Source organism: Acidovorax sp. FHTAMBA (assembly GCF_038958875.1).
Taxonomy (GTDB): Bacteria; Pseudomonadota; Gammaproteobacteria; order Burkholderiales; family Burkholderiaceae_C; genus Acidovorax.
The window spans coordinates 2,036,901-2,093,955 of record NZ_CP152407.1; the positions used below are offsets into that span (position 1 = coordinate 2,036,901).

Consider the following 57,055-nt stretch of genomic DNA (forward strand, 5'->3'; position numbering starts at 1 on the left):
AAGGAAGACGAATGGCTCTTTCGGCTCTTGCGCAAGAGAACGCATGAGGCGGATGCATTGATCGGCGAACTCCAGCGGCAACACGCGCACGAACCGCAAGCACTCGGCGAGATCAGGCGTTGGCTGGGAAATGTTCAGGCCAACGTACCGGGAAGCATGGACGCATTGGTGCGGACCATGTCGGCCTATGCCGAATTCACGTGGAGGCATGTGAAGGCGGAGGAGCACGAGCTGATTCCGCTTGCCGAGAGCCACCTCACCGATGCCGACTGGGACGAAATTGCACATGCCTTTGCACAGAACGCAGACCCGCTGAGCGGGTTTGGCGAAGCCGATGCCTTTCACCAGCGCTTTCGCGAAATCGTTGAACGTACCCCGGCCCCCCTGGGGCTTGCCTGAGGCCTGCTTCATGGGTGCCGGATCGTCAGACTTCGCCCATGTCCATAGGAGAACCGCATGACAAACGAACTTGGACGTCTTGAAGACCTGCCCGCCGACTATGTGGCGGCGCTGCGCGAGCGCAACCTGGTGCCACTGTGGCCCAGCCTGCGCGGTGTGCTGCCGCCGCGGCAGCCGACGCGGCAGACGAGACCTACGCACTGGACCTATGCCGACATCAAGCCGCTGCTGCTCAAGGCCGGCGAGCTGACGCCCATCGAGAAGGCCGAGCGCCGCGTGCTGGTGCTGGCCAACCCCGGCCACACGCTGGAGAAGATGCAGGCCTCCAGCGCCATGTACCTGGGCATGCAGCTGCTGCTGCCCGGCGAATGGGCGCCCAGCCACCGCCACACGCCCAACGCGGTGCGCATGGTGGTGGAGGGCGAGGGCGCCTGGACCACGGTGGAAGGCGAGAAGTGCCCCATGGAGCGGGGCGACCTGATCCTCACGCCCACCGGGCTGTGGCACGAGCACGGCCACGACGGCGCCGACCCTGTGATCTGGCTCGACGTGCTCGATCTGCCGCTGGCCTACTACCTGGAGGTCAGCTACCACCTCAACGGCGCGCGCCAGGACACGAAACCCGGCGAGGGCCAGCGGAACTACGCCCGCGCTGGTGTGGTGCCCACCCCGGTGTTCGGCCGCAGCGGCCGTCGCTATCCCCTGTTGCGCTACCCCTGGGCCGACGCCAGGGCTGCCTTGCAGTCGCTGGCCGCGAACCAGCCCGACTTGGCGCACGTGCAGGTGACCTATGTGAATCCCGAGACAGGTGAGGACGCCGAGAACATCCTGGGTTTCCACGCCCTGATGCTGCGTCCGGGCCAGACGCTGGCGCTGCCCGCGCGCTCGCCGGCCGTGGTCTACCACGTCATCGAAGGCGGCGCCCGCGTGACCACCGAGTCCCAGGGCTTCGATCTCGCGCCTGCCGACACCTGCTGCATCCCCGGCTACGCCGCCACCACGCTGAGCAACCTATCGGACACGGTGCCGGCCTTCGTTTTCGTGGCCGACGAATCGCCTTTGCACCGCAAGCTTGGCGTGTACGAGGTGCGCAGCGGCGACCAGCCCTCCATGCCCTCCCAATCCTGAACTCAGACACCGCCCTCGCGAGCCCTCCATGACCCAGTACCTCTTTGCCCCTCCCGCCGTTCAATCCCTGCCGATCCGCGGCAAGACCGAGCGCTTCGCCATCAACCGCATCTTCTGCGTCGGCCGCAACTACCACGCGCACGCGGTGGAGATGGGCAGGCCGGTGGACAAGTCGGCCGAGCGGCCGTTCTACTTCACCAAATCGCCACAGACCCTGGTCCAAAGCGGCGCCACCGTACCCTATCCGCCGGAAACCAAGAACTATCACTTCGAGATGGAACTGGTGCTGGCTGTGGGCAAGCCTGGCTTTCGCGTGAGCGCAGAGAACGCCCACGAGATCGTCTACGGCTATGCCGCCGGGCTGGACATGACGCGCCGCGACCTGCAGTTGGTGGCCCGCGACAAGGGGCGCCCCTGGGACCTGGGCAAGGACATCGAGGACGGCTCGGTCTGCAGCGAGATTGTGCCCATGGACGGCGTGGTGATCGACAAGGGCGTGATCGCGCTCGAAGTCAACGGGGAACCCAAGCAGTCGTCCAACGTGGACAAGCTGATCTGGAACATCCGGGAAATCATCGCCGACCTGTCTCTGTTCTACCACCTGCAGCCCGGCGACCTGATCTACACCGGCACGCCCGAGGGTGTGGGCCCGGTGGTGACCGGCGACCAGATCACCGGCCGCGTCGAAGGGGTGGCCGAGGTGGCCCTGACCATCGGCCAGGCCGCCTGAGCGGGGGGCACGACATGGCTATGAAGCTGCACAACTTCTGGCGTAGCGGCACCTCGCACCGCACTCGCATCGCGCTCAATCTCAAGGGGTTGAGCTATGAGTACATTGCGGTGCATCTCGGCAAGGAGGCGCATCTGACCGAGGCGTTCAAGGCCGTGAACCCGCAGCAACTGGTGCCTGCGCTGCAGGCCGACGAGTTGGGCGCCCACGTGCTGATCCAGTCGCCGGCCATCATCGAATGGCTGGAGGAGAAGTACCCCACGCCCGCGTTGCTGCCGTCCGATCCGCAGCACCGCGCCCAGGTGCGCGCGCTCGCAGCCATTGTCGGTTGCGACATCCACCCGGTAAACAACCGCCGCATCCTGGAGTACCTGCGCAAGAACTTCGGTGCCGACGAAGCTGCCATCAATGCATGGTGCGGCACCTGGATCACCGCTGGATTTGACGCCTATGAAGCGTTGCTCGCTTCGGATACAAAGAGAGGGGGCTTCAGCTTTGGTGATGCCCCGTCCCTGGCCGACGTCTATCTGGTTCCTCAGATTGAGAGTGCTCGCCGCTTCATGGTGGACATTTCTCGCTGGCCCCGGATATTCGCAGTAGAGAAGGCCTGCAATGAGTTGGACGCGTTTCGCCGTGCATCTCCTTCGGCGCAGCCTGATGCCGTCTGACTTGATGTCGAATCTCATCACATTCAAAATCTAAATCGAGGGGCATTTCACTAGTCAATTGTAGTTGGCGTCTTCGGTCAGGTACATAGTACGAAACGGCAGGTCATGAAGAATCCCGTCAGCATGCTACGCAGTGTCAACATGAACCTGCTTCCCATCTTGACCGAATTGCTGCGGTCCGCCAATGTCACAAGGGCAGCTAGCCGGCTGAATCTCACGCAATCGACGGTCAGTGGCTCGCTGCGTCAGTTGCGAGACATATTCGGCGATGAACTGTTGGTTCAGCGGGGACGCGAGATGGTCCTTACTGAAAGAGCGAGGCGGCTTGTACCAGAGGTTGAGCGCATCATGGAGCTCGCCGGCCGCCTATTCCAGATTGAGCAATTCGATCCCCTGACGGCTGAAACGCGCTTTCGCATTGCCACAGCCGACTATGTCTCAGCGCTCGTCACGTCAAGGCTTGGGGCTACTTTGCAGGCCCAGGCGCCCAATGTCACGCTCACACTCACGCCCACGCCGGGCACATCCGCCAAGGAACTGCAGCAGGGCTCGCTCGACCTGATCATCTGCCCCAATCTTCCATCGAATTGGCAAGCCTGCGGCATCAGCCGTGACGACCCCGATTTCCAGCATGAGATTTTCATGGAGGATGACTTGGTGGCGATCCAATGGAAGGGCCATGCCTGTTGCGGCACGGCGTTGAAACAGAACGAATACCTTGATCGGCCGCATGCGATGTATTGCCGAACGGACGGGCATGACACCATTGAGCAAGAGGCGCTGACCCGTCTTGGGTTGCGACAACGTACCCAGTTTCAGGTGCCCTATTTCACGCTTCTTCCCCAATTGGTCGTAGGCACCGATATTATCGGATTGGTGCCGCGTTCACTTGCGCTCCATTATGTGCAGATCTTTGAGATTGATATCTTCAAGCCCCCCTTTGAATTGCCAACAATGAATCTCGTGATGATCTGGGCTCGGAGCCGAGATGAATTCCCTGATCTGACATGGTTGCGACAGATGGTGCGGCAGGCCTCATGTGCAGGAGCCACAACCGGGTTCTCGCGCAACATCTGATGATGCCCGGGCAATCCAGCCATCGGCCTGACCGATACGTGGCATCCGGAATCTCTGTTTTACCGGAGGCATATGTGCTCCTAGAGTTGTCGAGTGCTTTTTCGCACATCGACCCGACTCAGGAGAACATTCATGGAGACTCAGCTCATCATCGACAACCGGGACGTGCCCGCTTCCGGCGGCGCCACATACACCCGAATCCACCCGACCACAGGTGATACCGTTACCCGGGCAGCGGCTGCGAGCGTCGAGGATGCGGTAGCGGCAGCGGAGTCCGCCCATCGTGCATTTCAGTCCTGGTCGCAAAGCGGACCGACTGAGCGTCGACGCATCTTTCTGAAAGCGGCAGACATCCTCGAAGCCAAGACGCCTCAGTTCATCGAGGTCATGGCCAAGGAGATTGGCGCTTCAGAACTATGGTCCGGGTTCAACGTGGTGCTGGCAGCCAATCTTTTCCGTGAGGCCGCCGCGCTGGCCACTCAGATCCAGGGAGAGACCATTCCGACCGACAAGCCCGGCGCACTTTCCATGACAGTGCGCCAACCGGTGGGTGTGATCCTGAGCATCGTGCCCTGGAACGGTCCCGTGGTTCTTGCAGCACGCGCCATCGCCTATCCCATCATTTGCGGCAACTCGGTGGTTTTCCGCGCTTCGGAGACCAGCCCGAAAACGCACCTGATGATTGCGGAGGCGCTCGTGGAAGCAGGACTCCCCCCCGGTGTGCTCAATGTCCTCACGAACGCTCCGATCGATGCCCCCGACGTGATTGATGCGCTGATTTCCCACAAGGCCGTTCGCCGCATCAACTTCACGGGGTCCACCCGCGTGGGCCGCATCATCGCGGAGAAAGCGGGGCGCCAGCTCAAGCGCTGCCTGCTTGAGCTGGGCGGGAAGTCGCCCCTGGTTGTTCTGGACGATGCAGACATCGACGAGGCCGTGAAGGCTGCGGTGTTTGGCGCCTTTCTCTACCAGGGGCAGATCTGCATGTCCACCGAGCGCATCGTGGTAGACGAAAGGATTGCGGACGAGTTCGTGGCCAAGTTCGCCGCTCGGGCTCGCGAGCTGCCGACTGGTGACCCGGCTGCTGGCGCGGCCTGCGTCATTGGCCCAATGATCGTGAGCGAATCTGGAGATCGGCTCAACCGCATGATCGATGACGCCTTGGCCAAGGGCGCCAAGATAGCCGCCGGCGGACGAGCGAACGGCGCAGTGATGCCCGCCACGATTGTCGACCATGTCGCTCGCGACATGCAGATCTACGACGAGGAGACCTTCGGCCCGATCACCACCGTGGTCCGGGCGCGCGATACCGAGGATGCCGTGCGCATCGCCAACGATACGGCCTACGGGCTGTCGTCAGGCGTATTTGGTCGGGACGTGACTCGTGCATTGGCAGTGGCCATGCGCATCGAGACTGGCTGCTGTCACATCAACGGCGCCACCGTTCAGAACGAGGCGCAGGCTCCCTACGGCGGCACGAAGGACAGCGGCTATGGCCGATTCGACGGCCGTGCTGTGATCGATGAGTTCACCGAGTTGAAGTGGCTCACGATTGAGCCGTCCAAGCAGCAGTACCCCTTTTAAATTCCAACTGATCAGGAAACTTCATGGCAAAGCAGACAAAGACACGGCTGACGTCTGATGACATTCATGGCGCGTGGGTCATCATGCCCACGCCGTCGACCCCGGATGCATCCGACTGGCGCGTCCAGCACACGGTCGATCTCGACGAGACGGCCCGCATCGTAGAGGCGCTGATCGCCGCAGGGGTCGACGGCATTCTCAGCAATGGAACTTTTGGCGAGTGCGCCACGCTCACGTGGGAGGAGAAGCGCGACTTCATCGCTACGGTGGTCGAGACGGTGGGCGGCCGCGTGCCCTTCTTCTGCGGTACCACGGCGTTGCACACCCGCGAGGTGATCCGCCAGACACGGGAGGCCATGGACATCGGCGCGAGCGGCACCATGCTCGGCGTGCCGATGTGGTGCAAGATGGAAGTGCCCACTGCCGTGCAGTTCTACCGCGACATTGCGGAGGCGGTGCCCGAGGCGGCGATCGCGGTCTACGCCAACCCTGAGGCTTTCAAGTTTGACTTTCCGCGGTCGTTCTGGGCCCAGGTCTCGGCGATTCCCCAAGTGGTGACTGCGAAGTACCTGGGTATTGGCATGCTGGATCTTGACCTGAGACTGGCTCCCGGTATCCGCTTCCTGCCACACGAGGACGACTATTACGCAGCGGCACGGATCGATCCGGAGCGCATGACCGCTTTCTGGTCCAGCGGCGCCATGTGTGGTCCGGCCACGGCGATACGCTTGCGCGACAGTGTGAACGAGGCCAAGCGAAGCGGTGACTGGACTCACGCCAAGGCCATCTCGAATGCGATGCGACAGGCTGACTCCACACTATTCCCGCGCGGCGACTTCGCGGAGTTCTCAAAATACAACATTGGCCTGGAGAAGGCGCGCATGGATGCGGCAGGCTGGCTCAAGGCCGGCCCCTGCCGCCCGCCCTACCATGTTGTTCCCGAGGAATACCTGGCGGGGGCACGCAAGTCGGGCGAGGCCTGGTCCGCATTGCATGCGCGCTACTCGGACCAGGGTGAAGAAAGACGGTAGTCGCCATGAGTCAGCAGACCGCCGCAGGCGAACCAGCACAGATTCGCTTCTATTTCGACTTTCTCAGTCCATATGCCTATTTGGCACGCCACCGCTTGGCCGGATTGTCTGCCAGCCATGGCTGGCACGTCGACTACCGCAGCATCGATCTGAGCCGAGCCAAGAAAGCGATTGGCAACGTGGGGCCAGCCAACCGCGACATGCCGGTGAAGCTGGCCCACCTGGCGAAGGATTTGTCGCGGTGGGCTGAGTTGTACGGTGTCGAGTTGAAGTTCCCGCCCAACTTCAACAGCAGCAGATTGAACGCAGGCCTGTACTACTCGCGGTGCAAGGGGCACGAGTCGGACTATGTCCGCGTAGCCTTTCGGCACGTATGGGGCGACGGGCGGGCTCCGGATGATCCGAACATCCTGCACGCCGTGGCTCAGGAGATGGGTTGGGATCCCGATGATTTTGCCGCGTTCACGCAGAGCGGAGCCGGTCTGCAGGCCTACAGCGAATCCACCGACGAAGCCATCCTTCGACATGTCTTCGGCGTCCCGACCATGGTCGTGGGCGACGAGATGTGGTGGGGCAACGATCGTCTGTTTTTCCTAGAGCAGTTCTTAAACGGAGACAAGAAATGAAAATGAATAGCTACACGCGCCGTGATTCATTGGTGCACTTGAGCGCACTTGCTTTGGCAGCGCTCCCAGGCGTGACCGCCGCGCAGCCCGGCCCTAACATGGCCACCATATTCGTGGGGCTAGCGGCTGGTGGCGCTACCGACGTGGCAGCTCGTCGACTCGCGGAGGGCATGCAAGGTGCCTATGCGCAGACCATCATTGTTGAAAATCGGACAGGGGCAAGTGCGCGTTTGGCAATCCAGCATGTCAAAGCCGCAGCGCCAAACGGCGCATCAATGGTGCTAACGCCTGCTTCGATGATGGCCATCTATCCACACACCTACAAAGACCTCGCGTATGACCCGGTCGCGGACTTGGTGCCAGTGGGTACCGTGTCAATTTCGGAGATCGGCTTTGCCGTGGGCCCGTCCGTTCCCGACTCCATCAAGAATCTCGGCGACTACCTGGTGTGGATAAAGTCTTCTCCCGCTGCCGCCACCTTTGGACATGGTGCAGCAGGCTCAGGGCCTCATCTGTTGGGTGAGCTGCTGGGTCGTCTGTCAGGGGTACAAATGGTCCATGCGGCCTATCGTGGCTCCCAGCCTGCAATTCTGGACTTGATCGGCGGACACTTGCCAGCGGTCGCAGCACCACTGGGCGAATTCTTGCCGCATCTAAAGACCGGGAAGATTCGCGTGCTCGGCGTCACGGGTGTTAAGCGCTCACGTTTCATGCGTGATGTGCCCACCTTCAAGGAACTCAATGTGGATTTGAGTGACATGACGGAATGGTTCGGCGTCTTCATGCCCGCAGGAACCCCGTCGGCAGTCATACAGCGAGCCAACTCGGCCATCAAGACTGCATTGCTCAACACCTCATTGATCACTTCCTTCGAACTGATGGGGATGGAGCCCGCGTGGAGTTCCTCCGAAGACTTGGGTGAGCGCCTGAAGAGCGACATCAGGCGTTGGAAGAACGTGGTCCAAACGGTCGGATTTACCGCCCAACCTTGAGGAGACAAGCATTGTGATTACCCGTCGCGATTTCGCGCAATGGGGGGCGGCCACTGCGGTGGTCTCTCAAATGGCCGGAACTGCTTTCGCGCAGTCTTCTCAACCGGTGCGGATCGTCAATGGATTCCCTGCCGGTGGGGTTGTTGATGCCGTAAGCCGGAAGTTCGGGGATGCCATGGTGGCCTCCGGATATGCGACCGCAGCCGTCGTAGAAAACAGAACGGGTGCTGGAGGCCGACTGGCCGCTGCATTCGTTAAAGCTGCGCCTGCCGACGGCAACACGTTGTTGTTGTCACCGGACACCGTCTTATCCTTGTACCCATTCATCTACGCCAAGCTGGAGTATGACCCGTTCAAGGATCTGGTTCCGATCTCAACCGCTGCATTGACCTCCGACGCGCTGGCGGTGGGTCCTCTTGTGCCTGATTCGGTCCGCAATGTCCGCGACTTCGTGGCTTGGGCCAAAGCGCATCCGGAGCACGCCAACTTCGGATCGCCGGGAACGGGATCACCATTGCACCTCCTCGGTTCGCTGCTGGGGAAGGAGGGCGACTTCGATTTTCGGCATGTTGCTTACCGTGGCGCTTCACCTGGTGTCACGGACATGGTGGGGGGGCAGATCGCTGCCATGGCCGCGCCCACTGGCAACTTCCTGCCGTTTCAGCGCACGGGCAGAGTGCGAATTCTGGGGACATCGGGTGTAAAGCGCAGCCCCTTCACACCTGACACGCCCACCTTTTCTGAGCAGAAGTTCGCGGGGGACTACCCGCAAGAGGATCAATGGTTTGGATTTTTTGCTCCTGCGGGCACGGCAGCTGCCAGCATTGCAAAAGCCAATCAGTCCATATCGCAAGCGATGAGCCGCAAAAGCTTGATCGACGACTTGGCCGTTTTCGGATTGACTGCACAAGCGTCAACGCCGGAGGCCATGTCTGCAAGCCTGCGTCAGCAAAATGAAAAATGGCGCGGCATCGTCAAGCGATTGGGCTTCACGGCCGAGTCTTGATGTAGAGCTTCTGCGGGATGGTAACGAGCGCGCTTTCGTGTGTCTTGGCGTCACCCGCAGAAAGTCAGCAACATATGCGATAGCTTCGCGCAGGAAGGAGAGGTGCTTGGCACTATGCATCGATTCCAGCGTGAGTTCCAGCTTGCTGTCACTGATCAGATCGCGAGGTTTCCTGATCTGACGGCGGCCGTTCCCCCTGAGGTCGATGAGAGCCTCACTGGTACTGGGTGGTGCAAAGCAACGGCATCCATCGCCACGGCACTCCCCAGTTTCCGACCCTCCGAGTGTTTTGGCCGAGGGCAAGCACCGCGAACAACCGGCGCAGATTGTGCTCGGATTCCACGTCCTACTATACGGTGGCGACCGCGGTGTCGAGGTCTTTGACGATGGCTGCCTGCAGTTGCCGCCGCCTGCGAATTGTGGCCGCGGTGCCGATCAAACCTCGACCGGTCGATCGCTGAAGCGCATTGAGAAGTCGACCGCCTTGACGTCCTTGATCAGTGCTCCCACGGAGATGCGGTCGACTCCGGTCTCCGCGTAGGCCCGCAGCGTTTCGAAGGTGACGCCGCCAGAGACCTCCAGGCTGCAGCAGCCGCGGGCCAGCCGCACCGCCTCGCGGACGGTCTCAAGGGGCATGTTGTCCAGCAGCACCATGCCCACGCCCGCGTCGAGCGCTTCCTGCAACTGCCGCAGCGTCTCGACCTCGACTTGGATGAAGGACGCGCGGCCCTCGAGCGCCTGCGCGGCGCGGAACGCGGCCGTCAGGCCGCCCGCTGCCGCGATGTGGTTCTCCTTGATCAGGACGGCGTCGTGCAGGCCCATCCGGTGGTTCTGGCCGCCGCCGCACCGCACGGCGTACTTCTGCGCGGCGCGCAGGCCGGGGATGGTCTTGCGCGTGTCCAGGACGGCCGCGCGTGTGCCTTCGACCTCCTTGACATAGCGGGCGGTCTTGGTCGCCACGCCGCTGAGCGTCTGCAGGAAGTTCAGGCAGGTGCGCTCCGCGGTGAGGAGCTCGCGCGCCACGCCTTCGACCACCACGACGGCCTGGCCGGGAACGCAGGTGCCGCCGTCGGGTACGCGCCAGTCGGCCCGCGCCGTCGGCGCCAGGCGGCGCAGTACCTCCTCGACCCAGGGCCGGCCGCAGACGACTGCCGCCTGGCGGCACGTGACGGTGGCCGTAGCGCGGGCGGCCGCCGGGACCAGTTCCGCGGTCAGGTCTCCCGGGCCGACATCCTCGTCCAGTGCGCGCTCGACGTCCCGGTTCACCTGCTTCAGAAACTCTCTCTCGGTCACTTTCGATCCTTTATCCATCCTGGGGAGGCCGCGTCCCAGCGGGGCGCCAGCCGCCGGCGCCATCGCGCCGGTTCATGGCTTGCGTCCGTGCGGAACGAAATCGCAGGGACCTGGGGGCACTGTCTCTTGCCGGCCTCGCGGCACGCGCGCGTCTTCGGGAGACGTCCGACGGCGAGCCGAGTCGGTGCGCACGCACACGAGTCCACGGCCATGCGTACACATCGATCCCGAGTTTACAAAATTATTAGAGGCCAAATGATTCTAGGGAAACCCCGGAGGGAAAACCGTTGCCTGGATCAACGCGCGCACCTAGAATCATTAGGCAACTAACAAAATGAGGCATCGCCAGCGGTGCCGGTACTCCCCACCATGAAGCCCACTGAAACCTCGGCGCCGATCTGGTCAGACTCGCTACTGCTCGGGCATGCCGCGATCGATGACGAACACGAGCAACTGGCCGAGTTGATCGAGTGCATGTGGCGCGCTGCTGCGTCCGAGATGGCACAGGCGCTGGACGCGGTGCTCCAGCATGCAACCGCGCACTTCGCGGCCGAGAACGAGCTCATGCGCACGACGGCGTTTCCGCCGCGCGACTGCCACATCAGCGAGCACGAGGCGGTGCTCTCCACGCTGCGCGGGGTGCGCCTCCGCCTGGAGCGCGGGGAGGTCGAGGTGGCCCGCCGCGTGGCGCACGAGCTGGCGGCCTGGCTTCCGCCCCACGTCCAGCACCTCGACTCGGCACTTACCCATTGGCTCTGCAAGCTGCAGCACGGCGCCAAGCCCGTGGTGTTGCGCGTGGGCCGAAAGCCCGAGGCCGCCTTGGCCTGCTAGTTCCACCCCTGAATCAACCACCACTAGAGATGAGATGACATCATGATGACTCACGAAGAAAACGAACTGCTTTGTCGCGTCGAAGGCGACGCCCCGATGGGACGCCTGATGCGCCGCCACTGGACGCCGATCTGCCTGGTGGAAGAGGTGAGCGAACCCGACGGTACGCCGGTGAAGGCGCGGGCGTTCGGCGAAGACCTCGTGGTCTTCCGCGACAGCGAGGGCCGGGTCGGCGTCATGGATGAGTACTGTCCCCACCGTCGTGCGTCGCTGGTCTACGGCCGCAACGAGGAGGGTGGGCTTCGCTGCCTCTACCACGGCTGGAAGATGGACGTCGATGGGAACGTGCTGGAGATGGCTTCCGAGCCGGCTTCGAGCGGCATGGTCGACAAGGTCAAGCACACCGCGTACCCGACCCAGGAATGGGCGGGCATGGTGTGGGCCTACATGGGGCCGAAGGAGACCATGCCCGAATTCCAGCCGCCGCCGTGGGCGCCGACGGCGGACACGCGGGTGAGCATCGCGAAGGTGCTGCTGCCCTGCAACTGGGCGCAGATCCTCGAGGGCGCCATCGACTCCGCGCACAGCTCCAGCCTGCACTCCTCCGACATGGTCCCCGCGCGCGTCGATGGCGCGAAGGCCACCGACAAGACCTGGCTGCGCCCCTCCACCGACAAGGCCCCGCGCATGCAGGTTCAGCGCACCGGCTTCGGCTTCCGCTATGCCGCGCTGCGCCGCCCGATCACGAACGCCGCAGAGAACGACTACGTGCGCTCGACGGTCTTCGTGGCCCCGGCAACGGCCCTGATTCCGCCCAACAACCGCTACAACGTGGCCAACATCAACGTGCCGATGGACGACACGAACACGGCGTTCTATTTCATCGCATGGGGTCACCCGTCGCAGACGCCGGAGACCGACACCTGGCGCAAGTTCCTGCGCCAGACGGTGGGTGTCGACCTGGACCAGAACTACCGCCCGCTGCGCAACGAGGCGAACAAGTTCTGGCAGGACCGCAACGCCATGAAGGCCGGCAACTTCACGGGCATCACCGGTTTCCCAAACCAGGACGTCGCGATGTGGCTGACCATGGGCGCCATCGCTGACCGCACCCATGACCGCCTGGGCGCCAGCGACCTCGCGATCGTGGAATTCCGCAAGCAAATGCTCGAGGCCGTGCAGGCCTTCGATCAAGGCGCGCCCGCCATCGGCACCGGCGCCGAAGCGGCCACGCCGGCCGTCTGCTCCTTCCAGGCCATCGTCCCCAAGACGACCGACTGGCGCACATACGGGGCCCGCTATGTCTGGCTAGACGGCGAAGACCGCCCCGAGTTCGAACCCTCCTATTCCGTGAAGTCCTGATCCCGTGAGCAAACTCCAACTTTCCGTCGCCATGGGCGACTACGACCGCACCCGTGCGCTGTTCGACGGCCGCGTTCAGATCGACGGCGTCGATCCCGTGTACATGCTCCTCAATCCCGAGGAGATGTTCTTCCGGGCGATGCGCAGCGTCGATTTCGACATCACAGAGCTCTCGTTCTCCAGCTACCTGGTGAAGCACTCGCGGGGCGAGTGCCCCTACATCGCGCTGCCGGTCTTTCTCTCGCGGGCGTTCCGGCACACGTCGATCTATGTGCGCAAGGACCGCATCCGCGAGCCGGCCGACCTGAAGGGCAAGCGCATCGGCCTGCCCGAGTACCAGCTCACCGCCAACGTCTGGGCGCGCGCGATCCTGCAGGACGACTTCGGCGTGCGCCCCTCCGACGTGACCTGGGTGCGCGGGGGCATCGAGACGCCCGGGCGGCCCGAGAAGGTCAAGCTGCAGCTGCCGGACGACGTCCGGATCGAACAGGCGCCCGAGGGGGTGACGATCTCGCAGATGCTCGATCGCGGCGAGATCGACGGCTTCATGGCGCCGCGCCCCCCGAGCCGGGCGGCGCTCGCGAACCCGAACATCGGCTGGCTGTTCGACGACCCGACCGCGGTGGCCAAGGACTACTACCGGCGCACGGGCGTGTTCCCGATTATGCACGTGGCGGCGGTCAGGAAGGAGCTCGCTGCCAAGCACCCCTGGCTTCCCGCCGCGCTCGTCAAGGCCTTCACCCAGTCGAAGGCCGCCGCGCTGGAGCTGCTGTCGGACACCTCAGCCACCAAGGTCACGCTGCCCTTCGTCGAGGAGCAGTTGCAGGCCGCCCGCGAGGCGATGGGGGACGACTTCTGGTCGTACGGCGTGGCGGCATCGGCCCGGACGCTGGAGACCTTCGTCCGGGCCCACTACGAGCAAGGCCTGTCATCCCGCCACGTGCCGGTCAGCGAGCTTTTCCATCCCGCGACCTACGAGACCTACAGCATCTGATCCCGCACCACCCACAACTGGAGACAACCCCATGAAGCACAAGATCCCCGCCTGGCTGGTCGGCCTGGCCTGCATCGCCCAACTCGCCTTCGGCGCCCTGGCCCATGCCCAGGCCTATCCGAGCCGCGCCATCAAGCTGGTCGTTCCCTATGCCGCCGGCGGCCTTCCAGACACCGTGGCGCGGATCATCGCCAAGTCGCTGGGCGACACGCTGGGCCAGGCGGTCTACGTCGATAACCGGCCCGGCGCGGGTGGCTCGGTCGCCGCCTCCGCGCTCCTGCAGTCCCCGGCGGACGGCTACACGCTGCTGGTGACCGACGGGCCGATGCTCTCGATCACGCCGCTGATCAACAAGAAGATCACCTATGACGCGTCCAGCGACTTCGTGCCGATCGTCCTCGTCGGCAAGGCACCGCTGTTCCTCGCCGTCAACGCGAACGTCAAGGCGAACACGCTGGACGAGCTCGTCGCGCTGGCCAAGGCGAAGCCGGGGGGCCTCAACTACGGCTCCGCAGGCAACGGCAGCATCCACCACCTGACGATGGAGGCGATGAACGCCAGCCTGGGCATCTCGATGACGCACATCCCGTTCAGGGGCAGCGCCATTTCGGTCCCCGCGATGATCGGCGAGCAGGTGGACATGGTCTTCGCCTCGCCGCCCTCGCTCATGGGCTTCGTCAAGTCGGGCCAGGCCCGCCTGCTGGCCACCAACTCGACGACGCGTTCCCCACTGGCGCCGCAGATGCCCGCGCTCGCGGAAAAGATCCCCGGCTTCGATTTCGCGTTCACGGTCGCGGTGCTGGCCAAGACCGGTACGCCGAAGCAGGTCATCTCCAAGATCAATGCCGAGATCAACAAGATCGTGAAGGTCCCCGAGGTCATCGAGCAGCTGCGCACCGCGGGCGTCGACCCGGCGGGCGGAACGCCCGAACAGCTCGCGCGGGCGCTGAGCGCCGAGAAGGCCCAGGTGACCGACGCCGCCGCGCGTGCCCAGCTGAAGGCCGAGTAGTCCCGCGCGCCATGACGGTCACCCCACCCCCAACCCATTCCGACACGCAGATGCCGCTGCGCGTGGCGCGGATCCTCGACGTGGCGCGCGACATCCGCAGCTTCGAGCTGGTACAGCCCGATGGCAGCGCGCTGCCGCCGTTCACGCCGGGATCGCACGTCAAGGTCCAGGCCCCCAATGGCATGCTGCGCAAGTATTCGCTGTGCAACGATCCCGCGGAGCGTCACCGCTACGTCATCGCCGTCAAGCGCGATCCCGAGGGGCAGGGCGGCTCGCTCTCCATGCACGAGGAGCTGCACGAGGGGGACACGCTGCCCACGTCGCTGCCTTCGAACGCCTTCCCGCTGGTCGAGAATGCCAAGGGCTATCTCTTCATCGCGGGCGGCATCGGCATCACCCCCATCCTGTCCATGATCCGCTCGTTCGGCGAACTGCCGCCGGCACCGTGGAAGCTCATCTACCTGACGCGCTTTCCCGAGACCGCGGCCTTCCGCGAGGAGCTCGGCGCCGCCGAGCTCAAGAGCCGCGTGCGGATCCACCACAGCCACGGGGACCCCGCGCGCGCCTTCGACCTCTGGCCGGTGCTGGAGAAGCCCAACACGGCCCACGTGTACTGCTGCGGCCCGCGCGCGCTGATGGAGGCGGTGCGCGACATGACGGGACACTGGTCGCCGGCCAACGTGCACTTCGAGAGCTTCAACGAGGGCGGCGGCGTGCGGCCCGACGACAAGCCCTTCATGGTGAGGCTGGCCAGCTCGGGCGCGGCATTCGAGGTGCCCGTCGGCAAGTCCATTTTGGCGGTGCTCCACGAGCACGGCTGCAACGCGGCGTCCTCGTGCGAGAGCGGCACCTGCGGCACCTGCCGCACGAAGCTGCTGGGCGGCGAGGCGGACCACCGGGACATGGTGCTGCTGCCCGAGGAGATGGACAGCCAGATCATGATCTGCGTCTCCCGGGCCAGGTCCGACGAACTGGTGATCGACCTGTGAACGCCGCTCGCCCGCTTCGACTCGGCGTGGCCGGCCTCGGCCGCGCCTTCACGCTCATGCTGCCCACGCTCCAGCGCGACGCGCGCGTGCGGCTGGTGGCGGCCTGCGATCCGCGCGAGCCGGCGCGCACCCGCTTCGCGAGCGATTTCGAGGCGCCGGTGTACCCGGACATCGAAGGCCTGGCGTCCGATCCGGATGTGGATGCGATCTACATCGCCAGCCCGCACCAGTTCCATGCGGAGCAGGCGCGCATCGCCGCCCGGCACGGCAAGCACGTGCTCGTGGAAAAGCCCATGGCGCTGTCCCTCGGCGACTGCGATGCGATGATCCGGGACTGCCGGGACGCCGGGGTGCACCTGATCGTCGGCCACTGCCACAGCTTCGACACGCCGTACCTGCGCGCACGCGAGATCGCACTGGGCGGCGAGCTCGGGCGGGTGCGCATGATCCACGCGCTCAACTACACCGACTTCCTCTATCGGCCGCGGCGCCCCGAGGAACTGCGCACGGAAGAGGGCGGCGGCGTGGTGTTCAGCCAGGCCGCCCACCAGGTCGACATCGTGCGCCTGCTCGCCGGCACGCGGGTCAGCCGCGTGCGCGCGATCACGGGCGACTGGGATGCCAGGCGCCCGACGCAGGGCGCCTATTCGGCCCTGCTGTGGTTCGAGGGCGGGGCGTTCGCCAGCGTCAGCTACAACGGCTACGGGCATTTCGACTCGGACGAATGGTGCGGCTGGATCGGCGAGATGGGCGCCGACAAGTCGCCCGAGGCGTACGGCGCCGCGCGCCGCAAGCTGGCGACCGTGGGCTCGCCGGAGGAGGAGGCGCGCCTGAAGGCGGCGGGCACCTATGGCGGACCCGGCTACGTGCCCGCGCCCGCGGATGCGCCGCCGGCGTGGCACCAGCATTTCGGGCCGGTCGTGGTGTCCTGCGAGCGCGGCGATATTCGCCCGTTGCCCGACAGCGTCTGCGTGTACGGGGACCTCACGAGGGAGCGGAGGCCGCTGGGCCGGCCCGCGGTGCCCCGCTTCGAAGTCATCGACGAACTGTACGACGCCGTCGTGAATGGGGTCGCGCCTCTGCATGACGGCGAATGGGCGCGCTCCACGCTCGAGGTGTGCCTGGCGCTGCTCGAGTCGGCGGGCTCCGGCGAGGACGTGGAACTGCTGCGCTGAGGCGACGCCCCTGCGTGCGCCGTGGCGCCCCGCGTGCAGGCCGCGCCTGGCGAAGGCACCGGCGCGTGCGGGCCGCCGGGGCCGGTTCAGGCGCCTGCCCGCACCTCGCGGCGGCCTGGGTTTCCATGGCGCGCCGCGCGAGACCGGGGAGATTCCCATCGATCCAGCCAAAGGGTAGGCCAAGATGCAACCATCCCACGAGGACCTCAATCTGCTCGTCGTCTTCGAGGCGCTCATGGAGACCCGCAGCGTCTCCAAGGCCGGCGAGCGGCTGCAGCTGAGCCAGCCCTCGATGAGCCACGCGCTGTCGAAGATGCGCAAGGCGTTCGACGACCCCATGTTCGTGCGCGTCAAGAATGAGATGCAGCCGACGGCGAAGGCGCTGGAAGTCGCGGAGCCCATCCGCCAGGCCCTCGAGCTGGCCCGCCGCCAGATCTTCTCCAAGGTGGCGCTGGACCTGCGCACCTCGTCGCGCCTGTTCACGATCTGCATGACGGATGTCGGCGAGACCTGCTATCTGCCGATGGTGATCAATGCCGTGCGCAGGCAGGCGCCGTGCGTGCGGCTGCGCACGGTGTCGCCGATCGTGGAGAAGCTGGAGGAGGGGCTGGAATCGGGGGGCGTCGATCTCGCGATCGGGTACTTCCCCGACATCAAGAACGGCGGCGTCTTCCAGCAGCGGCTGCTGCGCAACAGCGGGTTCATGTGCATCACGGGCAACAAGGAGTTCGCCGCGCGCGGCGAGCTGGACCTTGCTTCCTTCCAGTCGGCGCTGCATGTCGCGGTGCGGACGGAAGGGCGCAGCCAGGAGGTCATCGAGAAGGCCATGGCCGCGATGGGTATTCACCGCAACGTGGTGGCCACGATCCCGCACTACCTCGGCCTGCTGACCATCATCCCGCAGACCGGGTTGACGGCCATCATTCCCATGGACCTCGCCGGCGCGTTCGAGGGCAAGGAGGGCATCGCGGCCCTGCCGCTGCCGTTCGCATCGCCCAGCGTGGAGGTGATCCAGATATGGCACAGGCGCCACCACGAGGATCCGGCGCACCGTTGGCTGCGGACGCTGGTGCGGGACACGCTGCAGAGGCGGGTGCTTGACTAGGAGCGCGCCGCCACGGAGCCGGCCACGTTCCCCACGCGTGCCCGCGGGCGGTGCTGCGCTTCCTCCCAGGCCCGCTGGCCTGTCCGCCGCACCGAGCGTCCGGGATCGCGCCGGGCACCCGGCGGGCGCAAGCGCCGGGACATTTCCCCCTTCGAAGAACCATCCAGGAGATACCTCATGAGAGTGCGCATGCTGTCGCTCATCGCCGCGACCCTGACCTTGCAACTGCAGCCGTGCGCCTGGGCGCAGGGCGCGGCCTACCCCACGAAGCCGATACGCCTGTTCGTGGGCGCGCCGGCCGGCGGGCCCACGGATGTGATCGCCAGGTCGCTCATTCAGCAGATGGGGGATTCGCTGGGGCAGCCCGTGATCATCGAGAACCGGGGTGGGGCGGCCGGCACGCTCGCGGCCGGCATCGTGGCGAAGTCACCAGCCGACGGCTACACGCTGATCGTGACGCCCTCGGCGCATGCCTATGCAGCGAGCATGTACGAAAAGCTCCCGTTCGATCCCGTGAAGGATTTCCGGCCGGTGGGGCAGATCGGCATGATGCCCCTCGTGGCGATTGCGAACAAAGCCTTCCCGGCGGCGTCGCTGCGCGACCTGGTCGAGCGCGCCAAGGCCCAGCCCACCGCCGTGAACTACGGCTCGAGCGGCACGGGCTCCGCCCATCACCTGGCAGGCGAACTGTTCAAGCTGCGCACGGGCATCCAGATGACGCATGTGCCCTACAAGGGCAGCGCGGGATCCATCACGGACCTCATTGCCGGCCAGATCCAGGTGATCTTCGAGCCGCTCGTCTCGGCGTTGCCGCAGATCCAGGCCGGCCGGGTGAAGGCCCTGGCCGTCATGGGCGAGAGGCGCTCCCCGGCCCTGCCGGACGTGCCGACTCCCGCCGAGGCCGGGCTGCCCGGCGTGGAGGCCAGCGCCTGGTACGGGATCATGGCGCCGGCGGGCACGCCGGATGCGGCCGTCGCCAAGCTGAACGCGGCGCTGAACAAGGCCCTGGCCGACACTTCCACGCGCGCGAGCCTGCAATCGCAGGGCGTCGACGTCACGCCCGGGCCGCCGCAGATGTTCATGGACCTGATCTCCAGCGAGATCGCGCGCTGGCGGCCGATCATCCAGGCGGCGGGAATCCGCGCGGAGTAGGCAAGGCGCATGCATTCACATCGCAAACTGCAGCCTCCTTCGGTCGTCAACATCGAGGATCTCCGCCGGCTGGCGAAGAGGCGGCTGCCGAAGGTGATCTGGGACTACCTGGAAGGCGGCGCGGAGGACGAGGTGACGCTGCGGCGCAACCGCGCGGCCTTCGACCGCTATCACCTCCTGCCGCGCATGGTCACGGGCAAGGGCTCGCGCGACCTGTCCATCACGCTGTTCGGCCAGCGGCTCGCGGCGCCCTTCATGATCGGGCCGACGGGCCTCAACGGGATCTACGTGCCGGACGCGGACCTCATGCTGGCGCGCGCGGCCGCAGCGGCGGGCGTGGGGTTCTCGCTGTCCGCCGGCTCGAACAACGACATCGAGGCCGTGGCAAGGGTATCGGACGGACCCAAGTTCTTCCAGCTCTATCCGTGGGGCGGACGCGAGGTCGCGACCAGGCTGCTGGCGCGCGCACGCGCGGCCGGCTACTGCGCACTCATGGTCACGGTCGATTCGCTGATCCCGGGCAACCGCGAGCGGGATGTGCGGAACCGGTTCGCCCATGCACTGCATTTTTCTCCGCGCATCGTCTGGGACGCGGTGACCCATCCGCATTGGGTCGTGTCCACCTGGTTCGCCCGCGGCATGCCGCGCTTCGAGAACCTTGCCGAGTTCCTGCCGCCGGGCTCCGACGCGTACGCGCTGGCCGCCTATACGCGCGCCCAGCGCAATCCGTTCTACAGCTGGGAGGACATCGCTTGGCTTCGCTCGCAGTGGACGGGCCCCTTGGTGATCAAGGGCATCCTCACCGCGGACGACGCGCGTCTGGCCGCCTCCCATGGGGCGGACGCCGTCGTGGTATCCAACCATGGGGGCCGCAGCCTGGACGGCATGCCCGCGACGCTTGACGTGCTGCCCTCTGTGGTCGCCGCATCCGGCGGCATGCCTGTCCTGGTCGACAGCGGCTTCCGGCGGGGCTCCGACATCGTCAAGGCGCTCGCCCTCGGTGCGCACGGCGTGCTGTTGGGCCGGGCGCCCCTGTACGGCGTTGCAGCGGCGGGGGAGGCCGGCGCAGGCCGCGCGCTGGAGATCCTCCTGCAGGAGACGGATCGCGTCATGGGCTTGCTGGGGGTGGACTCGGTGGGCGCGCTGGGGCGCCAGCTCGTAGGAACGCAGCCGCCATGACGCGTCGGGAGGGACTGCATGTTCTCGCCCCGGGTCGGAGAAGACCCGTAGCGGCGTCGGCAGCACAAGCCACGCGGTGGGGGCGGCGTGGCGGCGTCTTCGGCGGTCCGTGATGTCACACGGGTCTCGCAGTTCGCGACGCCCGCAGGCGCCAGCTGCGGGCGGCTCGTCGCAGGCACTGTGGTCTGGACACGGGGTGCGCAATTCACGCGTGCGCATACCCCGCGGCGCAGCCGCGGAGCGGGGCGCTGAAGCCAATCCACCCCTGCAGCCTCCGGCGGACTGGGCACCGCGTGTCAAAGGTCGACGCGTAGACGCGTGCGCGTAGCCTGGGGCCGAGCGTGCGAAGGGGGGCGCAAAGCCCGTAGCTCGCCAGAACGAAAGCGCTGGCGTCGTCTCGCCTTCGCCCGTGCAACCGTATGGTTTTGTGATCTGGATCAGCGTGTCGCCTACTGGGAACAGCAGAATGTACGGTGCTATATTGTGCGGTCCGCTTGGCTTGGGCAGCACCTTTTCAACCTCCTCCCGCTTCTTCGTGTCCGTCGGCTCGTTCATGTCGCCGATCGCCGCTGTCTTGCAGGGGGTCGGCCGGGCAGAGTGTCCGTTGGGATGCATTGAGGAATGAAAATTGGCAAAAAAGGCAGGGAAAGAGTCGGCGGAGGTAGCGAGCCGTATGCTGCAGCACTGGCATGAGGGCGTTCCCGACGACCGTTTGGCGCATCTGGTAAAGGACGCGACGCGTTCCTTCCTGCGATCGCTGCAGACCCGTCTCGCGCGCCACGACGTCCAGCTCGGCCATTGGACATTCCTGCGGATTCTCTGGGAGAAGGACGGGCTCACCCAGGCCGAGTTGAGCGCGGAGGCCGGTGTGATGGCGCCCACCACGGCGATCGCCCTCAAGGCCATGGAGGAACTCGGGTATGTCCTGCGAAAGCAGCGTCCCGACAACCGCAAGAGCATCTACGTGTTCCTGACGCCGGCGGGCAAGCGCCTCAAGGCGAAGCTCGTGCCCTTGGCCGAGGAGGTCAACGCGCTCGCCGTCAGATCCCTGACGGATGCCCACATCAGCATCGTGCGGCGCTCGCTGCTGAAGATCATCGACAACCTGGCGAGCGACGAATGCATCCAGGATGATCCGAAGCGCGCGCCGGCCGCCCAGTCATCCGCAAGAACGTAGCTCGCGTTGACGCTGGCCGCGCCCTGGGTGCGACGTCGTGGAAGCGAACTGCGCCTCGGGGCGCCGCCACGCTCTGCCCATCCCTCAGATGCATCGGGCCCGCCATAGCGCAGTGCGCCCGGGCGAAACCGTGCCGCATCGGGCCGCGTCTGGGGGCCACCGGTGGTTGCCGCCATCGCCGAAGGCATCCGCTGCGGCGCTCGCGGACCGCCCGGGAGCGCGACGTTCGCGCCGGCGCTTCGGCAGTGCCGCGTCGCGGGCCCCGCGCACCACGGGCGAGAGGCATGGATGCCCCATGGAACGCACGCCGGAACCGCCTGTCCGGTGCCGCCGCCTCCTGCCCGGCAGCCTGTGAGATAATTAGATACCTAATGATTAGGCCTACGGAGACATAGCGCGGTTTCGGGATTTCCGTGCCGGCGAACGCCGGAATCGCGCGGAGCCCACATGAGCACATGCCCCGATCCCACGTCGGGCCGGCAGCCGGATTTCCTGGATGCGAAGGCCAGTCTTGCCCTTCTGGGCGTCCGCCCGCAGACGCTCTACGCCTATGTGAGCAGGGGGGCCATCCGCAGCGTGCCCCAGCCCGGAACCAAGGCGCACCTGTACAGCCGCTCGGACATCGAACGGGTGGTCGCGCGCGCGGCCGCCCGCGCGGGCCATGCTGCGGCGGCGGCCGGTGCGATGGACCATGGGCCACCCATCGTCAGCAGCGGTATCACGGAAATCACCGAGGCGGGTCCTGCGTACCGGGGCTACCTGGCCAGCGACCTCGCGCGGCAGGGCGTTCCGTTCGAGCGTGTCTGCGAGCTGCTGTGGGGTGCTCCGCTCGATGTCGACAGGGCCAGCGCCTGGAGAATCCCGCCGCGCGACCAGGCACTGGCACGCGAAGCCGGTTTGCGGATCCTGCACGGCGCTGATCCTCACCGCGTGTACGGGTCGCTTGCGATGCTGGCTCTCCAGTTGGAGCGCACCCGCCGGATGTCGGGCGGCGGTGCCCAGGACGCGGGTGTCGCGCAAGAGGCGCGCCTGCTGATCTGTGCGGTGGCGCAAGCGCTGGGATGTGTCGGCCCGGCCAGAGCGCTGACGCTGCCGGATCGCTCCGAATCGATCGCATCGACGCTGATCCGCTCCTTCGGGTGCGAGACCACGCCCGCGCGGATCCGGGCGGTGAACGCGCTGCTCGTGCTTCTCGCTGACCACGAACTGCCGCCCGGCACCCTGGCCGTCCGCGCGGCGGCCTCGGGAGGCGCGAACCTTTTCGACTGTATCGCCGTGGGCATCTGCGCAAGCGCCGGCACCGAGATCGCCGGGCACTATGCGGTCGTGGACCGCTTCCTCACCGCAAGACCGTCCGCGACAGCGCTGCGTGACAAGGCCCTGCGGCTGCACCAGCGGGCGCAGCGGATCCCGGGCTTCACGCATCCGCTCTACATGGGCGGCGACCCGCGCGCGAGGCACCTGCTCGCCATCGCCGCGGAGCTGGCCGACGACTCCTTCAACATGCGACAGGTGACCGATTTCGTCGGGTGGGCGCAGGAGAATCTCGCGGACCATCCCAGGCATGAGTTCGCCGTCGTCTGCCTGGTGCGGGCGCTCCGGCTTCCCGTCTGGTCGGCTGCGGTCTTCTTCCTGGTGGCGCGCATGGCCGGCTGGGCTGCGCATGTGGAGGAGCAGCGCAGCGTGACCGGCCTTTGGCGGCCGCGCGCCCGTTACGTCCCCCGCCCATGAGCGTGGCGAGGCACGTGCGGGTCGCTCGCGCCGCCCTGTGTCGCTCAGAGCCGAGAGGCGGTCCTCTGCGAGAGCGGACTGGACGCCGGGCATTGCGGGCTAGCGGCGGCCGGCCTGCCGCTGCGAACTCGTGCGTCTTCTCTTTCCAGGGAGCAGTCCCCGATGATGGGCGATGGCCACGCCGCAGTTGCGCTGCGGCCTGCCAAACGGTGCGTCCGCGCAGTGGCGCTGCGCGAGGGGCGGTTGGAAGAGGGCATGGTGCGGGTGGAAGCCCTGCCGCGCGACACTGACCTGGCCTGCCTTAACAGCCTGCGCCACTGGATCGCGGCGGCGTCGGCCCGAGCGCTGTCCGGAGGTGCTAGGACGCCGAGGCGGTGAACTTGCCGGTCTGCAGCCAGGCCGCAATACCGGCTGCCAACTGGTCGCTGTTGCTCTCCATCATCATCATGTGGCCGTTGCCCTGGATGCCCCGGTCGCCCAGCGGAATGAACTCCGCGCGCGCGCCGATGTCGTTCAGCCAGTCGACGATGGGCTTGTCGATGGCGGCCGTGTGGTCCGCGTCATTGGTGCCCATGACCAGGGCCACGCGCTTGCCCTTGTAGCCCGAGGGGTCGGTCACGCGGGGCGCGCTGTTCTCATAGTTCACTCGCTCCAGCAGCAACCGGGGCGGAATGACGGTGAGGCTGGCCAGGTAGCTGTCCAGATACTCGCGCGGGAAGCGCGTGCTGCTGCCGACCAGCTTCTTGGTGGCCCAGCCCGGTTCGGCAACGAAGGGTAGCTTGCGGCTGAGCTTGAGCACCGGAGCGCCGGGCGCCAAGCGGACTTCCACGTGGTCCGGCGTGCTGGACAGGAACTCGGTCGGCGCGCTAACGTTGGCCGGCCCGCCAGGTGCGATTGCCACCAGGGAGACGATGCGGTCGCCGAAGAGTTCGAGCAGCTTCCAGCCGAAGGGGCCCGACATCGAATGCGTCATGACGATCGCCGGGCGGTCCAGCGTGGCCAGCACCTTGCCAAGGCCCTTCACCACCGTCTCGCCCGACAGCTCGTCGTAGGGGATGTAGCCGCTGCGACCGGTGCCTGCCCAGTCGGGCACCACCACCTGGTAGCCCTGGGCCGCGAAGAAGGGCGCCCAGCCCGGGCGGCCGTCGGCGGTCGCCATGTAGCAGGAGCCGGTGTGCGCCCCGCCGTGGATCATCACCATGGGCGGTTTGCGGGTCTTCGCGACCGGCTCCAGAACCTCGTAGTAGGTCGAAGGATCGGCCACAAAGCCGTTGCGCACCCGCACGGCAGCGTGGGCGCGCGCGCTGGCACCGGACGCGCCGGTGCTGGCGGCGGCTAGGATGGCACCCATGCCAGCGCTGGTGCGGAAGAACTTCCGGCGGGATGCGGGGGGCGTGTTGTTCATCTTGTCTCCTGGTCCTCTGTGGAATTGGCATCGACTCTGGCACCGCCGGGCGGTCGCTGGGACGACTGGCGAGGACGGCGCAGCGCGGCCGACCCAGTTCGGCGCATTATTGTTAATCGACTAACAATAGGAAAGCTGGGGCGAACCCTGTTGTGCGCCGTCCAACCGCCGCGACAGCCCCCCACCTCCTCGCTGAGCGTTGGCTTGGCGACGCCCTGGCTCCAGACCTCGAGGCGCTGTGTTGCGTCGGCATGCCGCAGATGTCGATGGCGTACGGCACGCCGAGGGCGTGCGGCACAGGAGGCGCTTGTCTTGGGCCTTGTCCCGTTTCCGCGCATGGCGGAACACCTGCGCGGGCTCGATGAAGGCAAAGGCCTTGGTCGCACCCTGGTTCGCGTCGATGGGGTCGAGGAACGACCTGGCTGGCTCCTCGCAGGAGTGATCGCCCGAGGCGTTGCGCAAGTGCGCTCGGGTGGCAGTGAGCCCGCATGTTGGACAGGGGCTACGGGGGCCAGGCACCGCGGTGGAAGGACGTGTCGGAGCCAGCGCCCCGCAGGCGCGAGCTCCTTGAGGGTTCCGGCCGGCCGGGCCCTGGACATGATGATCGCTCGGTAGGCGAAGGAAGGCCCGTGTCCCTACGGATTGCGGTTGGGGACACTCATCGCGTGTTGCTCGGAGCACGCAAGCGCGCGATCCACGATGCCGGAGACGATCCTCTTGACCACCTATCGAGCGACCATGATCCCTAGCCGAGCTTCACGTTGACGTTCTTCAGCTGCGTGAACTCCAGCAGCTCCTCCTTGCATTCCTCCCTGCCGACGCCGGACTGCTTGTAGCCGCCGAACGGCGCGCCGGGGATGTGCACCGAACACTCGTTGACCCACACGTAGCCCGACTGGATCCGCTTCGCGGCACGCAGGCCGGTGTTCAGGCTCGTGGTCCACACCGAGGCCGTCAGCCCGAGCTCCGTGCCATTGACCTCGGCCAGCATCCGGTCCTCGTCGTCCCAGGAAAACACCGAGAGCACCGGGCCGAAGATCTCTTCGCGTGCGATCCGCATGTCGGGCCGCACGCCCGTGAAGATGGTGGGCTCGATGAACAGCCCGTCCTTTAGTTGCGCGTCGCGCGCCGTGCGGCCACCGGTCAGCAGCGTGGCCCCCTCGTCGATGCCGGCCTGGATGTAGTGCAGCGTGCGGTCGTACTGGGCGCGGCTCGCCATTGCGCCCATGGTCGTGTCCAGATGGGTCGCGATGCCGGGCCGGTGTTTGCGCGCGAGCTCCTGCGTCACGCGCTGCATGAACTCGTCGTGCAGGGATCGGTGCACGTACAGGCGGCTCGTGGAGCCGCACGACTGCCCGCACCACGTGAAGTTCATGCCGCGCACGGCCCCCTCCACCGCGCTGCGCAGGTCCGCGTCGGGGTAGATGACCATCGCGTTCTTGCCGCCCAGCTCCAGCAGGGTGCGCTTCATCGTCTCCGCGGCGGACCGCAGCACGGCCTTGCCCGCCCCGACGCTTCCGATCAGCGCGACGGCCTGCACATCCGGGTGCACGGACAGCGCGGCACCCGTGTCCCGGCCGCCGGCGATGCAGTTCAGCACGCCCGGGGGGAACAGGCCGTCCAGGATCTCCATCAGCCGGATGGTCGACAGCGGCGCCTGCTCCGGCGGCTTGAGAATGACCGTGTTGCCCGCCGCGAGCGGCGCGGCGATCTTGCCGGCCGCGAACATGAACGGGTGGTTGAAGGGGAAGATCCGCGCGACCGGGCCGAGCGGTTCCCTGAGCGTGTAGTTCAGCGCGCCGTTGGCGGTGGGGATGGTCTCGCCCTTGATCTCGAGCACCAGTCCCGCGAAGTAGTCCAGCTGGGTGGCCGCGATCTCCGCGTCCATCTGCATGGCGCGCACGGGATTGCCGCAGTTGGCGGCGTCCAGCAGCGCCAGCTCGCGTGAATGCAGGCGCACGCGGCGTGCCGCTTCACGCAGCAGCGCCGCGCGCTGCAGGGGAGGGCTCTCGGCCCAGGCCGGGAAGGCGGCCTTCGCCGAGGCGACCGAGGCGTCAACCTCCGCCGAACCCGCCGAGGTCACGTCGGCCAGACGCTCGCCCGTGGACGGGTTGAAGGTCGCGATCGCCTGGCCCGCTCCCTCCTGCCAGCGGCCGTCCCAAAAGAGCCCGCTCGACCGGGGCAGGACGCGCTGGACGTAGGGGCTCAGGTCGCCGCTGTCCGGCAGGACGATGGGGGCCGCTGTCATGGCTGGGCTCCTTCCTGGTCTTCATGGGAGCGGGTCATGCCGGAGGCCATCGCGGCGCTGTAGCCCGGCGTGACGTGCACATCGACGACGACGGTCGCTCCTTCCCGCACCGCGGCGACGGCGCGGGCCAGGACCTCGTCGAGCTCCGACGGGCTGTCCGTCGGCCCGAGGCCCTGCAGGCCGAGGCCGCGCGCGAGCGCGGCCAGATCGGGGTCCGGGTCTCCGATGCGCTGCCCGATCCACCGGTTCTGCACCGGGCGGTCGCGATCGCGGGCCACGCGCTCCTGGTGCAGCTCGTCGTTGAAGAACGACCGGTTGTTGCAGACGATGGTGAGCAGGGGAACGCCGGCATTGGCGGCGGTCCACAGTGCCGTCAGGCCCATCAGGTAGTCGCCGTCGCCGGTCATCAGCACGGGCAGGCGGTCGGTGCCGCGCAGCGCCAGCGCGGCGCCGACGGCCATGCCCGGCCCGGAGCCGATGCCGGCGCCCCCGTCCATGCCCAGGTAGTCCAGCGGGTCGCGGAAGTGGCCCATCTCGCCGCTCCAACCCAGCGGTACGCGGATCAGGGTGACGGGCTGCGTGCCCGCGGCCCGGCGCAGGGCGTCGGCGACCATCGCGATGCTGATTGTCCCGTCTTCCGGAACCGGTGGCATGGCCATTGGGCGCTTCGGAGCCCGGAGGGCCGAGGTGCGCTCGGTGCAGGCAGCGCAGAGCAGGGGCACGGCGACGTCCGGCTCGACCGGCATGAACACGTCCACCGGGGGCAGGCCCTGGTGGTCCATGCTCCAGCCGCGATGGCTGTAGTGGTCGAGCGAGACCTGGATCACCTTGGCGCCGACGCTCTCGTTGCGCCATGCCTGCTGCAGCGTGCCGTTCAGGTCGTACCAGTCCAGGCTCAGCACGACATCGGCGGCGCGCAGCGTGGCGGCCGCGTCCGGGGTCAGGAAGACGCCCGGCACGGCCGCGTGCAGCGGATGGTCGGTGGGGAAAGACGCGCCGGCCCGCAAGTCGGTGAGAACCTGCGCATTGAGCTTCTCGGCCAACTCGATGCGCTGGCGCCAGCCTTCGCTGGACCTGGAGACCCGCCCCATCAGAATTACCGGACGGGACGCGCCCGAAAGCAGCGCTGCGGCTCTGGCCAGCTCGTCCCTGCCCGGCACGGCGGGCGAGGGAACCTGGTAGCGGCTGACGTCCGGCAGCGCCGGGATCGCATCGATGCGCGTTTCCTGCAGCGAGACATCGAAGCACACGTAGGTGGGGCCGGCGGGAGCGCTCAGCGCGATCTGCTTGGCCCGCAGCAGCGCCTCGTACGACGCGGCGACGGAAGCCGGCTGCGCGTCCCACTTGCTGAAGTCGCGCACCAGTGCGCCCTGGTCCTGCGCGGTGTGCATCCAGTCGATCCAGGGGCGCCGCTTGGCCGCATCGACCGGGCCCGTCGCGCCCAGGACCAGCACGGGCACGCGGTCCACCCAGGCGTTGAAGATCGCCATGGACGCATGCATCAGGCCCACGTTGCTGTGAACAATGGCAGCCAGCGGCTTCCCTGTGACCTTCGCATAGCCGTGGGCGATCGCGACGGCATGCTCCTCATGGAGCACGACCAGCATCTGCGGATCGATGTTGCCGAGGTGGTTGACGAGGCTGTCGTGCAGACCGCGGAAGCTCGAGCCGGGGTTCAGGAGGACATAGGGGATGTCGAGCGCGCGGATCATCTCCGCGATCGCGTCGCTGGCCCACAGACTGCCGGCGCTGGCGCCGGCGCCCGGTGCGGGGATGTCGCGGCGCAAAGGAATGGCTTGCTTCGAATTCAATGGTTACTCCGCTCAATCGGCCTTGATGCCCGCGCTCTTGATGACACTTGCCCATCGCGCGGTGTCCTTCTCGACCAGCTTGGTCATCTCCCGCGGCGTGCTCGGCCGCGCATCGATGCCTTGCTCGGCGAGCTTTTCCTTCACCGCAGGCTCCACCAGGACCTTGGTGACATCTTCGTTGATCCGCTTGATCACCGCCGCAGGCGTCCCTGCGGGAGCCGCCAAGCCGAGCCAGATCTCGCTGTCGTACTGGGGCAGGCCCGCCTCGGCCATCGTCGGGACATCGGCCAGCAGGGAGGCGCGCCGGGTGCCGCCCACGGCGAGCGCGCGCAGCTTCCCGGTGCGGATGTGTGGCAGCAGCGAGTTGATGGCGCCGAACTGCAGGTCGACCTGGCCGGCCAGCATGTCCGTGATGGCAGGCGCAGCGCCCTTGTAGGGGATGTGGGTGATGTCGGTGCCCGTCATTGCCTTGAAGAGCTCTGCGGACAGATGCTGCGGGCTGCCGGAGCCCGACGAGGCATAGGTCAGCTTGCCCGGAGCGGCCTTCGCGAGATCCACCAGTTCCTTCACGGTCGTCGCCTTCACGTTCGAGTTCACGACCAGCACGACAGGCACCGCGCCGAGCTGCGTGACCTGGGCGAAGTCGCGCGCGACGACGTACGGCGTGTTGGGCAACAGCACCGGATTGATGGACATGGTGTTGTTGTTGGTGATCAGCAGCTTGTAGCCATCCGCAGGGGCCTTGGCCACGTGGTCGGTCCCGATGCTTCCGGCGGCGCCTGCCTTGTTGTCCACGATGACCGGCTGGTTCCAGATCTGGCTGAGCCGCTGGCCAATCACGCGGGCGATGACGTCGTTGCTACCGCCGGGAGTGAAGGGCACGATGAGGGTGACCGGCTTGGTGGGGTAGTTCTCTTGCGCGATCGCCATGTGGCCGAAGCCTGCGGCGAGCATGGTGGCGGCCGCGAGCAGCGAGCGCCGCGTGGGGCTGGATGGATTCTTCATGGTGTCTCCGGTTGCAGGCAACTACACGTGCCCTAAGAAGAACCGAATGCTAGGAACAAGGTTGATGTGCATCAAGCTTGAATGCGCGGTCAACCTATGACGGAAGCAATCTGGCACGGCAGCCGGCATGGCGAGCTAGGGTCCATCCCGATGTTGATCGATGGTTCAACCGGCGCCGCCCGCTGCCCATGCTGTTCGCGTCAATGGGTTCGCTGTCGGCCCGCGTGGCCAATGGGCCCGGCTTCCATCGCACGTCGCGCGCATTGGCGAAGACGCCGTGCTGCCCTGACCACTGGGCCGCGTGTCCGTGCGGCGCTGAGCAGTGCCCACGGTCTCGCGCATCGGCACGGGGCCGGCGATGGCCCGACTAGCGGCGCGTGGAAATTGGAAGCGCACCGCCGGCGGACGCGCCTGCGTGCCCGTGAATGGCGGGCAGAGGTGGGAGCGCGACCGGATCGCTGACCGGGTCGTTCCATCGGCCGGACATGGGCCATGTCCCGTGTCCGATCGTGCATCGCTCCTTGCCGCGGCAATGGGATCTGTACCCGATGGGATGCTGCGCGCTTCGCCGCGAGGCATTGATCAGCCAATCAATCCGGGTTGGTTCCGATGCCATCCTGGATGGTCTCTGTCAGCGTTCCGCGGCCGCTGGCAAGTCGGCTGAAAAAGCGTCGCACGCCTGCCACAAGCGTTCGATTTTTACCTGAGATATTTACTTAGGGATGTCCTGAACAACTCGGTTTCGCGCGTGCTACGAGACTGAGTTTTTCATCTGGCGCAATGGAGACCGTCTTTCCAGCGGTTCCGCCTTGTTTGGTGCCCCTTGTGGGGGCCACTTGCGCAGCCGCTGCGGCTGCACGGCTGTTTGCGGGCGCACTCATCCCTTCGCCCCCAGCAATTGGTGGCGCACCATCCACAGGTTGGACAGCGCAAACAGCGTCTTGAGCTGCAGTGTGTTCTTCTTCAATCCCCGGTAGCGCACCTTCACATATCCAAACTGCCGCTTGATCACCCGAAAGGGATGCTCCACCTTGGCCCGGATGCTTGCCTTGATCTTCTCCACCCGGTCTATGAGCGCGTCAACGGGGTTGTTCTCTTTGTCCAGCTCTTTGCGCTTGCCCGGGCGCATCGCTATGTGCCACGTCACGCCCGCCCTGGCATCCGGGCGCTTGTGAACGCCTTGATAGCCCGCGTCACCAAACCCGTCTTTTTCTTGCCCGTGCAGCAAGCTGTTGCCTTCTACAACGTCGGCCACGTTGCCCGAGGTTCCGATGACGGTATGCACCAGTCCTGACTCCGCGTCCACGCCAATGTGGGCCTTCATGCCAAAGTGCCATTCATTGCCCTTTTGGCTTGAGTGCATCTCTGGATCGCGCTTTCTGTCCTTGTTCTTGGTAGAGCTGGGCGCTGCGATCAACGTGGCGTCTACCGCAGTGCCCGCCTTGAGCAGCAAGCCCTGCGCTGCCAGCAGTTCGTTGACGGTGGCCAGAATCTGCTCGGCCAGCTTGTGCTTCTCCAGCCGGTGGCGAAACCTCAAAATGGTGCTCTCGTCAGGCATTCGTCCATGGGCATCGAGCCCTGCAAACTCCCGGTAGATCGGGGTGTCAAAGAGGGCTTCTTCCATCGCCAGATCCGACAAGGTAAACCACTGCTGCATGCAGTGGATGCGCAGCATGGTCTCCAGGGCAAAGGGTGGGCGGCCGTTCTTGCCCTCGGGGTAGTACGGGGCAATGACATCGATCAATGCAGCCCAGGGAACCACCCGATCCATCTGGACCAGCAGTTCCTGTTTGCGGGTCTTCTTGGTGCTCAGATTCAGGTCAAGGCTGCTTTGCTTCATGGCCTGTGAGGATGCCATTGCATGCTGACATGTACCAAACACTGCGGGGGGTTTTGCAGGATTTCCTTAGGTGACTATCTAAAAAGTTAGTCGACTATCTATACTTCCCCGAGCCGGAGGAGCCACGATGAATCCGCGAGTCATCGAGCGATGTGGTCTTTGGTGGGCTGCGCGTGGAACTTTCCCATGAGACGCCAGGCGCAATGTGAAGAAGAGGAAGTGGGGCAAAGCCCCAAGTTCAACGAAGGAGACAACTATGAACGGAATGGCCAAGCATGCGGTCGCATGCGCCGTGCTGCTGTCCGTCTGCGGCGCAGCCAACGCGCAGAGCAGCGTGACCATCTATGGGCGAGCGGATGCAGGCGTGGACTCGCCGCGTTCGGGAGGCGGTAGCGTCAATCGGGTGATCTCGGGGGGAAGCGCCGGGAGCAACCTGGGCTTTCGCGGTGTGGAGGACCTTGGGGGAGGGCTTGCTGCTGTCTTCCGCCTCGAGATGGGCATCAACCTCGACGACGGCACGCTCGGCCAAGGCGGTCGCGCGTTCGGACGCGAGGCGTCGGTCGGGCTGAGCGACGCGCGGTTCGGCACGTTGCAGATGGGCCGCATTCCCACTCCCTACTACATGGTCCAGAGCAGTGTGGATGCCTTCGTCTGGGAAGGCGCGGGCGGGCTGCTCGCGCTCACCCGGAACATCAGCCCGACCACGCAGCGCCAGGTGCTGCCGATGGGCGTGTCGGCGCGGCAGGACAACGCGGTCAACTACGTGTCGCCGCGCTGGGGCGGCATCGAGTTCCGTGGCCAGTACTCGTTCGGTGAGAATTCGGCGACGATCGGACGCGGGTACGGCGCATCCGCGCGATACCAAGCCGGCGGCTTCGACCTCAACGCTGGCTTCCAGCGGCAGGAGGGACCGGACGACGCCGCGGGCAAGGTCTCGGCGATGGTGCTCGGTGGCTCGTACGACGCCCGCTTCGCCAAGTTTTTCATGGGCATGACGGTGGAGAAGAATTCCTGCGTGACCTGCACCGGAGCCATCGCGCGGCTCCCGGGTGCCTCGACGAGCGAGTTCAGGCTGACCAACGTCGGCGTGCGCGTGCCTTTCGGGCAATTCACGGCCATTGCCCAGTTCACCCGCGTCAACGACAGGTCGGACTACACGGCGTTGACGGGCAACCGGGACGCGAACTGGATTGCACTCGGCGGCGACTACGACCTGTCGAAGAGGACGCGCCTGTACTTCGGCGTGGGATAGATCAGCAACAAGAACGGCTCGCAGTACGTGCTGGGCACCGGCACTGCGCAGGCGCCGGCCACGCTGGTCGGCTCGGCCAGCGGCAGTTCCCGGAACATCTACATGGGGGTCCGGCACAACTTCTGATGATGGCGACCGGCGCCGCGTCGCCGCAGCTCCGCGACGGGCTGCGGTGGCAGGACGCCGGGACCCTTTTGCATTGTTATCTCCAAGGTTTGGTGCCGGGGCAACCCGGCGCCTTTTTTTGCGCACGGGTACCTGCCCGCGGAACGCTCCGAGAAGGTGGGCAAGGGCATTGCCCACTGCGCAAGTCCGGGCCCACCGCCCGGCGCGGGCGGCAGAAGGCACTGCGCTCAGCGTGGTGCGCCGAGCGGCCCGAAGGCCGCTTGAAGCTGCGCCTCGGAGCGGCCGCGCCGCTCTGATCGGCTCGCGCGTTGGCGTGCTGCGCCCGCGCCGCGGCTGAGGGCCCGTCGCTTCGCCGGTGCAGTCAGCGAACATGGGCTCTCCCGGAACGCTGGTCCCCGGCACCGTCGCATGCGCAGGCGCGCACCGCACCGCCCGCGCCACCCAGGCTTTGAGCGACGCCGGCGCCTTCTCGAGTTGGACCTCTCATTGCGCGTCGGCCAGGTGCTCAGCGATGCGGATGCGCTCGCCAGCTGCCAGGCAAGCGCGGCGGACAAGGGCAGGACCAGGAACTCCGGCGGATTAAGCCGGCCTGCTGTGATGTGGAGCGCGAACTGCGCTTCGTGCGGCCGCGCCTGTACCCAATGGTGACCACGCTGCCTGCCGTCGGCCGCGCGGCGCGTGGCGTAACCCATGGGCCATGCCCCTGGAGGGCGCCGCGCCTCTTCGGAGTTGGCCACCACTGGCGACGGTTCAGATCTATGAAGGGCGTGGATCCTGGTGAATTCATTTCTTCGATACAGCGAATAGGCCAGCCTGCGTTGCCGGGGACGCACGGGCCCACCAGAATTGACGGCGGTCAACAAGCGTCCGCGACAACGAATCGCGGATATCGACAACCGCCCAGGAGACACCCCATGAAGACCTTCCAGGTCGCCGCGGCCCTCGCCGTGTCGCTCATTTGCGCCGCCCTTCCGGTGCACGCACAAGCACCAGCTTCCCGTGACTATCCCAGCCGGCCGATCCGGATGGTCGTGCCGTTCCCGGCCGGCGGTCCCACCGACCTGCTGGCCCGCGTCGTCGGGCAGCGCATGGGCGAGCTGATGCGCCAGCCGATCGTGGTGGACAACAAGCCTGGGGCCAACACCATCATCGGCGCCGATGCGGTGGCGAAGGCGGCGCCGGACGGCTACACGCTGCTGATGGCCATCGACAACACGCTGGTGATGAACCAGTACCTCTACGCCAAGCTGCCCTACGATCCCGTCAAGGACTTCGAGCCGATCGGCAAGGTGGCCACCACGCCCCTGGTGGTTATGACGCACCAGGCCGGTCCGCAGTCCATGCAGGCGCTGGTCGCGCAGGCCAAGGCCGGCCCTGCCGCGCTGAGCTATGGCTTCGGCACCTTCACGTCCCAGCTCTCCGGCGAACTGCTCAAGCGCACGCTGGGCAAGGAGGTGGTCTCGGTTCCCTACAAGGGCAGCGCGGGCACGACCCAGAGCCTACTGACCAAGGACGTCACGTTCACCATCGACGGCATCACGACCGCCATGCCCCATTTCGAGAAGGGCACGCTGCGGCCGCTCGCGCGCCTGAGCGCCAAGCCCATCCCTACGCTGCCCAACGTGCCGTCGATGGCCGATGTGGGGATCAAACTGCCCGACATCGACGTGTGGATGGCGCTGCTGGCGCCCAAGGGAACGCCCGCGGCGGTGGTGGACGAGCTCAACCGCGCGCTGACGCAGGCCCTCGCATCCAAGGACGTGCAGGAGAAGCTCCTGGGCGCCGGGCTGCTGGCCGACGCCAGCTCGCCGCAGGCGCTGCGCGGCTTCATCACCTCGGAGGCCGCCAGGTGGCGTCCCGTCATCGCGGAAGCCGGCATCAGGATCGATTGACATTCACGAAGGAGATCACCATGACCACGAACAGACTTACCAACAGCTTCGCGCCGATCGTCAACAGCGCCGCGGAGTGGCGCGCCGAGATGGCGCGCCTGGAAAAGCCGGGCCAGCCCAGCTTCTTCCACATCCGGGCCCAGTTGCCGAAGCAGGGCCGCACCAACCAGGTCCTTGGCGCGTCGCGCTACATGAACGTGGTGCTCAAGACCTACGCGAGCGGCGGCGAGAACGAGATCCACGCGCATTCCAACGAGGACCACGTGTTCGTCATCCTGCAGGGCGGCGCGGTGTTCCACGGACCGAATGGCGAGACGCGCGAGGTCGGCAGGAACGACTGCGTGCTGCTGCCGGCCGGCACCTTCTACTGGTTCCATGCGAAGGAGGACGGGGAGGAACTCGTCATGCTGCGCATCGGCGCGCACATCGACCCCGACAGCGACGTGCTCGCGCGCATCGACCTGGAGGGCAAGCCCTTCGATGGCTATTCCGAGAAGAACAAGGAAGTGCCGGTGGTGCTGTACGAGGATCGGATCTACGAATGAGCAGCCCGTCGCCTGCAATGAGCATCCGGGCCGGCGCGGAGATTCCGCTGTGCCAGCCTCCCGATCCAGCTCCCCGCAAGCCCCGGCTGGTCTGCCCGCCGGGGACCGCGGATTGCCATGTGCATGTCTACGGCCCCGCTGACCGCTATCCGGTGGCCGCGACGCGCGCCTTCGATGTGCCCGATGCCTTGCCGGCGCAGCTGCGCGCGTTGCACGACACCCTGGGCGTTGAGCGCCTAGTGCTCGTGCAGCCCAGCGGCTACGGCACCGACAACCGCCGGCACCTAGCGGCGGTGGCCGAGCTGGGCCGGCCGGCGCGCGTCGTCGTCGCGCTGCGGGCCGACGTGCAGGAGGCCGAACTGGACCGCCTGCACGAAGTCGGCGTGCGGGGAGTGCGCTACAACATCGGCCATGCCGGCGCCGTCCCGCTGGCCGAGATGCCGACGCTCGCGGCGCGCATCGCCCGCCTGGGCTGGCATGTGCAGCTCCACGTCATGGATGACCAGGGCCGGGCTCCGCTGGCCGAGATGGAGCCCACCCTGCGCGAACTGCCCACCGATGTCGTGATTGACCACATGGGCTCTCTCAGGCCCGGTGACGGCTTGGGGCAGCCTGGCTTCCAGGCGCTGCTGAGGCTGGTAAACAAGGGGCGATGCTGGGTCAAGCTGTCCTGCGGCTACCGGATGTCGGCACTCCCTCCGCCGTACGAGGACATGGTGCCCTACATCCAGGCGCTGCTGGCCGCCCGGCCGGACCGCCTGGTATGGGCCAGCGACTGGCCGCACGTCTCGTTCAAGGGCGAGATGCCCAACACCACGGACCTGCTGGACCAGATGCTGACTTGGGTGCCCGACGAAGCGCTGCGCCACCGGATCCTGGTGCGCAACCCCGAGCAGTTGTACGGGTTCTGAGCGGCCCGCTCCGGCGCCGCCGACCCCCCCGCGATCACGAGCAATAGGAGACCCCCATGCCCATGTTCCATCTGCTGCGCCGCGTGGCGCCGCGCGCCGCGCTGTTCGTCCCGATGCTTATGCTGCCGGTCCTGCCCGCCGCGGCGCAGGCGCAGGCGCAGGCCGCGACCAGCTTCCCCGCCAGGCCGGTGCGCCTGATCGTGCCCTTCCCGGCCGGCGGTCCCGCCGACGTGCTGGGCCGCGCGATCGCGCAACGCCTGTCCGAGAAGTGGCGCCAGCCCGTCGTCGTGGACAACAAGGGCGGGGCCAACACGCTGATCGCGGCGCAGGAGGCCGCCCGCGCCGCACCTGACGGCTACACCTTGTTCATGCCCTTGGATTCGACGTACACGCTGAACCCGGCGCTGTATTCGCGGCTGCCCTACGATCCGATCAAGGATTTCGCGTCCATCTCGATCGTCGCCCGCCAGTCCCTGGTGCTCACCGCAACCGACCGGACGCCCTTCAGGACGGTGGCCGACCTAGTGGCCGCCGCCCGGGCCCAGCCCGGCAGCATCAACTACGGCTCCAGCACCACGTCCACGCAGCTCGCGGGCGAGATGTTCACGCGGCAGAGCGGCATCAAGCTGGTCCAGGTGCCATACCGCGGCGCCTCGGAGGTGGTGAAGGGAATGCTCTCGGGGGACGTCGAGGTCGCCTTCGACGGCATCGCGGCCAATGTCCCGCACATCCAGTCCGGGAAGATCCGCGCCCTGGCCACGACGGGCCCGGTCCGTTCCGCGGCCTTGCCCGACGTGCCGACGCTGGCGGAGGCCGGACTCAAGGGCTACGAGCTGTTGATGTGGAATGCACTGTCCGCGCCCGCCGGCACGCCGCGGGCGATCATCGACAAGATCCACAAGGACGTCATGGAGGTCGTGCAGCGCAAGGAAGTGAGGGACCAGCTCATGGTGTTCGGCCTGGAGACGGCGGGCACCACGCCCGAGGAGATGGACGAGACCATCCGGCGGGAGACCGCCAAGTACGCGCCCCTGATCAAGGAGCTCGGACTCAAGCTGAACTGAGGTGCGTACCGGCATGACCGCCCCAGCACTCGACTACGGATCGGGCGGGCGCATCGGCGTGCTGCTGCCCTCCGTGAACCAGGCTGCCGAGCCGCAACTGCGCGCGATGCTTCCTGCCGACATCGCCATCGCGGTCACGCGGCTGAAGCTCGTGGACAGTTCGGAGGCGAGCCTGCTGGGCATGGCCCGGGACGTCGAGCGTGCCGCCGAGCTGCTCGCGGACGCGGGCGTCGGCATCGTGGTGTTCCATTGCACCGCCGTGTCGACCTACAGCGCCGAGCTCGAGGCGTCGATTCTCGCGCGCATCCGGTCCGCGACCGGACTGCCCTGCGTGGCCACGTCGCAGGCCCTGGTGGCGGCGCTGCAGGCCCTGCCGGCGCGGCGGGTGGTGCTGCTCTCCCCGTACACGGCGGCCGTCAACGAACGGGAGGCTGCTTACTTTGCCCAGCATGGATTCGAGATCCTCGGCAACGTCGGCATGGATTGCAGCACCGGTCGCGAGATGATGGCGATCGCGCCGCAGGCGTGGCACGCGTTCGCCACGGGCCATGCCCATGCGCTGGCGGACGCATACGTCCTCAGCTGCACCACCGTGCGGACGGCCGAAACCATCGAGACCCTGGAGCGCTCCCTGGGACGGCCCGTCGTCACGAGCAACACGGCCGTGGCCTGGTACTGCATGCGCAAGCTTGGCGTAGCGGCAGGGGTTCCAGGCTACGGGCGCCTGCTAGCCCGCGCCGGCGCTGCCTGAGGGGGGACGAGGCGCGGCCTGACCGCTGGAAGAGGGCGGGGCGGAGCCCCCGCCTGGGCCTTCCTGCCCTCGCGCCGTACTAAGCCCTGGCTGCAGGGCGCTCGCGGCACCGCAAAGGCGGGCTGGCGGGTTCCACGCGCCCCCGCGGGCTTAGAAGGCTTCGGTGTCGACCTCGTTCGCGCTCTGCGCGCTGTAGCGCTGACCGACCACGGTGAGTTCGTTGATCAGAACGTTCAGCCGCGCGATCATCGCGGCGGGCAGCCGCACGTTGGCGGCGCCCAGGTCGTCCCGCAGGTGTTCCACGCTCGTAGTGCCGGGGATGGGGACGATGTGGCCGCCCTGGTGCAGCAGCCAGGCCAGGGCCAACTGCGCTGGGGTGCAGCCGGCGTCCCGGGCGATCCTGCGGTAGCCGTCCAGCAGCTTCAGGTTGGCCGCGTAGGCCTCGGGCGCGAAGCGCGGCATGGCGCGGCGGATGTCCTTTTCATGGAGTGTGCCCACGTCCGTGAGGTCGCCGCAGAGGAAGCCGCGCGCCAGGGGACTGAAGGCCACGAAGCCCGCGCCCAGCTCGCGGCATGCGTCGAGGACCGCGATCTCCGGGTTGCGCGTCCATAGGGAGTACTCGGTCTGCACTGCGGTGACGGGGTGCACGGCGTGCGCGCGGCGCAACGTGGCGGCGGAGACCTCCGACAGGCCGATCGCCCGCACCTTGCCTGCCGCAACCAGCCGCGACAGCTCGCCGACCGAGTCCTCGATGGGAACCCGCTTGTCCCAGCGGTGCAGGTAGTACAGGTCGATCACGTCGGTGCCCAGGCGGCGCAGGCTGTCCTCGCAATTGGTGCGCAGCGTGGCGGGGCGGCCGTCGATTACGCGGCGCGTCACGCCGTCCTCGCCCTTCACGCCGGCCATGCCGCCCTTGCTGCACAGCGTGATGCGCTGGCGATGGGGCCGGAGGACGCGGCCTACCAGCTCCTCGTTGGCACCGAAGCCGTACAGCGCTGCCGTGTCGAACAGCGTCACGCCGGCATCCAGAGCCGCCAGCAGCACGCGCTCGCCGGTGTCGGCGGAGACGGGTGCGCCGTAGGCGTGCGAGAGGTTCATGCAGCCCAGACCGATGGCGCTGACTTCGAATGGGCCGAGGGTGCGTGTCTGCATTGCGCTTCTCCCAGGAAGAACGCCCGCGGCGCCTGCCGCGTATGCGTTGGAAACGATACGGTGCCGACCGGCGCGGACTCAGCTCAACTGCCGTTCCAGACCGTGCAGCACCTGGTAGCACGGCAGCACCTGCGCCACGCTGGCGTTGGGCTCGCGGCCTTCGCGGATGGCGGCGAAGAACTCGCGGTCCTGCAGCTCGATGCCGTTCATGCTCACATCCACCTTGCTCACATCGATCTTCTCTTCCTTGCCGTTCACCAGGTCGTCGTAGCGCGCGATGTAGGTGGCCGTGTCGCCGATGTAGCGGAAGAAGGTGCCCAGCGGGCCATCGCTGTTGAAGCTCAAGGAGAGCGTGCAGATGGCGCCGTTGGCGGCCTTGAGCTGGATGCTCATGTCCATGGCGATGCCCAAATCCTTGTGGATGGGGCCCTGGATGGCGTTGGCTTTGACGATGGGGCTGCCGGCCTGGTAGGCGAACAGGTCCACGGTGTGGGCGGCGTGGTGCCACAGCAGGTGGTCCGTCCAACTGCGCGGCTGGCCCAGCGCGTTCATGTTGGTGCGGCGGAAGAAGTAGGTCTGCACGTCCATCTGCTGGATGTGGAATTCGCCGGCCTCGATTTTTTGGTGCACGTACTGGTGGCTGGGGTTGAAGCGGCGGGTGTGGCCGCACATGGCCACCAGGCCGGTCTGCTTCTGCAGGGCGACGACCTTCTCGCCATCGGCCAGCACGTCGCACAGCGGGATCTCGACCTGCACGTGCTTGCCGGCTTCGAGGCAGGCGATGGACTGGCTGGCGTGCATCTGCGTGGGCGTGCACAGGATGACGGCGTCCACTTCCTTGATCGCCAGGCTGTCCTTCAGGTCGGTGGTGACGTGCTGGATGCCGTACTTGTCGGCCACTTCGCGGGTCTTGGTCAAGTCGCGGCTGATGAGGGAGACGACTTTGACGTCCGGGATGTTCTTGATGCCGTCCAGGTGCTTGATGCCGAAGGCGCCGGCACCGGCCAGGGCTACTTTGATGGTCATGGTGGGGGTCCTTTATGCGGGTCGAATCGGGATCAGCCAGCCTCAGGCCGGCTGATTCTCCAGGATCAGGTGGCCCACCGCGGTGTTGCTGGCAGGCACGTGGAAGAAGCGGTGCACCACCTTGGGCGCGGGGCCGCCAGCGACGTCGGCCATGGCGCCGCGCGCGATGAGCCACATCACCAGCTCGATGCCTTCGCTGCCGGCCTCGCGCACGTATTCGATGTGCGGCACCTTGGCCAGCTCGGCCGGCTTGGCGATGAGGCGGTCCAGGAACCGGCTGTCCCAGTCCTTGTTGATGAGGCCGGCGCGCGGGCCCTGCAGCTGGTGGCTCATGCCGCCCGTGCCCCAGATCTGCACGTTGAGGTCTTCGTCGAACGACTCGATGGCCTTGCGGATCGCCTTGCCCAGCTGGAAGCAGCGGTTGCCCGAGGGCACGGGGTACTGCACCACGTTGACGGCGAACGGAATGACCTTGCAGGGCCAGGCCTCGGGCTGGCCGAACATCAGCGACAGCGGCACGGTGAGGCCGTGGTCCACGTCCATCCTGTTGACGATGGTGAGGTCGAAGTCGTCCTGGATGACGGACTGCGCGATGTGCGCCGCCAGCTCCGGGTGGCCGTGGACGGTGGGCACGGGGCGCGGGCCCCAGCCTTCGTCGGCGGGCTGGTACTGGGCCGCGGTGCCGATGGCGAAGGTGGGGATCATGTCCAGGCTGAACGCGGTGGCGTGGTCGTTGAAGACCAGGAACACCACGTCGGGCTTCTGGGCCTTCTCCCATTCCTTGGAGAAGTCGTAGCCCGCGAACAGCGGCTGCCAGTAGGGCTCCCGGGTCTTGCCCAGGTCGAGCGCCGCGCCGATGGCGGGCACGTGGGAGGTGTAGACGGATGCGGTGATCTTGGCCATGTCAGCCCTTCTTTCCAGCGGCACCTTGGGGTTGGCGGTGCGCCTGGGCGTCGCCGTCCTCGCCGATGTAGCGGTTGCCTTCGGCGGAGCGGCCGCCGCCGATCATCATGTTGCGGTATTCCTCTTCGGTCATGCCGGTCATGGAGCCCGCCATCTGCTGGAAGCTCTTGCCGTCGGTCGCGCCGATCTTGGCCAGGAAGTAGATGTTGCCGCCCAGCGCGATGCAGCGGTTGAGGTCGCGCGCGAGCACGGCCTGCTTCTGGTCCTCGGTCATCGCCCACTCGTCGAGGTAGGCGCGCTCGTCGGCCAGGAAGCGCCGGCGGTTGTCGGCCTTCATGAGCGACATGCAGAACTGGTTGAGGTGGTAGCCCAGCCGCGACTGCTCCGCGTCGAAGATGGTCGTGCCGGGCACGTCCTTGTAGGGTTTGTCCAGGGCCATGTCAGTTTTCCTCGGGCCAGTAGAGGCGCATGGGGTTATCGACCAACAGCTTCTTCTGCAGCTCCGCCGTGGGCGCGATGTGGGGGATGAAGTCCACCAGCAGGCCGTCGTCGGGCATGTGGTCCTTGAGGTTGGGGTGCGGCCAGTCAGTGCCCCAGAGCACGCGGTCGGGGAACGCCTCGACCACCTTGCGGGCGAAGGGCACCACGTCGGCATAGGCGTTCTGTTCGCCGTTCAGCGCCTTGGGGCCGGTAACGGACAGGCGCTCGGGGCAGCTCACCTTGCTCCACACGTTGGGGTGCTCGCGCATGAATTTGAGGAACAGCGCGAACTCGGGGCCGGCCACCGGCTTGCTCACGTCGGGGCGGCCCATGTGGTCCACCACCACGGTGGTGGGCAGGCTGGTGAAGAAGTCCCACAGCTCGGGCAAATCCACGGCCTCGAAGTAGATGACCACGTGCCAGCCGAGCTGGGCGATGCGCCCCGCGATCTCCATCAGCTCGTCCTTGGGCGTGAAGTCCACCAGCCGCTTCACGAAATTGAAGCGCACGCCGCGCACACCAGCGTCGTGCAGTTGCTGCAGTTCATCGTCGGTGATGGAGCGGCGGACGGTGGCGACGCCGCGTGCCTTGCCGCCCGAATGCACTAGCGCATCGACCATGGCCCGGTTGTCCGCGCCGTGGCAGGTGGCCTGCACGACCACGTTGCGGGCAAAGCCCAGGTGGTCGCGCAGGGCATAGAGCTGCTGCTTGCTCGCGTCGCAGGGCGTGTACTTGCGCTCGGGCGCGTAGGGGAATTCGGCGCCGGGGCCGAAGACGTGGCAGTGCGCGTCCACGCTGCCAGGCGGCACCTGGAAGCGCGGCTTGCTCGGGCCTGCGTACCAGTCCAGCCAGCCGGGGGTCTTGGTGAATTCAGTGGTCATTTGCTTTTAATTTGATAGCTGCTTGCGCTTGCTACATAAGCGCTATATGCCAAAAACACTTGAAATCAATCGATGTAACGCAGGCCCGCCTTCTCCAGTGCGGGGCGCATGTTGTACATATCGAGGCCCAGCACGCCGCTGGCCAGCTTGGCGCGCTTTTCACCCTCGAAGCTCTCGCGCTTTTGCGCAGCGGCCAAGGTCTCTGCCGCGCGGGCGGCGGGCACACACACCACGCCGTCGTCATCGGCCACGATCACGTCGCCGGGCGTGACCAGCGCACCGGCGCACACCACGGGAATGTTCACCGAGCCCAGCGTGGCCTTGATGGTGCCCTTGCTGCTGATGGCGCGGCTCCACACGGGGAAGCCCATTTCCTGCAGCGTCTTCACGTCGCGCACGCCCGCGTCGATGACCAACGCGCGTGCGCCACGCGCCTGGAACGAGGTGGCCAGCAGGTCGCCAAAGTAGCCATCGGTGCACTCGGAGGTGACGGCCGCCACCACGATGTCGCCGGGCTGGATCTGCTCGGCCGCCACATGCATCATCCAGTTGTCTCCCGGCTGCAGCAGCACGGTGACCGCCGTGCCGCTGACCTGCTGGCCGCTGTAGATGGGCCGCATATAGGGCTTGAGCAAACCCACGCGGCCCATGGCCTCGTGCACGGTGGCCGAGCCCAGGGCCGCCAAGCCGTCGGCGGCTGCGCGGCCGGCGCGGGTGATGTTGCGGTAGACAACGCCGAGTTCGTACATGTCAGAGCCCCTTTGCTTTCAGGCGCGCATCAAGGCGCGGGAACACGCGGCGCACGTTGCCTTCGTAGACCTGGTGCTTGTCTTCGGCGCTCAGAATCTTCGACGCTTCGATGTAGCGCTTGGTGTCGTCGTAGTAGTTGCCGGTGGTGGGGTCGATGCCCCGCACGGCGCCAATCATTTCGCTGGCAAACAGCACGTTCTTCACCGGGATCACGGTGTTCAGCAGGTCGATGCCGGGCTGGTGGTACACGCAGGTGTCAAAGAACACGTTGTTCATCAGGTGGTCATCCAGCAGCGGCTTCTTCATCTCCTGCGCCAGGCCGCGAAAGCGCCCCCAGTGGTAGGGCACGGCACCGCCGCCATGCGGGATGAGGAATTTGAGCGTGGGGAAGTCCTTGAACAGGTCGCCCTGGATCAGCTGCATGAAGGCCGTCGTGTCGGCGTTGAGATAGTGCGCGCCCGTGGTGTGGAAGCACGCATTGCAGCTCGTGCTCACGTGGACCATGGCGGGCAGGTCGTACTCCACCATCTTTTCGTAGATGGGGTACCAGTGTTTGTCGGTCAGCGGCGGGCTGGTCCAGTGGCCGCCGGAAGGGTCGGGGTTCAGGTTGATGCCCACGGCGCCGTAGTCCTTGACGCACTTCTCCAGCTCGGGGATGCAGGTCGCGGGGTCCACGCCCGGGCTTTGCGGCAGCATCGCCACGGGCACGAAGTGGTCGGGGAACAGCTCGCTCACGCGGAAGCACAGTTCGTTGCAGATGGCGGCCCAGGTGCTCGACACGTTGAAGTCGCCGATGTGGTGCGCCATGAAGCTCGCGCGCGGGCTGAACAGGGTGATGTCGCTGCCGCGCTCCTTCATCAGGCGCAGCTGGTTGGTCTCGATGGACTCGCGCAGCTCGTCGTCGCTGATCTTCAGGTCGGCCACTTGGGGCATGGCCGCCGGGTCCTTGATACCGGCGATCTGCGCGTTGCGCCAGTTCTCCAGCGCCTTGGGGGCCGTGGTGTAGTGGCCGTGGCAGTCGATGATGAGGCTCATTGCGTGGTGCTCCGTGGGTGTCTGCAGGTGGTGGTCGGGGTCATGCCGGCTCCATGCCCTGCCGCCGCTTGGCGTCCGAGGCGGCGGGCGAGGCGAGGAAGTCGAGCAGCGCCTGGGCCGCCGCCGGCTGTGCGCTGGTGGTCGCCACGCCCGACGAGAACGTGGTCGTGATCTGGATCGCGGGCGGCAGCGGGCCGACGACGGTGATGCCTTGCACGTGCAGCAGTTCGCTCAGTTGCTGGAAGCCGAGCTCCACCTCGCCTCGCGCCACCAGCGATCCCACGGGCACGCCGGGCGGGGCCTGTACCGTGCGGCCGGCCACTTGGTCGGCAATGCCCCAGCGCTCGAACAGTTTGGTCAGCGCCACGCCGCTCGGACCGGTGGAGACGCTGATGCTACGCGCGACCAGCACGGCGCTGCGCACCGCGTCTTCCGAGCCCAGGTCGGGCAGCGGCGCACCGGTGCGCACGGCCACGGCAACGCCGGAGCACACCCAGTCGGTCTTGCTGCCTGCGACGATGGCACCGGAGGCGATGAGTTTGTCGATGGCGTCGGAGGCGAGCACCACCACGTCGAAGAGCTCGCCGGCCTGCACGCGCTTGGCGGCGTCCACTCCGCCCACGGCCTCGATGACGGCGCGCTGGCCGCTGCGCTGCTCGTAGGTGGGCAGCAGCTCGGCCAGTACCTGGCGGGTGGCCATGGAGGAGATTCCACGAAGCGGAGCAGTCATAGGATTGTTTGTCGACTAAGAATTTTGGAGTATTCTGCGGCAATTGCAGCTATACAAGAAGTGGCCGATTGGTCTACCAGATATCTCATTTGCCGATGGATCTGAAGCAGCTCGAGTACTTTGTGCGGGTCGCCGAAATGGGCAGCTTCACCCATGCCGCGGCGGCCCTCGGCATGGCCCAGTCGGCCCTGAGCCGGCAGGTCCGGCTGCTGGAGGTGGAACTGCGCCAGAGCCTGCTGGTGCGCAACGGACGCGGCGTCACGCCCACGGAGGCGGGCAGGGTGCTGATCGACCATGGTCGGGGCATCCTGCACCAGATGGCGCGGGCGCGGGAGGACATGGAGCGCCTGCGCGGCGGCGTCTCGGGCGCCGTCGCCATCGGGCTGCCCAGCAGCGTGGCGCGCGTGATGGCGGTGCCACTCATGCGCGCGTTCCGCAAGGAAATGCCGGAGGCGCGGCTCTCGATCAGCGAAGGGCTTTCGAGCGAACTCCTGCGAGGGCTGGTCAGCGGCCGCCTGGACATCGTCGTGCTCTACAACGGCCAGCCGGTGCGCGATGTTGATGTGTCGCACCTCATGGACGAGGATCTGCTGCTCGTGCGCGCCCGCCCGCGCGGTCTGGCCGAGGATCCGCCACCCGGCCCGATCGCGCTCACCGAGGTCGCGCGGCTGCCGCTGGTCATTCCCTCGCGCCCCAACGCGGTACGCATGCACGTGGAAGCCGAGATGGCGCTCATCGGCTGCCGGCCCGACATCGCGCTGGAGATCGACGGGGTCGCCGCCATCCTGGACATGGTGGCCGACGGGGCTGGGTACGCGGTGCTGCCGCGCAACGCGCTGCGCAATTCGCCAATTCCTTCTGCCTACAGCGCCCAGGTCATCGGCACGCCGCCGCTGCGCATAGCGCTGTCCCTGGCGACCAGCCTGCAACGCCCCGCCACGCAGGTCCAGAAGGCCACGCTGGACCTGGTGCGGCTTACGGTCACCAAGGTCCTCCGACCGGAATGAAGGCCGGTCGGCCCGGCTCGGTGTGCCCGATGGCCGGGCCGTCCATGGGCGACAGTCCCGCAGGCTCCCGGCCTTTCGGCGCATGTGGCCCGGTGGGGTGGAGTCGCCTTCGGCGAGGAACGGGACACATCCGGGGCGTGGCTCCGCCCGGCCACGCAGCACCTTGTCCGTGCGAACGATGCACCCGCGCGCCGGACTCACATTGACTGAGACTCAATCTATCAAGCGCGCGGCAAAGTGTTTAGAGTCGCCTCGTAAAAAGCCAGCGCGACTGGCCGGCGTGGGCCTGCGGCACCGATCGCGCGCACCAATGATGGAGAGAGGCAGACAATGAACACTGAACCTACCGGCACCGACCGAGCGCGGCTCCGCACCCTTTCGTGCATCGGAGGGGCGCTTGCAGCGGCGACCGTCGGATTGCCGTTCCGAGCGCGGGCAGCGGCGCGCGAGATCCACGTCGCGATGATGCTCCCCTTGCAGGGAGGCCAGGCCCGCCAGGCCGAAATGATCAGGCAGGGTGTGGACGGAGCGCTTGAACAGGCGAACCGCGCAGGGGGTATCCGGGGCCAGCACGTCAAGCTCCTGGCCATCGACAACGGGTACCAGGCCGAGAAGACTGTCGAGGCCATCGGGTCGCTAGCGGCAAGGGAATCCGTCGTCGCGGTGACCTCGCTGTTCGGCGGCCCGATCATCGGCGCCGCCATTCCGGCGGCGACCCGCGCAGGCGTGCCGATCGTCGGCGTGCTGCACGGAAACGATGCATTCCGCCGCCCGGGTACCGAGATCGTCACCCATGTGCGGGCGACGTTCGACGCGGAGATCCGCGCGATCGCCGCGTTGTTTCCCACCATTGGCAGAAGCCGCTTCGCCGTGCTGCACGCGACCGACAACTCGGGAACGGCGTTCCGCGCGCAGTTCGAGTCGGTGCTGAAGGCGCAGGGATTGCCGCTCGTCGCAGCCGTGCCCTATGAGCGGGACGTCACCGACTACACCGAGCAGGCGCGGAGCATTGAGCGCAGCGGCGCCGACGTAGTGGTGGTCGGTGGCGTGACCGCGCCCGGGATCGCCGCCATCCGCGCCAAGGTGGCGACGAAGCTGTGGGCGCAGATGGTCTGCCTGTCCACGGTCGATGAGCGCTCGGTGTGGGAGCAACTGGGCGCCGACGCGGTCGGCACGGCCTTCTCCAGCGTCGTGCCGAACCCCTATGCGACGCTGCTTCCCCTTGCGCGCGAATACCAGGCGGCGATGAAGGCCCGGAGCTACGACCGGCTGTCCCTCAGCTCGTTCGAAGGCTACATCAACGCGCAGGTGCTGCTGGAAGGCCTGCGGCGCGCACCCGCGCTGACGCGCCCCGCGCTCCAGGGCACCCTGCGCGCGATGCAGGGGGTGTCCCTCGGCGGCGTCTCCTTCTCCGCGCCGGCCGAGGGAAAGATCGCCAGCGGCATCGACGTGGCGGACATCCTGGTGATGACGCACAACGGACGCATGCTGCGCTGAGTACGCGGCCGGGACTGTCGGCTCCCAGAGCCGCTGCGGACCGGTGGCCGCGCTGCGGCGCGCGGAGCGACCGGCCATGTTGCCCGGTCGTACCTGCACGTGCTTCGGGGCGCGGACGGGTCCGCGTCGCACGGCATCCGTCGGTGGGAGAGGCGGGCCGCAGCGAAGGATTGCTTCCGGCCGTACCGACGGATCCCCTACATCGGAGGGCGGCGCGGGTCCACCTGGGTTTGCGCGAGATCAACATTCGTCCAGGACTCCGCTTGCAGCGGTTGACGCCCGCACGCTGGAGCTCTAGATTAATAGTTAGGTGACTAACAAAATAATCACCTGCGCCTGCGGGGACGGCAGAACCTGCAGGGCCGGCCAGCCTGCACCCGCCGACGACGGCAGAAAGGAACGATCATGGACACGCTTCTGGGGATTCTCGTGATTTCGACGCTGCTTGGCGGTGCGGCGACGCTGCTGTGGCTGAACCTGCAGCCCGAGTGGTGGAGGCTTCGGCATCCAGGCGCGCTGGAACTCCGGAAGTTCACCGCCCGGCGTCAGGCGCAGGCGGCAAGGCCCCAGGATGATCTGCCGGCGGACCGGGCGGCGGAGGTCCGGTGCACGTTCTGCGACCACGCACCAGCATGTGCGAAGCGCTTGGCGGCTGGGCACACGACGCCACTCAGCGAGTGCCCCAATCTGCTCCACCGCTGAACCGCGGGGCCTGCCCGAGCGCCAGCGCGGCAGTCAAAGGTAGCGGGCTGCAAGGCTAGGGCGCGCGCGTTGGCGCGTGGAGGGCGCCGGCGCATTCGCCGAAGCCGATGTGTCGCGCTCCGTTGCGCTCGCACTGGGCGCGCAGGATGACGGTGTCGCCGTCCTCCAGGAAGGTTCTGTGCTCGCCCGAGGGTAGCTCGATAGCCCGCCGTCCGCCGACAGTACGTTCGAAGAGCCGAGCCGGCCTGTTCTGGATGCGGCCCGGGCAGCGTACCCGATCCGAGCAGGTCGCTGGGCGCGAGGTTGCAGCAGCTGACCGTGTGGTCGGGTCACGAGCTGGGCCTGGGTCCACGAAGATCGAGTGCGACAGGCGCTCCGGCAACGGGCCCGACCGGGCCATCGCCTCGGTCTGGAGCCGCACCTCGAGCTGGAGGACGACCGAGCCACTGGTTCGGTTCCGTTCAGAATTCAGATAGGGCAATGGCTCGGGGGCGCCGGGCGGTCTCGTACGCGCGCTGTCGGAAGTTGGCCAGTTCCATCTCGCGATGGCACCCTTCATGCCCAGCAACAAGCGGTCGTTGGCCTGCGCCGGATCGTAGATACCGTCGGCGCCGATGAGCAGGGCGTAGACGACGCAGCAGAACTCCAGTAGCGGATGCCGTCGCGCCCGTTGCGCGCCAGGCGCGAGGCCTCGATGCTCAGCACTGCGCCCGAGCCCCCAGGTCGTCGTCGATGACCTCAACGTGCTGTCATCCGAACTGGCGCGCGCGCTCGACAAGACGCATTGGCGGCGCTGGCTCTCCAGGTTGTTGTGCACCTGCTCCAGCGTCGATTGGCGCACGTACACGCACACCTGGCGCGCCAGGTGTTCAGCGCTGATCTTGCTCATGCGCCTTCTCCTTGTCCTGCCTGCCGAGTTGCAGCGCGACGCTGCGCATCCACTGCTCCATCTGCTCGTGCAGCTGCTGCACGACGTCCTGCGGCAGCCGTGCAAGAGGTGGCAGATCGGTCTTCCTCGAACAAGGTGACCCGTCTCATCGGGCGCGGCGCCATCGCATCCTCATATGGCTTCCAGGGGGGTGACGGCTTAAGTTCGGTGGATGGGGGCGGTAGCCCGGGCATTTCATCAGCAAAGGGGCGGCTGCCTCGTGCCGACGCCAGTTACAACCGAATGCTCTGCGCCGCGTGGACGAGCGCATCGATTGAGCTCCGCAGTTGTGGTCGCGGTTGCGCTAGACGACGCGCGCGACCCGCCGCGCATCACGCACAGCTTGCGTGAACTGCGCAAATCGCGAAGAAGAGCGCGCACATTTTTCAAGTTTTGAGAGCCATAGCCCCAGGGAAAACCCGCGATTTTGCGGTGATTGCTGCCTGCTGTGGCTTGGCATGGGCCTTGCAAAAAAGGGATCTCCCGCGAGGCACTACCTCGGCGCCTTCGCATACCGATTCAACGGCCGCTCCAGCCTTCGAACTGCAACCTCGGCGCTCCACGCGGGAGCATCCGATTCGAGGGATGGCTGAGGTTCATGACTATTCAGGAAACACCAAGAGGAGATTGACAATGAAACTGGAAAATCCGAACTCGCAACAAAACTACAGTGCCTTCATGGATCTCGAAGAAGGCTGGGTCTCACGACGCATCTTTCATGACCAAGAGATCTTTGACGCAGAAATGCGCCAAATCTTTGCTCGTGCCTGGTTGTTCGTTGCACATGAAAGCCAGCTTCCCAACGTCGGCGACTTCCTCACCACCCAGATGGGTAAGGATGCGGTGATAGTAAGTCGGCATCGGGATAACTCGATCAAGGTATTCCTCAATTCCTGCACGCATCGCGGCAATCGAGTGTCCTTCGTCGACGCCGGCAACGCCAAACGCTTTGTGTGCAATTACCATGGCTGGGCATTCGATACAGCCGGCAGCCTCATGGGCATGAACGAGGAAGTCTGCTACAGCCCGGGCGACATCGACAAGAGCCAAGCGGGGCTGAAACAAGCCACGGTGAGCAGCTACAAGGGCCTGGTCTTTGCCACCTTCGATCCGAATGCACCGAGCCTCGAAGACTTCCTGGGAGACTATCGCTGGTATCTCGATATTATTCTCGACAACGATGAGGGTGGCACTGAGTTGATCGGCGGGTGCATCAAGTCCGTCATCCCCACCAACTGGAAATTCGGTGCTGAGAATTTCATTGGGGATGCTTATCACGCCACCTGGGCACATGATTCAGCTTGCAAGGCGATGAACAACGGCCAAGCCTTTCCGCCGATCGACTATGAGAATACGTTCCATGCTAGTGCGAACGGTTCTGGCCACGAGTTCGGGCTCGATGGCTTGGGCGACATTATGTTGCTCGGTCGCCCGAAAGTCACAGAGTACTACTTGTCCGTACTGAAGCCGCGTATCGAAAAGAGGCTTGGTGAACTGCGTAAAACCATCTTCGGTTCAGTGGCTTCTGCCACGGTCTTCCCGAACGTTTCCTACCTGCCCGGCATTTCCACCTTTCGTACTTGGATACCAAGAAGTCCGTTCGAAACCGAACTGCGCACATGGGTCATCGTCAACCGCAACATGCCCGATGAAATCAAGAGGGAGATTACTGTCGGCGTAATGCAGACATTCGGGCCGGGTGGCGTTTTCGAAATGGACGATGGCGAAAACTGGGAAGGCTGCACGGCGGCCAACCGCGGATACGTGACCCGCAATGAACCTTTGCATTACCGCTGCGGGATCGGTCGCCAAGTGACCCACCCGGAACTTCCGGGCATCGTATACCGAGGTCAGTTCAACGATGCCAACCAGCGTGGCTTCTATCGTCGTTGGGCAGATCTGATGAACGCCAGTAGCTGGGCAGACGTTCCGGACAGAGGGGGCAATCGGCTTCAAGGGCATGAAACTCGCGATCTGCACAACGGCCTGAAAAGTCTGTGACCCAATAAATCAGTCGGAGAATGACAATGAGCAATGTAATGCAAGAACAGTTTGGTGCATCCGCAGCTTCGGTCGCCTTGGTCAACGAGCTTCAACAAGCACTTTATCGTGAGGCCCGCATGCTGGATGGCGAGCGTTACGACGACTGGGTGGCGATGCTTGCCGATGACCTCCACTATCACATGCCCAGCATCGAGACGCGCTACCGAGCCGACAAAACCGACCAGATCGGCGATCTCAATCGAGCGGCTTTGTACAACGACAGTCGAGAGGATATCAAGAAGCGACTGGGCCGGCTCGCTACCGGGACCGCGTGGTCTGAAGACCCGGCGACGCGCTTCACCCACTTAATCTCGAATGTTGAAGTGGAACTCACCTCTAATGACGATGAGTACCGTGTGTATTCCGCCTTCTTGGTCTACCGAAGCCGCAACGAGTGCGACCAGGATACCCTGATCGGCAACCGCGTCGACCTGTGGCGACGCACGCCGCAAGGACTGAAGCTCGCCCGACGGCTGATTCTGCTCAAGCAGAACTTGCTGATGAGCAAGAATCTCAACATGTACCTGTGATCTGAGACCAACTCCTGATTGAAGCAAGGCGGCTGTGCAAATTGCGACCGCAGTTGCCGTTTGCTGGAGGCTGCGCAGAGAAGACCGAGAACGATCAAATGAAATGCAGTGAGGATTCGGACCATGTTGGCGAGGCAGGTTTTGCTTGGGATGACCGATATTTGGTGGGCTACAAGTCGATGGATGTTACTCATCAAGATTTTGTCGCCTTGGTAGACGCGCTCTTGGTCGCGGATGATCTTCAATTCCCTTCCGCACTAGAGGCGTTCAGGAAACATGCAGAAGAGCATTTTTCCGATGAGAAGAAGTGGATGGATTCAGGTGAATTTCCGCATCGGGATTGCCATGTAGAAGAACATGAGATGTTGATTTCCATGCAAACCTGACCCACCGGGGGTGCGGACGAAAACTTGGACTACTAGAAGGTAGTTCATGTATTCCTACGAAGACCGAATCCGAGCCGTTGAGCTCTACATCAAGCTCGGCAAACGCACCAGCCCGACCATCCGTCAGCTGGGTTACCCAACCAAGAATGCATTGAAGGGGTGGTACCGCGAGTATCAGCAGCGGCTCGACCTGCCGCTGGGATATGCCCGTCGGGAGCCGAAGTTCTCGCAGGGCCAGAAGGCAGCGGCCATCGAGCACTACCTCACACATGATCGATGCATCGCTGCCACCATGAGGGCGCTGGGCTATCCAGGGCGTGGAACGCTAACCAAGTGGGTCCGCGAGGCATTCCCTGAAGCCAGGATGGCCCTTGTCGGCAGTGTGGGCCAGCGAAGATATCCCGAGAGCTTGAAGCACGCGGGAGTGATGGAGCTTTGCACCCGGCAGGAAAGTGCACAGGCTGTTGCCGACAGGCTCGGCGTGTGCCGGCCAACGTTGTACAACTGGAAGAACCAGCTTCTGGGGCGTGAGGCACCCGCATCAATGAAACACACCGATCGATCACCGCAGGCGCAAGAGCGTGAAGAGCTCGAGCGCCAAGTTGAGATACTGCGCCACGAAGTCAGGCAACTGCGCCTTGAGCAGGACCTCTTGAACAAGGCCAATGAACTGTTAAAAAAAGGCCTGGGCGTCGATCTGCAGCTCCTGTCCAACCGGGAGAAGACACTGCTGATTGACGCCCTCAGGGAGCACTATGGCCTGCCAGAGCTCCTTGCACAGTTGAGTCTTGCGCGTAGCTCGTACTTCTACCATCGGGCCCGCGCGGCAATCGGAGACAAGTACGTGAGGGTGCGCCAGTCCATCACCGAGATCTTCGAGTCCAATCACCGCTGCTATGGCTACCGCAGGCTGCAAGCCTCACTGGCCAGAGAGCAAGGCCCGATCTCCGAGAAGGTGATACAGCGGCTGATGAAGCAAGAGAGCCTGGTCGTTGCAAAACCCAAGAGGCGTCGGTATGCGTCTTACCTGGGCGAGATCAGCCCGGCACCAGAGAACATCATCAACCGTGACTTCCAGGCAGCAGCCCCCAACAAGAAATGGCTGACCGACATCACGGAGTTCCAGATCCCTGCAGGCAAGGTCTACCTGTCGCCGATCATCGATTGCTTCGACGGGATGGTGGTGAGCTGGACCATCGGCACGAGTCCGGATGCAGAGCTGGTCAACACCATGCTGGATGCAGCCATCGAGACCGTCACAGAGACAAGCGATCGACCAGTGGTCCACTCAGACCGCGGAGGTCACTACCGCTGGCCTGGCTGGCTATCCAGAATGAGCGAGGCCAAGCTCACCCGCTCGATGTCCCGCAAGGCCTGCTCGCCTGACAACGCAGCGTGCGAGGGCTTCTTCGGTCGGTTGAAGAATGAACTGTTCTATCCTCGGGACTGGAAGGGCACGACCATCGAGCGGTTCATTGAGGTGGTCGACGACTACATCCGCTGGTACAACGAGAAGCGGATCAAGATCTCTCTTGGCTCCCTCAGCCCTATCGAATACCGGGTGAGCCTTGGACTTGCGGCATAAAACCAGTCCAAGTTTTTATCCGCACCCCCTCCTGGGGGTCAGTGGGTCACTTCTGCGTGGAAATCAACACACTGCGGCCGCGTTTCGCACCCCTCGCTGCTGGGCGGCGCCACGCCAGTGGCTCCCTCGGCCATCCGGCCCGAGGGCCAAGCCTGGACCACAGCCGGTCAGGTCGATTTCGTCACGCCCCGCGAGCTGAGCGTAGCCGAGATCGCCGATGTCGTTGACGACTATCGCCAAGCCACCCGCCGCGCCATGGCTGCAGGCTTCGACGGTGTCGAACTGCATGGTGCATCGGGCTACCTGCCCGAACAGTTCCTCTCTTCGAGCAGCAATCAAAGGCAAGACCAGTACGGCGGCCCAGTCGAGAACCGTGCCCGTTTCGTTCTGGAGGTGCTGGCCGCGATGGTGGCCGAAGCCGGTGCCGACCGGGTCGGCATCAAGATTTCACCGGAGATGAACTACAACAGCATCACCGACGCCACGCCGCAAGAGACCTACGCCTATCTGGTCGACCACTTACGTGGCCAGGGTCTGGCCTATCTGCATGTCGCGCTCTTCGGCGCGAAGTTCGACTTCCACGCGCTGCTGCGCCCGCGCTTTGACGGCGCCTACCTGATGGGCGGTGGCCTGACCCAGGACAGCGCCGAAAGCGCGCTGGCCGAAGGCAAGGCCGACGCAACTGTCTTCGGCAGCGCCTTCCTGGCGAACCCCGACCTGCCGGAGCGCTTTCGCGTTGGCGCTGCGCTCAACGCCCCAGACCGCAACACCTTCTTCGCGCCGCCCACCGCCCAGGGCTACATCGACTACCCGGCGCTGGCTGCGGTGGAAGCCGCCTGAGCCACGAAAGGCCGAATGCCATGACCACCATCGCCCGCATGCAGCGCGCCAACCGGGGAATCCAGTTCCGCGCGTACCGCCTGCATGGTGCCGACCCCTCGCAACTCGATCCCTTCATGGGCATCGACCACGCGTGGATGAGCGCGCCCACGTTCCCGCCGCATCCGCACGCCGGCTTCTCCGCTGTGACTTACCTGTTCCTCGACTCGGAGACCGGTATCGCCAACCGCGATTCGCAGGGCGACAGCACGCTGATCCAGCCGGGCGGCCTGCATTGGACCGCAGCCGGTCGCGGGGTCGTCCATGAAGAGAACCCGGCGGTGACGGGCAGCACCACGCACCTGCTGCAGATTTTCGTCAACCTGCCGCGGGATCGGCAGAACGCAGCGCCGTTCGCGCTGAGGCTGGCCCCGCAGGACGTGCCCGTGGTGCAGCGCCCCGGTGTGCGCGTCCGCGTCCCTTTGGGCGGCTTCGACGGCGTGCAGTCGCCGCTGAGGCCGCCGACCGAGGTGACGCTGCTGGACGTCACGCTGGAGGCCGGCGCCGAACTGGCGCTGCCGGTTCCCGCAGGTCGGCGCGCCTTCTTCATGCCGATCAACGGCCACGCGGAACTCGATGGCGAACGCTTCGGCCTCGACGACCTCGGTGCGCCGATCCTGCCGCCTGCGGCCGAGGCGGCGGTGCACAAGCTCATTGCCCAGGATGGCGGAGCCAAGATCGCCGTGTTCATCGGTGAGCCGCTGGGCCAACCTGTGATTTCCAACGGACCGATGGCGTTTGCACGCCAACAGGACCTGATCGCGGCAACTGCCGCTTACCAACGTGGCGAGTTGGGAAGGCTGTAAAAGGCCGCGCCACACATCGGGGGCATGCCCCCATCACAACCCGGAGCACCATCATGAAAGTTGAACGATTCGCCGCCGAGAACTCGGCTTTGCTGCTGATCGACCACCAGGTCGGCACGATGCAACTGATCAAGAACATCGACAGGGAACTTGCCGCCAAGCAGTCGATTGCACTGGCCAAGATGGCGAAGATCCTGAACCTGCCGGTCGTGATCACGTCCAGCCAGGAGGAGCGTGCCCAAGGCCCGATCCTTCCTGAAATCGCCGAGATCCTGCCCGAGGCGCACGCAGCGCGGGTCAAGCGCCCCGGCGTCGTCAATGCATGGGCCTATGCCGATTTCCGCAGTGCCGTGCTCGCCACCGGGCGCAAGAACCTGATCATGGCGGGTGTGACCACCGACGTGTGCCTGATTTTCCCGGCCATCGATGCTGCCCTGGAGGGCTTCAACGTCCAGGCCGTGATGGATGCATCAGGATCGCCCAGCAATCTTTCCGAGGAGTTCTCGCGCCAGCGCATGCACGACGCCGGCGTGGTGCTGACTGCGACCAACACGCTGATGGCGGAGATCGCGCAGGACTGGTCCACCCCGGCCGGCCAGCAACTGATCACCTTGTTATTCACGGATGTCTTCCCGGCCTTGGGCGCGAACATCGCCTGATCCCGAAGGCGTCCCCGTTGACCGCGGCCAGCAGGGTTGGGAGCGAGCTTTCCACGATGCCCACGGATAAGGCGGGTTTGTCTTGACGGCGTGGCGCTGGTTCACAGCGTAGAGTGCGGCGACTGTGGGGAGTCGCCGACAGCGCTGTGGCGTCGGTCGGCCATTCTCGCGTCAGTCGATCATGCGGCACTTACAGTGCTGATCGGGGTGAGGTTCGAGCTGTCTGTTCCAACGCCTTGTCGGTTGCCAACCCAACACACCATTCGATGCAAGACCTGCTGGCCGTTCTTCCCCACTGCCCGCGAAGGCCGTGCGAGCACGCTTGCGGGTTTCCTGCATTCGCATATATTGAAATGAGACCGCCACCGTCCAGTCAGAGCTTGTCGAGGCGTACCGTGCCGTCGGCGAGGGTGGCTGGCGACGGGCACGTCCCTTGTTTGAGCCAGCGCTTGGCGACCTTGATGTCCCGCGGGGCATTCACGGAAATCACGCTGCGCAGCCCGTCATCCGAGATCTGGAACACAGAGAACGCGCCTTCCTCGGCAGACCCGCGCAGGATGCCCTCCAGATCGTTTGAAGGAACGCCAAGCACCTGCAGGTTCATGTCGTACTGGTCCGACCAGAACCAAGGAAGCTCGTCATAGAGGACGTCCATGCCCGCGATCGCCTTGCCTACGGCGATGGCTTGGTTCTGAGCGTTTGCCCAGGACTCGAAGCGCAATCGGCAACCCGCCCAGGAACTGTGTTGATTGGCCACGTCTCCGACGGCATAGACGTCGGGATCGGACGTGCGGCCCGCCTGGTCTACGACGATGCCATCCTGAACCATCAGTCCGCATTCCTCGGCCAAGCGGGTATCGAGCGCCAGCCCAATGCCGACTACCACTGCATCGAACTCTTGTGCCTCGTCAGGCAGGTGCGCGACCAGGGGACGTTGGCGACCCACCATGATCGAGGTGACTGTCGTCGATAGCCGAACGTCGACGCC

The 57,055-nt window shown here is 65.8% G+C and carries 52 protein-coding genes and 1 pseudogene (2 of these 53 only partly in view); 37 read left to right on the forward strand and 16 right to left on the reverse strand.

What is annotated here, in order from left to right:
- From AAFF19_RS09580 to AAFF19_RS09625, 10 genes are all read left to right on the forward strand, one after another.
- A protein-coding gene (locus AAFF19_RS09580) for a hemerythrin domain-containing protein (protein WP_038201541.1) crosses the window boundary here: on the forward strand, positions 1-399 show its 3' portion. Its footprint begins 186 nt before the window's first position; only the last 399 of its 585 coding nucleotides appear in the window; its start codon lies off the left edge, out of view; the stop codon is at positions 397-399.
- Between the two features lie 57 nt (positions 400-456).
- On the forward strand, positions 457-1,527 hold the full coding sequence (locus tag AAFF19_RS09585; protein ID WP_038201544.1) for a cupin domain-containing protein: 1,071 nt from the start codon (positions 457-459) through the stop codon (positions 1,525-1,527).
- Between the two features lie 28 nt (positions 1,528-1,555).
- Positions 1,556-2,257 (forward strand): fumarylacetoacetate hydrolase family protein, encoded by a 702-nt coding sequence (locus AAFF19_RS09590; RefSeq protein WP_038201547.1) that lies wholly within the window; start codon positions 1,556-1,558, stop codon positions 2,255-2,257.
- Between the two features lie 20 nt (positions 2,258-2,277).
- Positions 2,278-2,925: a maleylacetoacetate isomerase gene (gene maiA, locus AAFF19_RS09595; protein ID WP_038201834.1), complete on the forward strand. Its 648-nt coding sequence runs from the start codon at positions 2,278-2,280 to the stop codon at positions 2,923-2,925.
- A gap of 141 nt (positions 2,926-3,066) precedes the next feature.
- On the forward strand, positions 3,067-4,002 hold the full coding sequence (locus AAFF19_RS09600; protein WP_051952855.1) for a LysR family transcriptional regulator: 936 nt from the start codon (positions 3,067-3,069) through the stop codon (positions 4,000-4,002).
- Positions 4,003-4,134: 132 nt separating this feature from the next.
- A complete protein-coding gene (locus AAFF19_RS09605; protein ID WP_038201550.1) occupies positions 4,135-5,586 on the forward strand; it encodes an aldehyde dehydrogenase in 1,452 nt (483 codons plus the stop codon).
- Between the two features lie 23 nt (positions 5,587-5,609).
- Positions 5,610-6,617 carry a dihydrodipicolinate synthase family protein gene (locus AAFF19_RS09610; RefSeq protein WP_038201553.1) on the forward strand — a complete coding sequence of 336 codons (1,008 nt, stop codon included), beginning with the start codon at positions 5,610-5,612 and terminating at the stop codon, positions 6,615-6,617.
- Between the two features lie 5 nt (positions 6,618-6,622).
- Positions 6,623-7,243 carry a 2-hydroxychromene-2-carboxylate isomerase gene (locus AAFF19_RS09615; RefSeq protein ID WP_051952857.1) on the forward strand — a complete coding sequence of 207 codons (621 nt, stop codon included), beginning with the start codon at positions 6,623-6,625 and terminating at the stop codon, positions 7,241-7,243.
- The gene (locus tag AAFF19_RS09620) at positions 7,240-8,235 is read left to right on the forward strand and encodes a Bug family tripartite tricarboxylate transporter substrate binding protein (RefSeq protein WP_038201555.1); all 996 of its coding nucleotides are present in this window, start codon (positions 7,240-7,242) and stop codon (positions 8,233-8,235) included. The genes AAFF19_RS09615 and AAFF19_RS09620 overlap by 4 nt, the downstream gene beginning before the upstream one ends.
- Positions 8,236-8,248: 13 nt before the next feature.
- Positions 8,249-9,241 carry a tripartite tricarboxylate transporter substrate-binding protein gene (locus AAFF19_RS09625; RefSeq protein ID WP_060987785.1) on the forward strand — a complete coding sequence of 331 codons (993 nt, stop codon included), beginning with the start codon at positions 8,249-8,251 and terminating at the stop codon, positions 9,239-9,241.
- Positions 9,242-9,676: 435 nt separating this feature from the next.
- Here AAFF19_RS09625 and nadC read toward each other — a convergent pair whose 3' ends face one another.
- On the reverse strand, positions 9,677-10,534 hold the full coding sequence (gene nadC / locus AAFF19_RS09630) for a carboxylating nicotinate-nucleotide diphosphorylase (protein ID WP_245610631.1): 858 nt from the start codon (positions 10,532-10,534) through the stop codon (positions 9,677-9,679).
- Positions 10,535-10,903: 369 nt separating this feature from the next.
- Between nadC and AAFF19_RS09635 the strand changes: the two genes are divergently transcribed.
- From AAFF19_RS09635 to AAFF19_RS09685, 11 genes are all read left to right on the forward strand, one after another.
- Positions 10,904-11,365, forward strand: a complete 462-nt coding sequence (locus AAFF19_RS09635; protein ID WP_017404446.1) for a hemerythrin domain-containing protein — start codon at positions 10,904-10,906, stop codon at positions 11,363-11,365.
- Positions 11,366-11,407: 42 nt separating this feature from the next.
- Positions 11,408-12,727, forward strand: coding sequence for a Rieske 2Fe-2S domain-containing protein (locus AAFF19_RS09640; RefSeq protein ID WP_026062143.1), 1,320 nt, complete (start codon positions 11,408-11,410; stop codon positions 12,725-12,727).
- Between the two features lie 4 nt (positions 12,728-12,731).
- A complete protein-coding gene (locus tag AAFF19_RS09645; RefSeq protein ID WP_038201565.1) occupies positions 12,732-13,721 on the forward strand; it encodes an ABC transporter substrate-binding protein in 990 nt (329 codons plus the stop codon).
- Between the two features lie 31 nt (positions 13,722-13,752).
- On the forward strand, positions 13,753-14,730 hold the full coding sequence (locus AAFF19_RS09650) for a tripartite tricarboxylate transporter substrate-binding protein (RefSeq protein ID WP_038201568.1): 978 nt from the start codon (positions 13,753-13,755) through the stop codon (positions 14,728-14,730).
- An 11-nt stretch (positions 14,731-14,741) separates the two neighbouring features.
- Entirely contained in the window at positions 14,742-15,719 is a 978-nt protein-coding gene (locus AAFF19_RS09655; RefSeq protein WP_038201571.1) for a PDR/VanB family oxidoreductase, read from the forward strand.
- Positions 15,716-16,894 (forward strand): Gfo/Idh/MocA family oxidoreductase, encoded by a 1,179-nt coding sequence (locus AAFF19_RS09660; protein WP_038201574.1) that lies wholly within the window; start codon positions 15,716-15,718, stop codon positions 16,892-16,894. Before AAFF19_RS09655 ends, AAFF19_RS09660 begins: the two co-directional genes overlap by 4 nt.
- 184 nt (positions 16,895-17,078) lie before the next feature.
- Entirely contained in the window at positions 17,079-17,999 is a 921-nt protein-coding gene (locus tag AAFF19_RS09665; protein ID WP_038201577.1) for a LysR family transcriptional regulator, read from the forward strand.
- 189 nt (positions 18,000-18,188) lie between these two features.
- A complete protein-coding gene (locus tag AAFF19_RS09670) occupies positions 18,189-19,151 on the forward strand; it encodes a tripartite tricarboxylate transporter substrate binding protein (protein WP_051952863.1) in 963 nt (320 codons plus the stop codon).
- 9 nt (positions 19,152-19,160) lie between these two features.
- Positions 19,161-20,330, forward strand: a complete 1,170-nt coding sequence (locus AAFF19_RS09675) for an alpha-hydroxy acid oxidase (RefSeq protein ID WP_038201580.1) — start codon at positions 19,161-19,163, stop codon at positions 20,328-20,330.
- A 673-nt stretch (positions 20,331-21,003) separates the two neighbouring features.
- Positions 21,004-21,507, forward strand: coding sequence for a MarR family transcriptional regulator (locus tag AAFF19_RS09680; protein WP_051952865.1), 504 nt, complete (start codon positions 21,004-21,006; stop codon positions 21,505-21,507).
- A gap of 447 nt (positions 21,508-21,954) precedes the next feature.
- Positions 21,955-23,238, forward strand: a complete 1,284-nt coding sequence (locus tag AAFF19_RS09685; RefSeq protein WP_060987783.1) for a citrate/2-methylcitrate synthase — start codon at positions 21,955-21,957, stop codon at positions 23,236-23,238.
- 358 nt (positions 23,239-23,596) lie between these two features.
- Here the strand turns inward: AAFF19_RS09685 and AAFF19_RS09690 are convergent, their stop codons facing one another.
- The 5 genes from AAFF19_RS09690 to AAFF19_RS09710 all read right to left on the reverse strand — a co-directional run bounded on the left by AAFF19_RS09690 (position 23,597) and on the right by AAFF19_RS09710 (position 31,547).
- Positions 23,597-24,643, reverse strand: coding sequence for an alpha/beta fold hydrolase (locus tag AAFF19_RS09690; RefSeq protein ID WP_245610633.1), 1,047 nt, complete (start codon positions 24,641-24,643; stop codon positions 23,597-23,599).
- A gap of 745 nt (positions 24,644-25,388) precedes the next feature.
- Positions 25,389-26,891, reverse strand: coding sequence for an aldehyde dehydrogenase family protein (locus tag AAFF19_RS09695; protein WP_038201583.1), 1,503 nt, complete (start codon positions 26,889-26,891; stop codon positions 25,389-25,391).
- Positions 26,888-28,702 carry a thiamine pyrophosphate-binding protein gene (locus AAFF19_RS09700; RefSeq protein WP_297526208.1) on the reverse strand — a complete coding sequence of 605 codons (1,815 nt, stop codon included), beginning with the start codon at positions 28,700-28,702 and terminating at the stop codon, positions 26,888-26,890. The genes AAFF19_RS09695 and AAFF19_RS09700 overlap by 4 nt, the downstream gene beginning before the upstream one ends.
- Positions 28,703-28,714: 12 nt before the next feature.
- On the reverse strand, positions 28,715-29,707 hold the full coding sequence (locus AAFF19_RS09705) for a tripartite tricarboxylate transporter substrate binding protein (protein ID WP_038201588.1): 993 nt from the start codon (positions 29,705-29,707) through the stop codon (positions 28,715-28,717).
- An 877-nt stretch (positions 29,708-30,584) separates the two neighbouring features.
- Positions 30,585-31,547, reverse strand: a complete 963-nt coding sequence (locus tag AAFF19_RS09710) for an IS5 family transposase (protein ID WP_008904232.1) — start codon at positions 31,545-31,547, stop codon at positions 30,585-30,587.
- Positions 31,548-31,803: 256 nt separating this feature from the next.
- Between AAFF19_RS09710 and AAFF19_RS09715 the strand changes: the two genes are divergently transcribed.
- The 6 genes from AAFF19_RS09715 to AAFF19_RS09740 all read left to right on the forward strand — a co-directional run bounded on the left by AAFF19_RS09715 (position 31,804) and on the right by AAFF19_RS09740 (position 38,088).
- A complete protein-coding gene (locus AAFF19_RS09715) occupies positions 31,804-32,799 on the forward strand; it encodes a porin (protein ID WP_342721724.1) in 996 nt (331 codons plus the stop codon).
- A gap of 1,040 nt (positions 32,800-33,839) precedes the next feature.
- Positions 33,840-34,817 carry a tripartite tricarboxylate transporter substrate binding protein gene (locus AAFF19_RS09720; RefSeq protein WP_051952867.1) on the forward strand — a complete coding sequence of 326 codons (978 nt, stop codon included), beginning with the start codon at positions 33,840-33,842 and terminating at the stop codon, positions 34,815-34,817.
- A 20-nt stretch (positions 34,818-34,837) separates the two neighbouring features.
- Positions 34,838-35,362, forward strand: coding sequence for a cupin domain-containing protein (locus AAFF19_RS09725; protein ID WP_038201593.1), 525 nt, complete (start codon positions 34,838-34,840; stop codon positions 35,360-35,362).
- Between the two features lie 17 nt (positions 35,363-35,379).
- Positions 35,380-36,273 (forward strand): amidohydrolase family protein, encoded by an 894-nt coding sequence (locus AAFF19_RS09730; protein ID WP_038201595.1) that lies wholly within the window; start codon positions 35,380-35,382, stop codon positions 36,271-36,273.
- 56 nt (positions 36,274-36,329) lie between these two features.
- Positions 36,330-37,337 (forward strand): tripartite tricarboxylate transporter substrate binding protein, encoded by a 1,008-nt coding sequence (locus AAFF19_RS09735; protein WP_051952871.1) that lies wholly within the window; start codon positions 36,330-36,332, stop codon positions 37,335-37,337.
- 13 nt (positions 37,338-37,350) lie between these two features.
- Entirely contained in the window at positions 37,351-38,088 is a 738-nt protein-coding gene (locus AAFF19_RS09740) for an aspartate/glutamate racemase family protein (RefSeq protein ID WP_038201598.1), read from the forward strand.
- Between the two features lie 150 nt (positions 38,089-38,238).
- On the opposite strand, the gene AAFF19_RS09745 is transcribed toward AAFF19_RS09740, so the two are convergent.
- The 8 genes from AAFF19_RS09745 to AAFF19_RS09780 form a co-directional block, all read right to left on the reverse strand.
- Entirely contained in the window at positions 38,239-39,240 is a 1,002-nt protein-coding gene (locus AAFF19_RS09745) for an aldo/keto reductase (protein WP_038201601.1), read from the reverse strand.
- A 78-nt stretch (positions 39,241-39,318) separates the two neighbouring features.
- Positions 39,319-40,266: a Gfo/Idh/MocA family oxidoreductase gene (locus AAFF19_RS09750; RefSeq protein WP_038201604.1), complete on the reverse strand. Its 948-nt coding sequence runs from the start codon at positions 40,264-40,266 to the stop codon at positions 39,319-39,321.
- 42 nt (positions 40,267-40,308) lie between these two features.
- Entirely contained in the window at positions 40,309-41,169 is an 861-nt protein-coding gene (locus AAFF19_RS09755) for a class III extradiol dioxygenase subunit beta (RefSeq protein WP_038201617.1), read from the reverse strand.
- A gap of 1 nt (position 41,170) precedes the next feature.
- The gene (gene ligA, locus AAFF19_RS09760) at positions 41,171-41,608 is read right to left on the reverse strand and encodes a protocatechuate 4,5-dioxygenase subunit alpha (RefSeq protein ID WP_038201619.1); all 438 of its coding nucleotides are present in this window, start codon (positions 41,606-41,608) and stop codon (positions 41,171-41,173) included.
- 1 nt (position 41,609) lies between these two features.
- A complete protein-coding gene (locus tag AAFF19_RS09765; RefSeq protein WP_038201621.1) occupies positions 41,610-42,530 on the reverse strand; it encodes an amidohydrolase family protein in 921 nt (306 codons plus the stop codon).
- Positions 42,531-42,595: 65 nt separating this feature from the next.
- The gene (gene ligK, locus AAFF19_RS09770; protein ID WP_038201624.1) at positions 42,596-43,279 is read right to left on the reverse strand and encodes a 4-carboxy-4-hydroxy-2-oxoadipate aldolase/oxaloacetate decarboxylase; all 684 of its coding nucleotides are present in this window, start codon (positions 43,277-43,279) and stop codon (positions 42,596-42,598) included.
- Position 43,280: 1 nt separating this feature from the next.
- Complete coding sequence (locus AAFF19_RS09775) at positions 43,281-44,315, reverse strand: amidohydrolase family protein (protein ID WP_038201627.1); 1,035 nt, start codon at positions 44,313-44,315, stop codon at positions 43,281-43,283.
- A gap of 40 nt (positions 44,316-44,355) precedes the next feature.
- Positions 44,356-45,045: a substrate-binding domain-containing protein gene (locus AAFF19_RS09780; protein WP_210436213.1), complete on the reverse strand. Its 690-nt coding sequence runs from the start codon at positions 45,043-45,045 to the stop codon at positions 44,356-44,358.
- 95 nt (positions 45,046-45,140) lie between these two features.
- Between AAFF19_RS09780 and AAFF19_RS09785 the strand changes: the two genes are divergently transcribed.
- From AAFF19_RS09785 to AAFF19_RS09795, 3 genes are all read left to right on the forward strand, one after another.
- On the forward strand, positions 45,141-46,052 hold the full coding sequence (locus AAFF19_RS09785; protein ID WP_038201631.1) for a LysR substrate-binding domain-containing protein: 912 nt from the start codon (positions 45,141-45,143) through the stop codon (positions 46,050-46,052).
- A gap of 330 nt (positions 46,053-46,382) precedes the next feature.
- On the forward strand, positions 46,383-47,549 hold the full coding sequence (locus tag AAFF19_RS09790; RefSeq protein ID WP_082753288.1) for an ABC transporter substrate-binding protein: 1,167 nt from the start codon (positions 46,383-46,385) through the stop codon (positions 47,547-47,549).
- A 405-nt stretch (positions 47,550-47,954) separates the two neighbouring features.
- On the forward strand, positions 47,955-48,251 hold the full coding sequence (locus tag AAFF19_RS09795) for a hypothetical protein (RefSeq protein WP_038201637.1): 297 nt from the start codon (positions 47,955-47,957) through the stop codon (positions 48,249-48,251).
- Positions 48,252-48,306: 55 nt separating this feature from the next.
- Here the strand turns inward: AAFF19_RS09795 and AAFF19_RS09800 are convergent, their stop codons facing one another.
- The gene (locus AAFF19_RS09800; protein ID WP_038201640.1) at positions 48,307-49,140 is read right to left on the reverse strand and encodes a hypothetical protein; all 834 of its coding nucleotides are present in this window, start codon (positions 49,138-49,140) and stop codon (positions 48,307-48,309) included.
- A 672-nt stretch (positions 49,141-49,812) separates the two neighbouring features.
- On the opposite strand from AAFF19_RS09800, the gene AAFF19_RS09805 reads away from it, so the two are divergent.
- From AAFF19_RS09805 to AAFF19_RS09835, 7 genes and pseudogenes are all read left to right on the forward strand, one after another.
- The gene (locus tag AAFF19_RS09805; protein WP_084216801.1) at positions 49,813-51,180 is read left to right on the forward strand and encodes an aromatic ring-hydroxylating dioxygenase subunit alpha; all 1,368 of its coding nucleotides are present in this window, start codon (positions 49,813-49,815) and stop codon (positions 51,178-51,180) included.
- A gap of 38 nt (positions 51,181-51,218) precedes the next feature.
- Positions 51,219-51,752: a 3-phenylpropionate/cinnamic acid dioxygenase subunit beta gene (locus AAFF19_RS09810; RefSeq protein ID WP_211260198.1), complete on the forward strand. Its 534-nt coding sequence runs from the start codon at positions 51,219-51,221 to the stop codon at positions 51,750-51,752.
- Between the two features lie 41 nt (positions 51,753-51,793).
- On the forward strand, positions 51,794-52,138 hold the full coding sequence (locus AAFF19_RS09815; protein WP_342721726.1) for a hypothetical protein: 345 nt from the start codon (positions 51,794-51,796) through the stop codon (positions 52,136-52,138).
- Between the two features lie 46 nt (positions 52,139-52,184).
- Positions 52,185-53,723, forward strand: a complete 1,539-nt coding sequence (locus AAFF19_RS09820; RefSeq protein WP_342721727.1) for an IS3 family transposase — start codon at positions 52,185-52,187, stop codon at positions 53,721-53,723.
- 69 nt (positions 53,724-53,792) lie between these two features.
- A pseudogene (locus AAFF19_RS09825) lies at positions 53,793-54,563 on the forward strand (alkene reductase); the annotation flags it as partial.
- Between the two features lie 20 nt (positions 54,564-54,583).
- A complete protein-coding gene (locus tag AAFF19_RS09830) occupies positions 54,584-55,408 on the forward strand; it encodes a pirin family protein (RefSeq protein WP_038201661.1) in 825 nt (274 codons plus the stop codon).
- A gap of 53 nt (positions 55,409-55,461) precedes the next feature.
- Positions 55,462-56,067 carry an isochorismatase family protein gene (locus tag AAFF19_RS09835; protein ID WP_038201663.1) on the forward strand — a complete coding sequence of 202 codons (606 nt, stop codon included), beginning with the start codon at positions 55,462-55,464 and terminating at the stop codon, positions 56,065-56,067.
- Between the two features lie 373 nt (positions 56,068-56,440).
- Here AAFF19_RS09835 and AAFF19_RS09840 read toward each other — a convergent pair whose 3' ends face one another.
- A protein-coding gene (locus AAFF19_RS09840) for an FAD-dependent oxidoreductase (RefSeq protein WP_038201664.1) crosses the window boundary here: on the reverse strand, positions 56,441-57,055 show its 3' portion. It continues 588 nt past the right edge of the window; 615 of the gene's 1,203 nt are visible here — the last part of the coding sequence; its start codon lies off the right edge, out of view; its stop codon occupies positions 56,441-56,443.

Excerpts from the sequence above, each read along its gene's own strand:
- AAFF19_RS09585 (WP_038201544.1), top strand. The coding sequence starts at position 457 with ATGACAAACGAACTTGGACGTCTTGAAGACCTGCCCGCCGACTATGTG.
- AAFF19_RS09590 (WP_038201547.1), top strand. The coding sequence starts at position 1,556 with ATGACCCAGTACCTCTTTGCCCCTCCCGCCGTTCAATCCCTGCCGATC.
- maiA (WP_038201834.1), top strand. The coding sequence starts at position 2,278 with ATGAAGCTGCACAACTTCTGGCGTAGCGGCACCTCGCACCGCACTCGC.
- AAFF19_RS09600 (WP_051952855.1), top strand. The coding sequence starts at position 3,067 with ATGAACCTGCTTCCCATCTTGACCGAATTGCTGCGGTCCGCCAATGTC.
- AAFF19_RS09605 (WP_038201550.1), top strand. The coding sequence starts at position 4,135 with ATGGAGACTCAGCTCATCATCGACAACCGGGACGTGCCCGCTTCCGGC.
- AAFF19_RS09610 (WP_038201553.1), top strand. The coding sequence starts at position 5,610 with ATGGCAAAGCAGACAAAGACACGGCTGACGTCTGATGACATTCATGGC.
- AAFF19_RS09615 (WP_051952857.1), top strand. The coding sequence starts at position 6,623 with ATGAGTCAGCAGACCGCCGCAGGCGAACCAGCACAGATTCGCTTCTAT.
- AAFF19_RS09620 (WP_038201555.1), top strand. The coding sequence starts at position 7,240 with ATGAAAATGAATAGCTACACGCGCCGTGATTCATTGGTGCACTTGAGC.
- AAFF19_RS09635 (WP_017404446.1), top strand. The coding sequence starts at position 10,904 with ATGAAGCCCACTGAAACCTCGGCGCCGATCTGGTCAGACTCGCTACTG.
- AAFF19_RS09640 (WP_026062143.1), top strand. The coding sequence starts at position 11,408 with ATGATGACTCACGAAGAAAACGAACTGCTTTGTCGCGTCGAAGGCGAC.
- AAFF19_RS09650 (WP_038201568.1), top strand. The coding sequence starts at position 13,753 with ATGAAGCACAAGATCCCCGCCTGGCTGGTCGGCCTGGCCTGCATCGCC.
- AAFF19_RS09655 (WP_038201571.1), top strand. The coding sequence starts at position 14,742 with ATGACGGTCACCCCACCCCCAACCCATTCCGACACGCAGATGCCGCTG.
- AAFF19_RS09665 (WP_038201577.1), top strand. The coding sequence starts at position 17,079 with ATGCAACCATCCCACGAGGACCTCAATCTGCTCGTCGTCTTCGAGGCG.
- AAFF19_RS09670 (WP_051952863.1), top strand. The coding sequence starts at position 18,189 with ATGCTGTCGCTCATCGCCGCGACCCTGACCTTGCAACTGCAGCCGTGC.
- AAFF19_RS09675 (WP_038201580.1), top strand. The coding sequence starts at position 19,161 with ATGCATTCACATCGCAAACTGCAGCCTCCTTCGGTCGTCAACATCGAG.
- AAFF19_RS09680 (WP_051952865.1), top strand. The coding sequence starts at position 21,004 with ATGCTGCAGCACTGGCATGAGGGCGTTCCCGACGACCGTTTGGCGCAT.
- AAFF19_RS09685 (WP_060987783.1), top strand. The coding sequence starts at position 21,955 with ATGAGCACATGCCCCGATCCCACGTCGGGCCGGCAGCCGGATTTCCTG.
- AAFF19_RS09690 (WP_245610633.1), bottom strand. The coding sequence starts at position 24,643 with ATGAACAACACGCCCCCCGCATCCCGCCGGAAGTTCTTCCGCACCAGC.
- AAFF19_RS09695 (WP_038201583.1), bottom strand. The coding sequence starts at position 26,891 with ATGACAGCGGCCCCCATCGTCCTGCCGGACAGCGGCGACCTGAGCCCC.
- AAFF19_RS09705 (WP_038201588.1), bottom strand. The coding sequence starts at position 29,707 with ATGAAGAATCCATCCAGCCCCACGCGGCGCTCGCTGCTCGCGGCCGCC.
- AAFF19_RS09710 (WP_008904232.1), bottom strand. The coding sequence starts at position 31,547 with ATGAAGCAAAGCAGCCTTGACCTGAATCTGAGCACCAAGAAGACCCGC.
- AAFF19_RS09715 (WP_342721724.1), top strand. The coding sequence starts at position 31,804 with ATGAACGGAATGGCCAAGCATGCGGTCGCATGCGCCGTGCTGCTGTCC.
- AAFF19_RS09720 (WP_051952867.1), top strand. The coding sequence starts at position 33,840 with ATGAAGACCTTCCAGGTCGCCGCGGCCCTCGCCGTGTCGCTCATTTGC.
- AAFF19_RS09725 (WP_038201593.1), top strand. The coding sequence starts at position 34,838 with ATGACCACGAACAGACTTACCAACAGCTTCGCGCCGATCGTCAACAGC.
- AAFF19_RS09730 (WP_038201595.1), top strand. The coding sequence starts at position 35,380 with ATGAGCATCCGGGCCGGCGCGGAGATTCCGCTGTGCCAGCCTCCCGAT.
- AAFF19_RS09735 (WP_051952871.1), top strand. The coding sequence starts at position 36,330 with ATGCCCATGTTCCATCTGCTGCGCCGCGTGGCGCCGCGCGCCGCGCTG.
- AAFF19_RS09740 (WP_038201598.1), top strand. The coding sequence starts at position 37,351 with ATGACCGCCCCAGCACTCGACTACGGATCGGGCGGGCGCATCGGCGTG.
- AAFF19_RS09745 (WP_038201601.1), bottom strand. The coding sequence starts at position 39,240 with ATGCAGACACGCACCCTCGGCCCATTCGAAGTCAGCGCCATCGGTCTG.
- AAFF19_RS09750 (WP_038201604.1), bottom strand. The coding sequence starts at position 40,266 with ATGACCATCAAAGTAGCCCTGGCCGGTGCCGGCGCCTTCGGCATCAAG.
- AAFF19_RS09755 (WP_038201617.1), bottom strand. The coding sequence starts at position 41,169 with ATGGCCAAGATCACCGCATCCGTCTACACCTCCCACGTGCCCGCCATC.
- ligA (WP_038201619.1), bottom strand. The coding sequence starts at position 41,608 with ATGGCCCTGGACAAACCCTACAAGGACGTGCCCGGCACGACCATCTTC.
- AAFF19_RS09765 (WP_038201621.1), bottom strand. The coding sequence starts at position 42,530 with ATGACCACTGAATTCACCAAGACCCCCGGCTGGCTGGACTGGTACGCA.
- ligK (WP_038201624.1), bottom strand. The coding sequence starts at position 43,279 with ATGTACGAACTCGGCGTTGTCTACCGCAACATCACCCGCGCCGGCCGC.
- AAFF19_RS09775 (WP_038201627.1), bottom strand. The coding sequence starts at position 44,315 with ATGAGCCTCATCATCGACTGCCACGGCCACTACACCACGGCCCCCAAG.
- AAFF19_RS09780 (WP_210436213.1), bottom strand. The coding sequence starts at position 45,045 with ATGACTGCTCCGCTTCGTGGAATCTCCTCCATGGCCACCCGCCAGGTA.
- AAFF19_RS09785 (WP_038201631.1), top strand. The coding sequence starts at position 45,141 with ATGGATCTGAAGCAGCTCGAGTACTTTGTGCGGGTCGCCGAAATGGGC.
- AAFF19_RS09790 (WP_082753288.1), top strand. The coding sequence starts at position 46,383 with ATGAACACTGAACCTACCGGCACCGACCGAGCGCGGCTCCGCACCCTT.
- AAFF19_RS09795 (WP_038201637.1), top strand. The coding sequence starts at position 47,955 with ATGGACACGCTTCTGGGGATTCTCGTGATTTCGACGCTGCTTGGCGGT.
- AAFF19_RS09800 (WP_038201640.1), bottom strand. The coding sequence starts at position 49,140 with ATGAGCAAGATCAGCGCTGAACACCTGGCGCGCCAGGTGTGCGTGTAC.
- AAFF19_RS09805 (WP_084216801.1), top strand. The coding sequence starts at position 49,813 with ATGAAACTGGAAAATCCGAACTCGCAACAAAACTACAGTGCCTTCATG.
- AAFF19_RS09810 (WP_211260198.1), top strand. The coding sequence starts at position 51,219 with ATGCAAGAACAGTTTGGTGCATCCGCAGCTTCGGTCGCCTTGGTCAAC.
- AAFF19_RS09820 (WP_342721727.1), top strand. The coding sequence starts at position 52,185 with ATGTATTCCTACGAAGACCGAATCCGAGCCGTTGAGCTCTACATCAAG.
- AAFF19_RS09830 (WP_038201661.1), top strand. The coding sequence starts at position 54,584 with ATGACCACCATCGCCCGCATGCAGCGCGCCAACCGGGGAATCCAGTTC.
- AAFF19_RS09835 (WP_038201663.1), top strand. The coding sequence starts at position 55,462 with ATGAAAGTTGAACGATTCGCCGCCGAGAACTCGGCTTTGCTGCTGATC.